Origin of the sequence: Streptomyces sp. NPDC059668, assembly GCF_042734135.1 — a bacterium.
Classification (GTDB): Bacteria; Actinomycetota; Actinomycetes; order Streptomycetales; family Streptomycetaceae; genus Streptomyces.
In genome coordinates, this window is record NZ_JBHWEL010000001.1 from 367840 (window position 1) to 424286 (window position 56447).

Below are 56447 nucleotides of genomic sequence, written 5' to 3' on the forward strand. Positions count from 1 at the left end.
CTCGCCCCCCCCCGGGCTCCCCTATGGCCCCCGGCGGCCGGCCACCCGCGCCCACCCTCCCCCCCACTCTGTCGGCCCCCCCCTCGCGGGGCCCCCGCCGCTCGGAGGGCGGAGTGCGTGAACCACCGCACGGAAGACGTCGCCAGAAGGGTTCCGTCAGCTGAAGTGGACCTCGCTGAGGTCGATGGAGACCATGACCTGGTCCAGAAGCGGACGGCCCTCGGTGTCACGGCGGTAGGCCCGGCGTTTGGTGGGCAGCGTGATGCCGTCCGCTTCCGCGTGGTCGTGGACGTACTGCGCGGCGGCGAATCCGCCGGCCACGTCGACGTGGTAGTCGTGGCGCCGGAGGAGCCGGTCGGGGCCGAAGTAGAAGTCCTGGTGGGTGCTGTGGCTCGCGATCCGGTACGGGAAGGCGGCGCGCAGCCCCGGCCAGACCTCGTCCCCTTCCCGCCACGGCTCGATGTCGGTGACCGTGAAGCCGGGCATGGCGAGCAGGAACGGCGTGGTCAGGTAGGTCCACATCGCGTAGCCGTTGAAGTAGGCGCGGTCCAGGGGGTCCCAGGGCGTCTCGAGCGTGTGTCCGGAGAACGACGTCCGAGGGTTCTCGCGTTCGGTGACCACGTGCCCGTCGAGTTTTTCGATGCTCACTCGCCCGGGCGTGAAGTCGGTCTTCTGGTCGGGAGCGCCGAACGGCTGCACCGAGGCGTGCTCCTCGTGCAGCCTGACCGTCATGGTGCGGGGCGTGACGTCCTGCGGCAGGCCTTTGATGGCGAACAGGTCGCCACCACTGACCAGGGTGGCTCGCGCCTGGGTCAGTTCCTGCCAGCGGCCGATCCCGCCGTGGGCCTCGATGACTTCGGTGAGCAGATGATTCACATCCGGCTTCCTACCGTAGTTTCCGCTCGTCCGTCCGGGAACGGAGCCGGGGATACGGCCGGATGGGCCAGCGCCGGGTCACGCGTCACCCGGCCGCCCGAGCGGCACGCCACCGCCGTCGCCACCGCCGCCGCCGCCATCGCCATCGCCATCGCCGTCGCCCGAGCGACGCGCCCATGAGGACGATCGTTCGGCCGTGGCCGCATGGCCCTTTCGCCGCGTGGGCGACCGCCCTTGCCGGGCCACGCACGTCGGCAGCCCCGGCCGGGATCCGCCCCGGCCGGGGCTGTTCGCTCACGGTACGCAGCGCCGACGGCCGTGACGGCAGCCCACGATGGGACCGGACGAGGCGCTGCCCCCGCCGCACTCCGATGGACGAACCGGGCGGCAGGGGGGCCACCTCACACGGCGAGCAGGTCCACCACGAAGATGAGGGTCGAGCCCGCCGGGATCAGCGGGGAGGGCGACTGGTCGCCGTAGGCGAGGTGCGCCGGAATGGTGATCTCGCGCCGGCCGCCGACCCGCATGCCCTCGACGCCCTGGTCCCAGCCCTTGATGACCCGGCCGGCCCCCAGGGGGAACCGGAACGCCTGGCCCCGGTTCCAGGAGGCGTCGAACTCCTCTCCGGTAGCGAAGGTGACCCCGACGTAGTGGACCTCGACGACGGCGCCGGCCTTGGCCTCGGCTCCGTCCCCGACGACGAGGTCCCTGATCTGAAGGTCGGTGGGGGCGTCGCCCCCGGGGAAGTCGATCTCGGGCTTCGTCAGTTCGGTCATTGCAGCCTCGTCCTTCTCCGCCGGAAGTCGCCGTGCGGTTCTGCCGGGCGCATGGTCACTCCATGCGGCTCGGTGGTCACGCTACCCAGCCGACGGATGCGGCGGGCGCACGCAGCGCCCCTGTTCGACGGCCTGTCGCACCAACGCGGGCACGGCGGGCCGGATTCCCGGCAGGTGGCCGCCGGAGAACTCGGTGGGTCCGGGGACGGCGGGGACGGCCGGGGCGGCGTGTTCGGCGGCGTGTTCGCCCTCCTCGTACGGGCCGATGCCGGTGGCGCCGTCGTGTCGCCGGGAGTGCCGTCGTGTCACCAAGGGTGCCGTCGTGTCGCCGGGGGTGCCGGCGGATGCCCGTCCCGTCGCCGACCTCGCGGCGCAGGGTGCGCCCCCTCGTCCTCATGGCAACGGAACTGCCGGGCGCTCCGGTTCGGCCGCGGTGCCGGTGGCTGGCCTCCCACCGGCACTCGGCCCCAGCCGGGCCGCATGTCGCGATACAGCGCTAATCTGCTCCTGGCGCCGCTGCCTGCGCCGCGCGGAGACGTTCGACATGGACCAGGACGGAAGTATGTCGGGAGAGATTTCACCCACAGGGAAGCGCTCCGCCCCCGGCTCGTCTCCCGAGCTGCGGGCCTCTCACGCGGACCGCGACCGGGCTGTGGACGTGCTGCGTATCGCCGCGGGAGACGGCCGGCTGACCGCGGACGAGTTGGACGAGCGCCTGGAAGCCGCCCTGTCGGCACGGACCCTGGGCGAACTGACCGCACTCACCGCAGACCTGCCGCCCGTGTCGCCCACGGTTGGCGCGATGGGGGCAGAGGCCAAGGACACCATCCGGATCGAACAGATCCACAGCGGCGCGATCGAGCGTGTGGGGCGCTGGGTGGTACCGCGGAGACTGGAGCTCGCGGTGACGTACTGCGAGGTGACGCTCGACTTCACTGACGCGGTGATCACGCACGACACCCTGCTGATCGACGTGGGCATGACGGGGAAGACCCTGACGCTGGTCACGAGGCCGGGCGTCGTGGTCGACACCGACGGACTGCAACTGCTGCACAGCAGGGTCAAGTACCGTCAGGCCCCGGCGGACCCCGAGACACCGCTCACCCTGCGAGTGGAACTGGTCGGCCGGAAGGCCCACGGCCGCGTGGTGGTGCGGCCCGCGCGCCGGACGTTCGGACAGTGGCTGCTGCGCAGGCCCACCTCCCTCTCCGCGGGGTCCTGAGCACTCCCGGCCGAGGACACGAGCTGAGCCGGGCCGAGCCGAGCCGGGCGGTGGCCGGCTGTCGGACTCCGCGGCCCCTCGGCGTTGGGGTCACGACAAAACTTCCGGTGCGCGCTGCTCGCGGCCCACGCACGGTGGCATAGTCCTCTCGACTCGGGGCACTCGAAGACGTGCCTGACGCCGACTCGACGATGAGTGCGGCGCCAGATGTCATCCATGCGACCTGTGTCTCGCGGTGCTGGCCACCTGCCACGCGAGCTGTGTTCTGGCGAGAGGAACCACCATGATCCTTCCGGCGGAGAGGGAACTGCGCGCGGTACTGGCCCGGTTCGCGGACACCCGTATCGAACACGATGTCCGCCCCAACGGCCGTACCAGCCGTGCACTGGACGATGTGACCTACACGCTGTGCGTGATGACCGGGGCCCGGACGGCCGAGCAGGCGCTGTGCGCAGCGGACATCATGCTGAAGAAGTACAGCGCGGACCGTGACGGCACCACACAAGAGGACGAGACGCTGGCCGCGTAGCAGCGGGATCTCTCGGCGCGACCAGTGGTTCTGCGCGCCACCTGATGTACCTGGGCCTGACGTCACGCATACCGGCCCAGGGTCTGCTCCGGTCCGCCAGCGATCCCTCAGAAGACCACCAGCACCCCAGTGTGACTTCGGGATCCGGGTGTCCGAGTGGCTGGTGAGCCGTCGTCAGCAGTGGGCGCGCCGCCCGCGGTTCCACTCGGCGGAACCGGCTCGCGATGCGGGCGATGGCCTGGTCGGACATCGCCCGCAGGCGGCCGCGTCGATGCTGTGGCCCACGCCCATGCCCACGGGCTTTCGCTCGACGCGGCTGATGCACCCGTCAATTCCTTTGCGCGACCGAGCAGGTCACACCTAGCGTGCAAGCGCATCGGAACCGCGCGCCCAGGGCGGCGCGCCACACGAATGAGGAGCGACCGCCGTGGGAACCATGGTCTCGGTCAGGGGCTGGCTGGAGTGTGACGACGGACAGCTGACCCAGATCAAGGAGATCGTGGAAGCGGACGACCCGGAGCGCACCTACAGCGGGGGCTGGGCCTTCCCCGCTCGGCAGTACAACGGTGCCAGTTGGGCCTTCTACGGGGGCTACATCCGCGCGGTGTCCCTCGACTGGTTCGAGGAGAGGTTGCGTCAGATCGCCCGGATCCCGGCCTCCGAGCAGGATGACGAGTACGACGAGAGGCCCCGGGGGCTGTTTCTGGTCAACCACGACGTCGACGGCATGAGTGAGTGGAGGGTCCACAGCGGCGGCCTGCTGATCGGCCTCCCGGACGGGGATTACCGCTACCTCGATGCCTAAGACGTTGTTTCTCTTGGCCCCGGCTGGCCGCGATCGGGGTCGCGCGTGAGGTGACCTGGATGCATGCGGGGTGGCAGCATCGCGTCGTCATAACTGGCATCCGAGGAGGTTGAAGTCGTGCTTCAGGGCGACGAAGTGGTGCGGGCACTTCTGGCGGCGGTGGCGACCCTGGAGGATCTCGTCAAGGTCGGACGTGAGTCGCAGATGGCCTTGAGCGCCCTGGAAGAGATCGCCTTTGAGCTCGGCAAGATGGATTCGACGGAGAGCCGGCGGTTCGTTGAGGTGCTGGAACGTGTCGCCGCTGCGGAGCCGGATCGTGCCGCCTGGATCCAGGACGTTCCGAGTGCGCTGGGCATTGAGCGAATCTGATCAGGCAGCCGTCAGGCGCCGGAAGCAGATGAAGGCGGCGGCTATGCCGACGAAGCCGAGGAAGTGCTCGGACTCTCGCTCATAGCGGCGGTGCAGCCGTCGACACCCCGCCGGCCAGGACAGCGTGCGCGCGACCACCCGCCGGTGGCGGCCCAGGCGACCGGAGGACTCGATCCCGCGGCGGGCGATTCGGTGCTGAATCCCCGGCCTCGAAGCCATCGACGCAGGTAGTCGTAGTCGTATCCCTTGTCCGCATGGAGCTTGCCTGGTCGCCGCCGGCGTGGTCCACGTCGGGAACGGATCGGCGGGATGCCCCGAACGAGCGGCTGCAGGGCCAGGCTGTCGTGGGTGTTGGCGGCCGAGATGCCGAGCGAGATCGGTAGGCCGTTGCGATCACAGATCTGGTGGATCTTCGAACCCTTCTTGCCCGGGTCGGTTGGATTCCGTCCGGTCAGGGGCCCCCTTTGGTGCCGCGAATGCTCACCGAGTCGATCGCGCACCGGGACCAGTCGAACTTTCCCTGGTCGCCGAGCTCGCCCAGGATCAGTCGGTGCAGCCGGGCGCAGACCCGGTCGCGGCTCCACTGGGCGAAGCGGCGGTACACGGTCTGCCAGCGCGGCCCGAACGCCGGCGGCAACTGCCGCCAGGTGCAGCCCGAGGTGGCCACGAAGACGATCGCAGCCAGCGTCTCCCGGTCGCCGGCACGACGCCGACCCCCTCCCTGCGGACGCCGGACGACCGTCGCTGGAACCACCCGCCTGAACAACTCCCACAGCTCGTCAGGCATCAGATGCACGGCAGGACCCTCCGTACCGAGCCCAATGCGGCAGCCAGCCAAAAGAAACGGTGTCTAAAGCTGTCTAAAGCCTGTCCCGTAAACGATCTCCGTGCCTTCCGTGGCCAGTAGCCCTGTCTGCTGGTCCGGATCTGCGGCAGACTTCGCGCAACAGAAACCCGAGAATCTGGGGAGGACGCATAGAACACATCGGTGAGTCGTTGACGGGCTGTGGTCTGTCGGTGCTGGACGCGCTTGGTGTTGCCGGGTGGACGGCAGGTCGCAAGATCGCCACCGTGGACTGGACACGGCAACTGACAGCTGTCGGATTCGAGCTCAATGACACGGCGGTCGGGGTCTGGGCCGAGTTCGGCGAGCTGACGATCGACAGCTGCCCCGCTCGCGTCCCTGCCTCGTCACTGCACATAGACCCCGTTGACGCCTGCGTCGACGCCGCCGCGGAAGCGTCCAGGCTGAGGCACCGCTACGCAGAGAACTACAGCCCTCTGGGTATGTGGTCGATCCAGTACAGGTCGTACATCGCGACCAGCGGGCGCGTCGTCGCCGTCGGGCCGGGCGTCCTCTGGCCTCTGGGGTCGACCTTCGCGGAGGCACTGGCCTACGTGGTGGACGGCGATGCTGGCGTCGACCGTACAGAACGAGCACCCTGGCTCGTCGGCAGCCGCGCCGGCGACTGAGACGATCTTGCAGTGGCTGGTGTGATCACTGCGTCGGAGCCGTCCTGATCCGGTGGGAATGAGAGCCCTGAGAGACGTACGCCCGGGCTGTTCGATCAGCAGAGGGATGGCCGCGATGGCGGTCACCGTGAGTGTCGGGCTGACGCCTTGAGTCGTCCGGGGACTTGATCCCTGGATCCAGAGCGGTGATGCCTGACGCTCTCGTGACCGCCACCATCGTCAATACTCTCCCCTTGATCGTTCGTTGGGGTCTGTGGTGCAGGCCCGCTGCACGGTGACCCCTCGCGGTGCCCGAGCCGCTTCAGCTGCAACGCAGACTGGGGCCCGTGCGGTGAGCTGGTGCCACGGACAGCTGCTGAGGTGGCGGACCGGCCTCGTGTCGAGTCCTTGGTCCTGGCCAACATGCTGCGCACCGACATGCACGGTCACCGGCCGCTTCCTCAGGACAGCGATCTGGCCCGCGTCATCGCCGTCCTCGCCCGCGCTCAGCAGGACGCGACCTGGAACCGGCAGCAGATCGCCAACCAGCTCCGCTCCCTGCTGCGCGAGTACTACCCGGCCGCTCTCGCGGCCGTCGGAGCCTGGAAGAACGGGCTCTGCCGACCCGAGGCCCACCAGCTCCCCAAGTTAGCCCCGATGTCGGCCAAGGCGCGAGGAGATCCGTTGCGTCTGCGCTGTACCGTCTTCGGAGACGATCACAGGGAGGGGTGCGATGACCAGTGGTCTCCAGTTCAGTTGGGAACTGAGTGGCAGCGGGTGGGCGACGTGTCTGATCAAGGACGGCTCTTCGGAGCGGAAGGACATCGTCAGCTACTGCACTGATGCTCTTGCCGACCTGCTTCGCGGTGTGGCGGGTCTGTATGGCCCCATACGTGTTCAGCGCTTCTCCTTTGACCTTGAACCCGCTGAAGTGAGGTGGGTGCTCCGAGGCACGGGTTCGGAAGTTGATCTGGCGATCTACCGCTTCCCTGACATGTCCGCGAGCTTCGATGCGCCGGACCAGGAAGGCACGCTCGTTTGGGGCTCCACACAGTCGCGAGGCCTTCTTGGCCATGTCGTCGTGGAGGCCGCTCAGTCAGTACTGCAGGTTCACGGCGAGGACGGCTATCGGGCGAAGTGGGTTCAGCACTCCTTTCCCATCGCCGTACTGCAAGACCTCCGCCGGCTGCACCTCCAGCACGACAGGTGTGAACTGCAGCATGGTGTTGCTGTCTCATAGGACGCTGGATGCTTCCCTGGGCAGATCTGCACGGCAACAGCACTCAGCCGTTCGATGACCTCAATCGACGGCCGCGCAATACGCCGAGCCGCCGGTGAGTGATCAGGCAGCAGGCGAGTTCGAGGAACGCTTCGTGGATGTCGGCTCGCCGTTCCCAGCGGATGCGCAGACGTCGGAAGCCGTGCAACCACGCGAAACTCCTCTCCACGACCCACCGGTAAGTGCCCAGACAGGTGCCGTGCAGGGTGCCTCGGCGGCCGATCGCTGGCACGATGTCGCGGGCGCGGATCTGGTCGCGATAGATGTCGTGGTCGTAGCCCCGGTCGGCGAACAGCGAGTTCGGTTGCGGCGAGGCCGGCCCACCCGGCCACGGACCGGCGGGATCGCATCGAGCAGCGGCAGGAGCTGGGTGACGTCGTTGCGGTTGCCGCCGGTCAGCAGGACCGCGAGCGGGGTGCCGTGCCCGTCGGTGATGAGGTGATGTTTGGAACCAGCTCGGCCGCGGTCGACCGGGGACGGGCCCGCGTGCTGCCCCCTTTTAGGGCCCTGACGTGGGAGGAGTCGACCCACGCAGCGGGACCAGTCCAGCCGGGACGCGGCATTGAGTTCGGCGAGCAGGACCTCGTGCAGTCGCTGCCACACTCCGGCCTCGTTCCAGTCCCGCAGACGGCGCCAGCACGTCGTACCCGAGCCGAAACGTAGGCCCTGCGGCAGGTACTCCCACTGGATCCCGGTGTGCAGCACATACAAGATCCCGCACAGCACTTCCCGGTCCGGCAGCGGCTTACGGCCGGGATACCGGAACCTGCGCTCACACTGCGGCAGCAGGGGCTCCAGGTGATCCCACAGCTCATCCGACACGATCCACGGCGACGTCCCCACATAGGCCCGAACGCTCAACTCCCGTGCCAGACAAGGCCATCAGGACCGATCCACCTCATTGTGTTAGCCGTTGTCAGGGAGGGTTTCAGAAGCTGGTGGCGTGCTGAGGGGGTGATCTGCCTACCGTAGGCGGTCTGCAGAATCACGTTCCGCCTCGGCCACTGTCAGCGGTCCCGCATACGGTTCTCCAATGGACCATCACCCGACATCGCCCAGCCCAGGGGACAACTCCACAGTTCGGGAGACCGGGCAACGTTCCCTGCGAGCCAGAGATATAGGTGGGGTTGCTCCAGGTACGTACGCTTCCTGCCGGGGTGGAGATCACACATGAGCGGAACTTCGATGGACGAGACAGGAGACGTGCGCGAGGCATGGGGCCGGGTGACCGCGTGGTTTGAACGCAACGCCCCTGAGACTTTCACTGCGCTAGGCGGCCGGGGGAGTCATGAGGCGATCAGGGAAGCCGAACTGCGCATGGGGCTGGACCTGCCGGGGGACATGCGGCAGTGGCTGCTCGCGAATGACATCGATGCCGGTAGGCAGCGCGACGGTCAGTCCTGTCTGGTCGCGTTCGGGTGCGAGATGGACATCCTCGGCGGCCGCCTCCTTCTCGGGCTGACGGATATTCAGCGGGTCTACCTCAGCCAGATGGACTTGGAGGAGATGCAGCCGTCCGCTGACCTCGACTGTCCGCTCTGGCGCCGTGAGTGGGTGCCGATCGCCGCGGAGCGCGACGGTTTCTACGGGACGTTTCTCGACACGCTCAACGGAACCATCGGAACTTGGACGGAAGCTCACTTTCCCGAAGAGGGCGTGTACGCCTCGTTGTCCGCTTTCTTTCAGGAGACGGCGGACCGGCTGGAAGGAGTCTCCTCGGGAGACTGGAAAGGCCCCGGCAAGCCTGCTAGACCCCGTAAGCTCGATCCCCGTCCGGAAGACGAGCCGATACGCCTCTGGGCACGCACCAACGGGTACCTCGTAAATGATCGTGGACGTATCCCTGCGTCCATCCGCGAGGCTTATGAGGCGTCACAGAGGTGACTACAAGGTCCCGCTGTACTGGTCAACGGCCATTGGCGGGTCATGACCATTCGTTGATCGCGGCTACGAGGACGATGGCCTCGAAACGGACCGCAAGTTTGTCGAAGCGGCAGGCCACCTCCCGGTTCCGCATCAGGCGGTTGATTCCGCACTCGGCCGCGTGCCGGGCCTTTTGGTCCTCACGGTCGGAGCCCGGTGGCCGCCTGTCGGCCTTTCCGGGGCGATTGCGGTGGTCCGCCTGATCGGCGGGTTCAGGAACCTGCACCGAATCCAACGCTTTCGCAGGGAGGCATGTTCGGCCCGGGATTCGGGGACGACCCACCCCGATACAGGGCGCTCCGATGCTGTCCAGGACCGCAGTGACCTGAGGACTGCCGCCGCGCTGCCCCGCCGTGACCAGTAGAGCCAGTGGACGCTGGCGTTGCTCGCAGGCCAGGTGAATCGTGGTGGTGAACGACGTGCCAGGTGCCGTCACGCTGCCAGCGGCGAAAGGGACCGTGGACCGTCTGCCACGGACCTTACTGGGACGGCAGATCCCGCCTCGGAACACCGGTTCGTACCCACCACCGGATCCCGTCGACTTGCCTCCGTCGGCCCGACGCCGGTCGCCCCGACAGCACAACCGGCAACAACGGCTTCAGCATCGACCACTGTTCGTCGGAAAGATCCCCTCGCCCCATACCTAGATCATTACGAAGCTAGACAAGGGGATCGAGCCACTTCCGAAACACGACCTAGTTGGATCACGAAGTCGCACTGAGTACTACGCTGGCGCGAACGCCTGTTCGTCAGGTCGGCCGGGGGGTACTGGACCGTGTTCGTTCTGCTGTTGCTCGTGGTTCCGATCGCCGGCGTGGTATGGGTCGTCGCCGTGGTCGTCAAGCTGCTGTCCGTCGCCCTGCCGGGCAGGCGCCCCGACTGGGGTGTGGACCTGCTCCGCTGGAGCGCCGGTATGACGGCGGCAGGCGCGACACTGCCTCTGTTCATGGCGCTCGGTGGCGTCGCGTTGTCCGACAACGAGTCCCGGTCGGGGGCGAACTCCTCCCCGGCGCCCGCCTGTCGTGACGCCGCGCCCCATCTTGTGGAGCACCTCGTCGGCCACCGCGCCTCGTATCTGCCACCGGCCTTCGACTGTGTCCTGGACGACGGAACGACCTACCCCAGTTCGGGAGACTACGTGTGGCTCAACGGCCTCGTCGTCACCTGTCTCGCCGTCTCCGTACTGCTGGCGGTGGGAGCCGTGCACGCCACCCGTCGGCAGGCGGCGCGGAAGACGCGTGTGCCGGCCGTGGAGACGACGGGGTGATCCGCTCCGCTCCGGCGCCTTGGTCCATTCAGCCGGCGACCACCCTCTCCGGTCCACGGTCGGAGTCGGTCACGCTGGATCCCGCTGTGCCGGCGCTGTGGTGGTCCGCCCGGAACGGACGCGGTCGGCGAGTCGTCCGGGTCGGTGCGGTGAGCGCCGTGAGGCAGCCGAGGACCAAGGCGATGCCGGCCCACCCCAGGAGGGGCAGACGTTCGCCGACGACGAGTACGGCGAGTACGGCCGCGACGGCGGGTTCCAACAGAGAGAGGGTGGTCGCCGTGCTCGCCGGGACGTGCGTCAGGCCCCACCCGAACAGGACGTACCCGGCGAACATGGGCACCAGGGCCATGTACGTGCCCACGGCCGCGTCGGACCAGGAAGCCAGGAGCGGAGCCCCGGTGGCCAGCAGTACCGGCACAAGGAGCAGCCCGCCGAGCCCGAAAACGGTGCCCATGGCCGCGCCGGAGGTGACACCGCGGCTGATCAGGCGGTGGGCGGCCCAGGAGTACAGGGCGTACGTGAGACCGGCCACCAGGCCCAGCCCCACACCGAACATGACCTCCCCCGCGGAGTGGGCGCCGGGGCCGGAGCTAGTGCCGGAGGCTTCGGCCGCGCACAGCAGCACCGTCCCGGACAGGCCCAGAGCGGCGCCGGTCGTCCAGCGCCGGGTGAGGTGGCGCCCGTCGACGACGCGCTCGATCAGGGCGGAGGCGAGCGGGGCCGAGCCGATCGACACGACCGTGCCGGCGGCGACCCCGGCCAGGTGCATGGAGGTGTAGAACGCCAGGGGGTAGACCCCCACCGACACCGCGCCGAGCAGGACGACACCCTTGTGCGCGCGCAACCGAGGAGCCTCCCGGCGGATACGGGGAGCGGCGACGAGAGCCTGGAGGAGTCCGCCCAGGCCCATGGCGACGGCCCCGATCGCGAGCGGCCCCACCGCGGGGGCGAAGGTCGCGGCGGTGCCCGTGGTGCCCCACAGCACGGACGCCACCAGCACGCAGGCCGCCCCCACGCCGGCCGATCCGGCCGCGCCCCCGGCGAGCCGCGTCACCGCCGGTCCAGCAGGTCGGCGGCCATCGCCCGGGCGTGCTCCAGACGCGTACCCGCGCCCTCCAGGCCGGCGCGTGCCATCGCCCCTTCCAGCAGGAACGACAAGTGCTCCGCCGTCGCGCGCGCCTCTTCCGGCCGCCCGGGGAGCAACTCCTCAAGATGCCCGGCGAGCAGGTCCTCGACCTCCTCCTTGTGACGGCGCACCACGTCCCGGCCCTCGTCACCGGCGGGCAGCTCGGCGGCGGCGTTCAACAGGCCACAGCCCCGGAACCCGTGCTCGTAGGCGAAGGCCGCGTGATCCGCGTACGCGTCGAAGACGGCCAGCACCCGGCCGCGACCGTCCCGGGCCTCCTCCAGGCGCCGCCGGTACAGACCCAGCCACTCCTCATGCCGCGCATCGAGGTAGGCCATCACCAGATCGGCCTTGGAGGAGAAGTTGTTGTACAGGCTCATCTTCGCCACGCCGGCCTCGGCGGTGATCGTGTCGATCCCCGTGGCCGCCACGCCGTCCGCGTAGAAGCGGCGTGCCGCGGCGGCGAGCAGCCGCTCGCGCGCGGCCCCGCGCCGCCTACCGGGGCGTGCTGCCGATGTGCCGCTCTCGGTCATCGCGGTCCCTCCCATTAATAGGTAGGTCAGTCTACCTAATTATCGCCTGGTTATGGGAGTGTTCCACGTCGAGGACGACCGGTGAGGGGGCGCCCCGGGCTCGCGTCCGGCGCACGATCCGCCGCGTGAGCGATGAGTTCGCGCGGCGGATCGGGTCTGCTCTGGTATGACTCGAATCATCGCTGACATCTCGGTCTCCCTGGACGGCTACGTCACCGGGCCCGACCCCGGTCCGGACGCCGGTCTGGGCATCGGCGGCGAGGCCCTGCATACCTGGGCGTTCTCCGACGACCCCGATGACCGCCGGATACTGCGCGAGGGGACTGCCCGCTCGGGCGCCGTCGTCCTCGGGCGCCGGCTCTTCGACGTGGTCGACGGGCCGAACGGATGGAGTGACAAGACCGGATACGGCGCGGGCGAGGTCGGCAAGCCCGCGTTCGTCGTCGTGACGAGCTCACCGCCGGACTCGGTGCGGCTCGGCGGCCTCGACTGGACGTTCGTCACCACCGGCCTGGCCGACGCCGTCAGCGTCGCGCGCGTGCGCGCCGAGGCGGCTTCGTCGGACAGCGGCAAGGACCTCGACGTCGTGCTCATGGGTGGCGGCGCCACGGTCGGCTCGGCACTCGACGCCGGGCTGGTCGACGTGCTGAGCCTGCACCTCGCGCCGGTCGTGCTGGGTGCCGGGACGCCGCTGTTCACCGGCGGGACGCGCCGCACGCTCGTACAGCGGAGCGTGACCGCGACATCGACCGCGACCCACCTGCTCTATGACGTCCACTGACGCTCCGGTCGCGTGACCGCACGGCTCCGGCCGCGCCGCGACGCCGGACGGCGGTTCACCCTCACCGTGAGGGTGAACCGCCGTCCGGACCCGTGGGCCCTACTCCTGGCGGACACAGCTCCCTTGGGCCTGACCTCCAGCCTCCCGGGGCTACGTACGGGGGCGCGAGGTGTCGGTAATCGGGAGTGACCGGCTGTGCGGGCCCGTGTGTCCGCATCGCGAGGGGCGGTTCGTGTCGGGAGAGGCCGTCGAACGCACCGCGCTCTTGCTCGCCGGCCCGTCCCCGCACGCACCTCCGCCCGGAGGCCACGGGCAGGGGGTCGGGGTCAGCGTTCGAAGACGCCGGTCAGCCGGGCGCGGTCGAGGACCGGGGCGGTGAGGGTGGGCAGCAGGGCGCGGGGCCGTGCCCGGTCCACCGGCGTCGTGTCGGGGGCTCCGTCCACGGGGGCCGAGAGCGCGAACAGCTGGAAGACGTAGCGGTGTGGCCCGTGGCCCTTGACGGGCGCGGGACCGTGATAGCCGCGTCCGATGGTGGAGCGCAGTACCCGCACCCCGGGGCCGGGTCGCCGCGTGGCCAGAGCGCCCGGCTCCAGGTGTCCGGCCGACGGGTCGATGAGGGCGACACAGTGCACGGCGGGCTTGGCCATGGGGACGTCGATGTCCTCGACGACCAGGAGGAGCTGGGCGGTACCGGGTGGGAGCGCGGTCCAGGCCAGGTGGGGGGAGACGTCGCCGCCGCCGATGTGCTTGGCGCAGTGCTCCAGCGGAAGGAGGCCGTCGTGGCTGAAGTGCCGGCTGGTGAGGGTCAGTTGCTCGGGGCCTTGCAGGTTGGGCAGGTTCCAGGCCGCGTGGGTCTCGCCGGCTCTGCGGTTCTTCAGGAGTCGGCCGAGCAGGCTCATCGGGTGTCCTCCGCCGTGGTGATGACGGCGACGGCGGTGGCGGATCCGCCGGTCTCGGCGAGGACGCGCTCGATGCCGTGGGCGCGGGCGACGACCCTCCCCGGGTCGATCATGACGCGGGTGGTCGTGGGGTCGATCCTTGTCGGCATGGTGGGTGTCTCTCCTGTGGATGTCGGCTGGTCGTACGCGCCCGGTGGCGGCTCCTCGTACGGGCCACTGCTCACCGCTCGCCCGGTGACAGCGTGCGGCTCCGGCGGTCCGTCCATGTGCTTCCTCGTGGCGGCGCCGGCGTCAGATGTTCTGGGACAGTCGGTCCAGTAGCGGCGCCGCGGCCGCGAGCTGCTCCAGTTCGGCCGACGTGAACGCCCCGCTGGTCAGGGCCCGGGTGAGGAGTTCGGTCCGTGCGTTGCGCTTGTCCCGCAGGGCCCCCAGGCCTGCGTCGGTCACCGTCAGTACCAGGCGCCGGCCGTCCTTCGGGTCCGGGTGGCGTTCGACCAGGCCGCGGACCCGCAGCGCGTTGAGCGTCGCTCCCATGGCCTGAGCGGTGATCTGTACTTCCCGGGCCAGTGCGGAGGAGGTGGTGGGGCCCGAGCGGTCCAACTGGGACAGGGCGGTCCGCTCGGTCATCGTGAGGCCGCCGTCGACGGGTACCTGGTGGACCCGTCGCAGCAGCACGCTGAGACTCGCCAGCAGGACTGAGGCGACTCCACCGGGATCCAGGCCGTCGTTCATATACTAAGGCTACTTTATCAATCGGCCTTAGTGAATCGGACCGGGTACGGGTCCAGGCCGCTGTCGGTGCGTCGGCCCTGGCGCGGCTGACGGCCTTCCATCCGCGCCGACGCCAGGCGTGACGTGCGGGACGGCGCCGTGGACCCCGGCGCCGATCGGATGATCACAACTCGGGACGATCAAGGGACCGGAATCGGGAAGGGTCGCGGCGCGCCGGACGTTGATCTCGGTGGCACCGGTCCTCCGGCGTCACTGATCACCGCGAAGATCCTCCGTATCTTCCAGAACGGGAAAGAAGATCCCATGTTCCAGCGCATCCTGGTCGCCGTCGATCCCAGCCCCACCCGCCTCTCCGCCGTACGCCTGGCCGGTGACCTGGCCCGGCTGACGGACGCCCAGGTCCGGGTCGTGCACGTCGCGGCCTCCGCGGCGACCCTCGCGGCCGTCGTCCCGCTCGAGGACGACGTCCAGGCGAAGGCCATCGTCGACGAGGCCCTGGCCGCCCTGCGCGACAAGGGCGTCAAGGCCGACGCGGCCCTCGTCCACGGACTGACCACCCAGATCGCCACGGCCATCTCCGAGGCGGCGGGAGAGTTCGACGCCGACCTCGTCGTGCTGAGCCCCCACCACCGCGGATCCGTGGAGGCGCTGTTCAACCCCCGGATCAGCGACGCCGTCGCGCACGCCAGCCGCACCGCCGTCCTGCTGGCTCCGGAGGACGGCACCGAGGCCTGATCTCCCCGAGGACACGCCGCCGTCGGGCGGCGGACACCGGCCCTGCGGGCACGGCCCGCCCCGGGAATCGACGTCCGGGGCGGGCCGGCGTCGGTCACCGGGCGGGCGCAGTCCCGCCGTTTCACGAGGCGGCCGATGTGCCCCGCCGCCGCATGTGGGGGACCGGCGGTCAGGGCAGGGTGAGTCAGGGCAGGGTGAGGGTGCGGGGACCGTCCGCGGTGACGGCGATGGTGTGCTCGACGTGGGCGGCCCGGCTGCCGTCGATCGTGCGCAGGGTCCATCCGTCGGGGTCGGTGCGGTACTCGTTGTGGCCTCCCGCCATGAGCATGGGTTCGATGGCGAGGGTGAGGCCGTGGCGCAGGGGAAAACCGCGGCCGGGCCGTCCGTGGTTGGGGACGTGCGGGTCCTCGTGCATCTGGCGGCCGATGCCGTGGCCGCCGAAGTCGGCCGGCATGCCGCAGGCCGCCTTGCGGGCGACCGTGCTGATGGCGTGGGAGATGTCGCCGATGCGACGGCCGACCGTGGCGGCGGCGATGCCCGCGTCCAGGGCCTGCTGGGTGGCGGCGATCAGTTCGAGGTCGGCGGGACGAGGGGTGCCGACGGTGTAGCTGATGGCGGCGTCGCCGGTCCAGCCGTCGAGTTCGGCTCCGCAGTCGACGCTGACCAGGTCTCCGTCGCGCAGGCGGTAGTCGCCGGGGATGCCGTGCGCGACGGCGTCGTTCACGGAGACGCAGAGCACCGCGGGGAAGGGCGCGGGGGCGAAGGACGGCTGGTAGCCCAGGAACGGAGAACGTGCGCCGGCCTTGGTGAGAACCGTGCGGGCGGCCTCGTCGAGCTCGCGCAGACGAACGCCCACCAGTGACGCTTCACGTGCGGCCGCGAGTGCGTGGGCCACGACGCGTCCGGCTTCCCGCATCGCCTCCAGTGCCCTGTCGGTCTTGATCTCCACCATGTGCCATGACTCCTTGCGATGCGACGTCACCCAATACTTATACCGGTATTAGTATCACGGGTATGGTGAGAGTCCCTTTGAGCCCGCAAGAGCGGCAACGCGGAGAGCGCTTCGGCGTCCTGCTCCGCCAGGCCCGCGGAGACCGCAGCATGGTGGACGTCGCGGCGGCCGCCGGGGTGTCCGCGGAGACGCTCCGCAAGATCGAGACCGGCCGGGCCCCGACCCCGGCCTTCTTCACCGTGGCGGCCTTGGCCCACGCCCTGCACCTGTCACTCGACGACCTGGCCGCCGCCTGCGCGGACGACGCCGAAGACGCGGAAGGCGGCGAGCAGGTCCTGTCGGCGTGACCGGACACGCGTCGCCGAACGCGCGGGCCTCCCGGCCGGACGGTCGGAGGCCCCCGCCGGTCGGGGCGCCCGTCGCCGGGGCAAGTCCGCCGGCGTGCGACGGGTTTCGGGTTTCTGCCCGGCAGGTCCCCGCTGAGGTGCGGTCGGGTGGGTACCCGCCCCGGCATGACCGTCTACGGATTACACGCCTCGCACGAACAGATCCCGCCCGCCGATCTGCTCGACGCCGTGGTGCGGGCCGAAGGCGCGGGATTCACCGGCGCCATGTGCTCGGACCACTTCTCCCCGTGGAGCGTCCGCCAGGGGGAATCCGGATTCGCCTGGTCGTGGCTCGGCGCCGCGCTCCAGGCCACCGACCAGTTGCCGTTCGGCGTGGTGAACGCGCCGGGCCAGCGCTACCACCCCGCGATCGTCGCCCAGGCGGTCGCCAGCCTCGCCTCCATGTACCCGGACAGGTTCTGGGTCGCGCTCGGCAGCGGTGAGGCCTCCAACGAGCACATCACCGGCGCACGTTGGCCCCGCAAGGACCTGCGCAACGCACGGCTGCGGGAGTGTGTCGACATCATCCGCGCACTGCTGCAGGGGGAGGAGGTCAGCCACGACGGACTGGTGACCGTGGACCGCGCCCGGCTGTGGACGCTGCCGCCCGCCGTGCCGCCGCTCGTCGGAGCCGCGTGCAGCACGGCCACCGCGGCCTGGTGCGCCGAGTGGGCGGACGGCCTCATCACGGTCAACGCCCCGCGGGAACGGCTGCGGGACATCGCCGACGCGTACCGGGACGCGGGCGGCCAGGGCCCCCTGCACCTCCAGGTGCACCTGAGCTGGGCACCCGACGAGGCCGAGGCCCTGGCCCTGGCACACGACCAGTGGCGCACCAACGTGCACTCGCCCCCCGCCAGTTGGGACTTGGACTCCGCGGAACTGTTCGACCTCGTCAGCGAGCACGTCACCCCCGAGCGCGTGGCGGACACGGTCAACGTCTCGTCCGACCTCGGCCGGCACACCGCCTGGCTCCAGGAGTACGCGGCGCTCGGCTTCGACACCGTGATGCTGCACCACGTGGGCCGTGAACAAGGCCCGTTCATCGAGGCGTTCGGGGCCGAGGTACTGCCACGGCTCGACGTCACCCGCCCCGTTCCCGCCACGGCGAAGGAGTACCGATGCGTCTGACCCGCACCTCCGACCTGTGGTGGAAGAACGCGGTGGTGTACTGCCTGGACGTCGAGACGTACCAGGACGGAAACGGCGACGGGATCGGCGACTTCGCGGGCCTCGTCCAGCGCATCGACCATCTGGTGCGCCTCGGCGTGACCTGCGTGTGGCTGATGCCGTTCTATCCGACACGGGAACGTGACGACGGATACGACATCACGGACTTCTACGGCGTCGACCCCCGCCTGGGAACCCTCGGCGACTTCACCGAGTTCGTCCGCACCGCCAAGGACCGCGGCATCCGCGTGATCGCCGACCTCGTCGTCAACCACACCTCCGAGGACCATCCCTGGTTCCAGGACGCCCGCTCGGGACGGGACTCCGCCCACCGCGACTGGTACGTCTGGCAGGACGAACCCCCCGAGGACGGCCCCGAGGGCGTCGTCTTCCCCGACGCGGAGGACAGTCTCTGGGAGTACGACGAGGGCAGCGGGCAGTACTACCTGCACCGCTTCTACAAGCAACAGCCCGACCTCAACGTCGCCAACCCCGAAGTACGTGATGAGATAGCCCGCGTCATGGGCTTCTGGACGCAGCTCGGACTGTCCGGATTCCGCGTCGACGCCGTGCCCTTCCTGCTGGAGACGGCCGGACAGGACGACGCCGCGGCACTGCCGGACCCGCACGAGTACCTCGCCGACCTGCGCGCCTTCCTCGGCCGGCGCAACGGCGAGTCGGTGCTGCTCGGCGAGGTCAACCTGCCCTACGACGGCCTCGCCCGGTTCTTCGGCGCCCCCGCCTCGGACCGCGGCGACGAACTCACCATGTGCTTCGACTTCGTCGGCATGCAGCAGATGTACCTGTCGATGGCGCGCCAGGACGCGGGACCGCTCGCCGCGGCGCTGCGGGACCGGCCCGCCGCCCCACGCGACTCCCACTGGGCCACGTTCGTACGCAACCACGACGAACTCACCCTCGACAAACTGAGCGACGACGAACGCGCCGAGGTCTTCGCCTCCTTCGGCCCGGACAAGGACATGCAGCTGTACGACCGGGGGCTGCGCCGCAGGCTGCCGCCCATGGTCGACGGCGACCGCCGCCGCGTCGAACTCGCCTACAGCCTGCTCTTCACCCTCCCCGGCACCCCCGTCCTCTTCTACGGTGAGGAGATCGGCATGGGAGAGAACCTGGCCGCCGAGGGCCGTCAGGCCGTACGCACCCCCATGCAGTGGACGCCGGAGGATGGTGCCGGCTTCTCCACCGCCGACCCGGGAACCTTCCCCAACCCGCTGGTGGAGGGCGCGTTCGCACCCCGGAAGGTCAACGTGTACGAGCAGAGCCGCGACCCCGGCTCGCTGCTGAGCCGCATCCGGCTGTTCGCCGAGCGCTACCGAGAGGCTCCCGAACTGGCCTGGGGCGAGTACCGCGTGGTCGAGACGGGGGAGCGCACCGTGCTGGCACACCTCTGCCGCACCACCGACGGGAAGATCCTGGCCGTGCACAACTTCGCGGACCGCCCGGTCACCGCACGGCTGCGACTGTCCGAGGCCGGACCCGGTGGAAGGCTCATGGATCTGCTCGACGAAGGTCATGCCGGGCTCACTGTGCCCGACGACGGCCGGCTCCGCGTCGAACTGCCCGCCTACGGGTACCGGTGGCTGCGTGTCGGCACCCCCGCGGACGATCCCGAGAGGGTCGCGTCCGACTGACGCGGCGCCCAGGAAAGGATCATGAAGTGAGCGGCCGTGATCCTGGTGGCCCGCTCACCGTCCCGGCGTGCCCGTACCCTGGCAGCATGCGCATGCGCCCCACTCTGAGCTGGACTCCTACCGAGGACTTGCCGCCCGGCACCACGGATCTGGCGCCGATCACGGACATGCTGACCACCGGCGGTGTGCTGGTGCTCAGTGGAGCGGGCATCTCCACGGAGTCGGGAATACCCGACTACCGGGGCGAGAACGGCAGTCTGAGTCGGCACACCCCGATGACCTACCAGGACTTCACCGCGGGCGCGCAGGCCCGTCGGCGGTACTGGGCGCGCAGTCACCTCGGCTGGCGGACCTTCGGCCGCGCGCGCCCCAACGACGGACACCGGGCCGTCGCCGCGTTCGGGCGGCACGGCCTGCTCTCCGGGGTGATCACCCAGAACGTCGACGGGCTGCACCAGTTCGCCGGCAGCGAGGGTGTCGTGGAACTCCACGGAAGCCTGGACCGCGTCGTCTGCCTCTCCTGCCGTGCCTCCAGCTCGCGCCGTGAACTCGCCCAGCGGCTGGAGGAGGCCAACCCGGGCTTCGCGCCGGTGGCCGCGGCGATCAACCCGGACGGTGACGCCGACCTCGCCGATGAACAGGTGGGCGACTTCCAGGTCGTGCCCTGCACGGTGTGCGGCGGCATCCTCAAGCCGGACGTGGTGTTCTTCGGGGAGGCCGTTCCACCGTCGCGGGTCGAGCACTGCCGCCGCCTGGTCCGCGACGCCACGTCGCTTCTGGTGCTGGGTTCGTCGCTGACGGTGATGTCCGGCTTCAGGTTCGTCCGCGAGGCGGCCCAGGCCGGGAAGCCGGTGTTGATCGTCAACCGGGACCCGACCCGGGGCGACCAGCACGCCCTCACCCGGGTCGCGGTCCCCCTGGGAGCGGCCCTCACGACCGTGGCGGGCCGGCTGGACATCCCCCTGGTGGACTGAGGCCGCTGCGTGGGTGGCGGCGGAGGGTTCCCGGGGCGTGACGGCGACGTGGACGGCGTGCGGCGACCGACTGGCGCGGCCGAGGGTCCGGTTCACGCGGGCTGATTCCGGTTCGCCGCCGGGTCGGTACGGGCCCGCGTGAGCGCGGTGACCGTGTCGCGCGGGTCGTCGGCGTGGAACCGGAGCGTACGGGCGAAGCCCCGCGCACCGAGTGGCCGCACGAACTCCACCGGTTCCGTCAGCTCCACCGTCACCGTGGTCTGGCTGCCCACCGCGAGGTCGAGCACCCCGTCCGCGCTCAGTCGTACCAGCCCTCCGTGCGGGTAACGTCGCTCCACCCGGGCGGTGGCGATGGCTGCGGCCGGCACCCGTAGGTCGAACAGCGCGCCGTACCGCAGACGCAGCGAGCCGTCCGGTCCCACGACGTGGGGCCGGACCACGCAGCCCGCGTGCAGGGCGAGGAGCAGCACCACTCCGTACACGTCCGCGACGAGCAGGACCGCGTGAACGAGCGGCCACGGGATCACCAGGGCCAGCAGGACGGTTTCGATGACGGAGACGAAGAGCAGCCCGTACATCATGGCCGTCTGGGGTCCGGTGTACGCCACGGCCCGTGCGTCGTCGGGGACCTGGTGACGTCGGCGCAGCACCCACAGCCCGAGGCTGTGCAGGGCCCGAACCTCGTGCACGACGAGCCGGCGCGCGGCCACCGGGACCAGGGTGTGCAGCGCCTTCCTCGCGGCCTCCCGGCGGCCCGCGCCGGTCCGTCGTCCGGCGGCGTAGAGCCGCCACAGAACCACGGCCTCTCCCGCGAGCAGGGTCGTCATCAGCGCTTCGGCTCCCACGAGAACCGCTCCGGGTATCCGTACGCCCGCCACCGCACACACGAGGAGAGCCGCCTCGGCGGGAAACATCACCCACACGGCTGCCCGCGCGATCCGCGTACTCATGACGGCCTCCGGTTCATCCGGGCGGTCAGCTCCCGCATCACCCGGCGCACCACCTCGGCCTGGGCGGGCGGGTAGTCCGCGAGCAGCGCCTGCGCGATCCCCGTCGACGCCGGGTCCCCGTCCGGGATCGTCGCCATCACCTCGTCCGGCACGGCCGCGGCCAGGTCCCTGGCCAGTGCCGCGATCCGCGGATCGTCCACCGGGGCTCCGCTCAGTTCGTCCAGCCGGTCGTAGAGCCGGAGCATCGCGGGGTGGTCCTCGGCCAGCGGCCGCAGAGCCGTGTACACCGCGTGCCCGCCGGCTGTCGCGTCCAGCAGGGTCAGGAGTTCGCGGTCCTTGGCGGCGGCGGGCGACGTGGTGTCAGGCGCGGCCTTCAGGAGCTCGACGAGTGCGGGAGACAGCGGCGCGTCCGGTGTGAGCGGGCCTTCCAGCAAGCCTGCCAGCACCCTGCGGCGCTGCTGGATCTCGTGCTCCTGGCGGGCCAGGTCGGCGTCGAGTTCGCCCAGCACCTCGGCCAGTTCGCGCCCGGCGTCGTCCGCGAGGACGTCCCTCACCTCGTCCAGGGAGAGCCCGAGCTCGGTCAGCCGCCTGATCCGGGCCAGCAGAACGGCGTCCCGAAGGCTGTAGGTCCGGTATCCGTTGGCCTGCCGCAGCGGCTCAGGCAGAAGGCCGATGTGATGGTAGTGCCGCACGGTCCGGGAGGTGACTCCCACGAGCGCGGCGATCTCTCCGATGCGCATGCCGCCAGTAGAAACCCTGCCGCTGCGACAAGGTCAAGCACGGCACGGGCGGCCCTGCCGGCCTCCGCTCCCGTGGAGGACGGCATCTTTGCGTCCCGTAGGTAAGCGGATCGGGGCCCCAAAGCGTAGGAGGAGTGTGAAGCACCTGGATTTCAAGGAGTTCTACCGAGCCGACCGGGACGTATGCCTGCGGGCCGTCCTGGCGAGCGTGGGCGACCGGCAACTGGCCGAGGATCTGGTGGCCGAGGCCTTCACCCGCGCGTGGACGTCTTGGACGAAAGTGGGCCGGCATCCGTCACCGCGGGCGTGGGTCGTACGGACCGCGCTCAACACCCGTGTGTCCTGGTGGCGGCGCCGGCGGCGGGAGGTGTCGCTGGCCGAGGACCACGAGTTCGTGGATCCCACGGCCGACGACGCCGGACTCGACCCCACGTTGCTGCACGCGCTGCGCCGACTACCGCGGCGGCAGCGGGAGGTGGTCGCCTTCCGGGTCTTCCTCGACCAGGACACCGCGGCCACCGCCCACGCCCTCGGGATCGCTCCGGGGACCGTGACCGCCCATCTCGCGCGGGCCGTCGCCGCGTTGCGCGGGGAACTCGTATCCGTACCGCGACAGGAGGACCTGACATGAACGACACGGAGACCACCCGGCTGCTGGACGCGCTGAGGCATTCACTGGACGACGTCCGCCTCACCACGCCGGTCGAGGAGATCGTCGCCGAGGGGCACGCACGCAAGCGGCGGCGCCGGGTCGTGGGCGTCACCGCGGTCGCCCTCACCGCCGGCCTGGCCGTCGGAGCGTCGGTCCTCTCCCGCCCGCCGACCGCGCCACCGGCCGTCGCCACGTCGGGTACGGACGTGCACGTCCACACCGTCGCGTACACCGTGGACACCCAGAAGGACGGCACCATCCACGCCACCTTCGACAAGCAGCGCTACTTCACCGACCACGCGGGCCTGGAGGCGGCCCTGCGCAGGGCGGGGTTCCCCGTCCTCATCAAGACCGGTGTCTTCTGCAAGGGACCCGACGACGACGGGAAACTGACCCCGTCGGGCGAGGGTGCCGGGGTGGACCGCGTACGGGAAGGGGTACGCGAGGACGACGGGAGGGTCACCTTCATCTTCAAGCCGGAGCACATGCCGCCGAACACCCAGTTGTTCATCGGCTACCTCGACAAGGCACAACTGGCCGCCGTGCACGGCAATCCCGGGTCGGTCGAGCGCCTGGTGCCCAGGAACACCAAGCTGACCTGCGACACGGTCGCGCCCCCGGAGCACGTGTATCGCTAGGGCAACCGCTTCTTGAGGAGTCGCCCGGCGCTCCAGTCCGGGCGAACTCCTCCGCACGGCACCCTGCCCGGACCGTCACGTCACCGTCCGGCCGGGCAGGGCGCGTGGAGGGACACCTCTGTGACGTGCCGCGCCTACTGACGGTGCCTCACCCCGGGAGTGTCGCGACCGGTTTCCCCGCACGTCGTCTTCGCGGCGTCCGGTGCGCGCACGATGTACGAATGAAGTTCGCCCACTGGACGCCTTCTCCGTGTGGGATGTCGGACGGTCGTGAACGCGGCGGGGTGCAATCCGGTGAGAGGGTGCAATCCTGGGTGTCCACTTCCGTCTCACTCTGGGTCGCACGCCCGGTGCCCCGAGCTGACAACGTTGTCTTCTGGTGAGCCCCTACTGCGCGTGCGTACAGCGACGCTGGAGAGGTTACGTGCCCATCAGATCCCAACCACCCGTGCCCCGCGCGATCCTTCCGAGAGCCGGGCGGCATCGTCGGCCACTGCGTGCGGCGGTTGCCGCGCTGCTCACCGGGGCGCTCGGCGTCGCCGCACTGGCGGGTGGCGGCGCGGCCGCCGCGTCGCCCGCCACCGCCAAGTCCGCGGGGACGTCCGGCGGCACGGACTACACGAAGCTCGTCGACCCGTTCGTGTCGACCGCCGGTGACGACGGCAACGACCTGCCGGGCGCCCAGGCACCGCACGGTCTGGCCAAGGTCAACCCGATGACCACGCCGGACCGCAACCACACCGGGTACGACTACAACGAGGACCACATCGCGGGCTTCACCGCGACGAACCTCGACGGCGTCGGCGGCTCGGGAGGCGGCGGCGACCTGCTCGTCGTCCCGACCTCCGTGCAGTACGACAAGCGTCCCGCCCCCAGCACGTACGCCCACACGTACCGCCACGACGACGAGAGCGCGACGCCCGGTTCCTACCAGGTGGGGCTCGGATCCGTCTCCGGAACCGCCTCGTCGGTGACCCAGGACCCCGGCACCATCAAGGCCGAGACGACCGCGACGACGCGCACGGCGCTCGAACGGTACAGCTTCCCCGCCGGGTCGAACCCCGAACTCGTCCTGGACCTGGCGAACAACTTCACCAGCCGCACCCGTTCGACGATGAAGGCGACGAAGCTCCCCGACGGGACCTCCTCGATCTCCGGGCTCATCGCGGGATCGTTCAACGGCGCCGCCTACCAGCTGTACTACAACGCCACCACGAACGTCCCGGTGACCTCGCTGAAGAGCTGGGGCAACGACGGCAGGCTGAGCGACGCGACCACGCAGGACGGCTCCGACACCGGCGCCGTCCTCGGGTTCGACAAGTCCGCCGGGAACGACGTCGAACTGCGCATCACGCTGTCCCCGATCAGCGCGGAACAGGCGGCGACCGACCAGCAGAACGAGGTGGGCAAGCTCACCTTCGACCAGGCCCGCGCGCAGACGAAGGCGGCCTGGAACAGCGCGCTCGGCGCGGTCGACGTGCGCTCCTCGGCGAAGTCCGACCCCGGGTCGACGCTCACCAAGGAGTTCTACACCCACCTCTACCGCATGTACGCGCTGCCGGTGAACGCCACCAGCACCAGCGGGACCTACCGCGGCGCGGACGGAGCGGTGCACAAGGCGAACGGCTTCACGTACTACGACGGCTGGTCCACCTGGGACGACTTCCGCAAGTACTCCGTCGAGGCGTACATCGACCCGGCCACCTACCGGGACATGATCCAGTCCCTCATCGAGCTGTTCGCCGACGCGCGTTCCTCCGGCAAGAGTCTCGGCAGTCTCACCCACTCGGTTCCGACCGTGCGCTGGGAGCGTTCGGCCGTGCTGGTCGCCGACGCGCTGTCGAAGGGCTTCAAGAACTTCGACCGGCTCGACGAGGCGTACCCCGCGCTGCTCTCGTACTCCGGCTACTACACGGGGGCGCAGCTGCGACAGGGCTACGTCACCGGGGATCCCGGCACGACCGTCCAGCGCGGCTACGACCAGTGGGCCCTGTCCGTCATCGCCGACGCGCTCGGCAAGGACGCGGACGCGAAGAAACTGCGTACCCAGTCGACCATGGCGATCGACAACCTCGTGAAGTCCGACGCCTGGACCGCCTCCGACGGCACCAAGGTGGGTCTGCTGACCCCGCGCGCGTCCGGCGGCGACTGGCAGAGCGCGGACTACGAGAAGTTCGAGGCGGCCGGCCTCTACCAGGGCACGCTCTGGCAGTACCACTGGTACGACGCCTACGACATGGGCGGCCTCATCAAGGCCATGGGCGGTGACAAGGCCGGCAAGGCCGCCGTCAAGCACATGTTCGGCGAGGACTCCGGCGCCGACGACGGCTCGACCATGCTGCACTCCAACGCGAACGAGATCGACCTTCAGGCCCCGTACCTCTTCAACTACGTCGGTGAGCCGAGCCTCACGCAGAAGTGGGTGCGGTCCATCTACACCGGCACGACCTGGAACCGCTACATCGCGACGGGCTCCACGAACGAAGCCCCCAGCTCCGGCGGCCAGTTCACCCCGCCGGTCAAGACCCAGGTCTACAAGCTCTCCCCGAACGGCTTCCTGCCGACCATGGACAACGACGCCGGCACGATGTCGACCATGTTCGTCGGCGCGGCCCTGGGCCTGTTCCCGGTGACCGCCGGTTCCAGCCAGTTCCAGATCGGCAGCCCGTTCTTCGACTCCACGACGATCACGTACGCCAACGGCAGCCGGTTCACGGTGAAGGCCGACGGCGTGTCGCCGAGCAACTACTACGTGCAGAACGCGACCCTCGACGGGAAGCGGTTCGACAACACCTGGCTCGACTACTCCCAGATCATCTCCGGCGGGACCCTGGACTTCACCATGGGGTCCAAGCCGTCCCAGTGGGGCACCCACTCGAAGCCCGCGTACTCGCTGAACACCGACTCGGGTGGCGCGGGAGACGGTGGCACGGGAGCGGGCAGGGGCGACACCGTCGTCTCGGCCCGTCCGGACACCGTCGACACCGGCGCGGACGGCAAGGTCGACGACAGTGTGAAACTCACCCTGTCCGGACCGGCGTCGTTCGCCGCCCGCAACGGAACCAGCCTGACCAGGACCGGGGCGGCGACCGTGACCGGCCTGCCGGGCGGTGTCACGGCGGACCTCCGCGTCACCGGCTCCCGCACGGCGACGCTCTCGCTCACCGGCGGCACACAGGTCGACGCGCACTTCGGCATCACCTTCGCCGACACGGCGTTCGCCCACGGCGTGCGGGCCTCCACGGTACGCGGCACCGGCATATCCCCGACCGACCCGCTCGTCATCTCCGCCGCCGCGGTGCACCGCGAGGTTCTCGGATCACTCGTCGACCAGGCGTCCCTGGTCCGCAGCGGCAACTACTCCGACGGCTCCTGGACCCTGTTCCGGTCGGCGCTCGAACGCGCGCGGACCGTCCTCGCGGACGACGCCTCCGCGACGGGTACCCTCATGGCCGCGCACGACGCGCTGCGGTCCGCCATCGGCACGCTCACCATCGACGAGGGCGGCTACGCCGTTCTGCAGGCCGAGTCCCCCGACCAGAAGGAGGGCCCCAGCCTCGTCAGCGAGCGGAACAACTCGGACGGCAACCTCGGTGGCGTCACCGAGGGTTCGTGGGAGCGTTACACCAAGCTGGACTTCGGCGGGGTCGCCCCGCGGACGCTCTCGGTCCGCTACGCCAACTCGCAGGCGACGAACGCGAAGCCGAGCAGCGTCGACATCCACGCCGGTGCCGCCGACGGTCCCGTCGTCGCCACCGTGCAACTCCCCGGAACGGGCGGCTGGCAGTACTACAGCACGGTGCAGGCGGCCGTCACCGACCCGGACGCCCTGCTGAACGCGTCGAGCGCGACGTTCGTGTTCCACGCACCGGCCGGCCAGCAGTGGGTGTCGAACTTCGACTGGTACCAGTTCTCGCCGTACGAGGTGTCGACGTCCCCCACGACCACGCTCGCCACCCTGACCGCGGTCAACAGCACCACGACCGGCGGCGGTTCGGCCCCGCTCAACCTCTCGAACGGCATCTTCGAGAACGTGACGAACGGCGCGTGGGCCGAATGGAAGGACACCGACCTCCGCGACGGCGCCGACACCGTCACGGTCCGCTATGACAAGCCGCAGTCCCGCGCGGCCTCGGACTCGCACATCGAACTGCACCTCGGTTCAAAGGACGGCCCGAAGTCCGTGTCCGTGCCGCTCGACTACAGCGGTTCGGGCTGGGGAACCATCGCCACCACGAGCGTGCACCTCGACCCGAGCGTCTTCACCGGCGTCCAGGACGTGTACGCCGACTTCGTCTCCAGCACGCAGTCCGCGTCCCAGCCCTACGTGGGCAACATCTACGCGCTGGCCCTGACGCAGGACACCGACGCCCCCGTCGGCTTCGACGCCACCGCGTTCCGCGCGAACAGCGGCGGCGGCCTGAAGAGCGAGCCGGTCGGCTGGACCGGCTCGGGTTCCACCACCGACCTCGGCGGCACCTACAACGGAGCCTGGCTCAACTACGGGGACATCGACTTCGGTGCCTCGCAGAAGAGCACCGTCACGATCACCTACGTCAACAACTCCGCCCGCTGCGGCACCGGTTCGGCCGCCCAGCTCTACCTGGACTCCTTCGACACGGCCAACCCCGGCACGCCGTACGCGACGGTGCCGCTGCCGGTCACGGGAGCCGCCTGGTCGTCCGGAGGGACGACCAGCCTGACCCTGCCCAAGGCCATCACCGGCACGCACACCGTCTACCTGCGGCTGACGACGACCCCGGACTCCTCGCACCCGTACGTCGCGAACCTGGGCCGGATCACCTTCAACCACGTCGAGACGCCCGCCGTCACGGACAAGTCCGCCCTGCGGAAGGCGATCGAGCAGTACGAGGGGCTCTCCGCCGACGCGGCGCGCTACGACACGATCGACTTCGGTGTGTACCGGCGCGAACTCGCCGCCGCCCACACGCTCGTCGACGCCGACGGCGCGACCCAGCTCGAGGTCGACACCCAGACCCGCAGTCTCACCCTCGCCGCCAAGCAGCTGATCCCGGTGCCGAGGCTGCGGCTGGAGGACCTGGTCACGACCGCGTCGGCTCTGCAGGACGCGCGCTACACGGACGCGTCGTGGAAGGCGTTCACCAAGGCACTCACCGAGGCGAGGACCGCGGTCGCGAGCGACACGGCCACGGACGCGACCCTGGCGGCGAGGTACGACGGCCTCCAGCACGCCATGTCCGCGCTCACCACGAAGCCCAGGACGGTGCCGGCCGCACCCGACACGGTGTCGGCGACGTCGTCCGGCACGAGTGTCACCGTCGCCTGGTCCGCGCCCGAGGACACCGGCGGCGCGCCGGTCACCGGCTACAAGATCACCCTGGACGACGGCCACCAGGTCGAGATCCGCGATCCGAACAGCCGGAGCACGACGTTCACCTGGCTGCGGGCCGGCAAGTCGTACACGGCGCGCGTCCGCGCGGTGAACTCCGTCGGCACCTCGACCCCGAGCGCGGCCACCGCACCCGTGGTGACCGAGGGCGGCAAGCCGCAGAAGCCGACCGTCACGAGCGTGATCACCGAGGCCGGTCAGGTCCGGGTGACCTGGCGGCCGGCCGGTGACGGCGGGTTCCCGGTCATCGGCTACACCGTGGCCCTCGGTGACGGAACCACCGCCCACGTGTCCGCCACGACGGACACGGCGGTTCTCACCACCGCGGGCAGGGCGAAGGCCCACACGGCAACCGTCACCGCGATCACCCTGGCCGGGACCTCCGACGACTCCGCCACGACCACCTCGGCGGACGACTCGGTCGCGACCGCCCCGGCGGACGCCCCCGACCCGGCGTACGTGTCGTCCCCCTTCCCGGACGAGACGCTGAACGCGGCCTACACGTCGGACAAGTGGCCCGGGACCGGCGACGGGACCGACTACTTCTACGACCTGCTCAACGGTGTCGGCGACCTCGGCTCCGGCATCCTCGGCGCCAACACCAAGGTGTCCCAGGGGACCGGCCCGACCGCCGAGAACGACCGGATCGCCGTGCGGATCAACAACGCGGCCACACAGAAGGAGGTGGACCGGGCCGAGGTCGACGCGACCAACAGCTCCACCGTCACGATGGCCGACGGCCTCGGATCCCGGCTCGGCCAGATCTACAGTGACGCCCTGAAGGGCGGCCAACTGCCGAAGACCAGCGCCCTGTTCTCCCGCGTCACGCAGAACCTCGACAAGGTCGACGCGGCGAAGAACCACTACGGCTACCAGCGCCCGTACGTGCGGCTCGGGTTCGTCGGCGACGGCGGCTCCATCTACGAGTCGCAGGACGGCTCGTACGGTTCCCTCGCCACCAGCGGCTCGTACCCGAGCGGCCACACCTACGGCGGTTACGAGGCCGGCACCATCCTCGCCACGCTCCTGCCGGAGCTGGCACCGTCGATCCTCGCGCGCACCTCGGAGTACGGGGACAACCGCATCGTCCTCGGGTTCCACTACCCGCTGGACGTCATGGGCGGCCGGATCTCCGGCCAGGCCACCGTCGCGCACCGGTGGGCGGACCCCGACTTCGCGAACCTGCTGACGCAGGCCCACACCGAGATGGAGAACGTGCTGCTCGCGCAGTGCGAGAAGGAGGGATACGGCGACACGCTCGCGGCCTGCGAGGGCGACTCGTACGCCGGTCTGAGCAAGGCGCAGGACGTCGAGCTGTACACGCGGCGTCTGACCTACGGGTTCTCCCAGGTGGGGAAGGCCGGGCAGGCTCTCAAGGCGCCGTCCGACGCGGCGGCCCTGCTGATCACGGCCTTCCCCGACCTCACCACCGGGCAGCGCGTCCAGATTCTGGAGCAGACCGCGACGGACTCCGGCTACCCGCTCGACCTCACCGGGGACGGCGGAGCGAGCTGGCAGCGGATCAACCTGGCGGCGGCGATGGCGGCGAAGGTGGTCGTGGGCGCCGACGGGTCGGTCACGGTGCAGAACTTCTCGGACGCCACCAAGGCCAGCGTCGCCGACGCGAAGGCGATCACCGTCGGAGGTGTCGCGATCGACGGGTTCGACCCGAAGGTGTCCACGTACGTCGTCGACTGGCCGAAGAACGCCAGGATCCCGGCCGTCTCCGCCGTACCGGCCCAGTCCGGTGCGCGGGTGAAGGTCACCGACGGCAGTCCCGTCCTCTCGTCGTCCGGACACCGGTTCACCACCCGCACCATCAAGGTGACCTCGGCGAACGGTTCGGTCACCCGGACCTACACGGTCGGGTTCCAGCCCAGGGAGCGGGACGACCGGCCGTTCGCGGCCGGCGGCAGCAGCGGATACCGCGACGCCGGAGAAGCGAGCCTGTGGTCCGTCTCCGGCCTGTCGGACCCTGTAGGCACCGGGGCGGGTTCCGTCGGCGGCACGGCACCGTGGTCGCCGGCCACGGAGTGGACGCGGCCCCTGGGCATCCGGGGGGCGAAGGGCACGACGTGACCGTCTGACGAGCCGTGAGCCTCCGGGCCACGGCGGGATCCTGCCGATCCCCGGGAGTCACAGCAGTCACCGGCCGGCCCCTCCGCACGAACCGTTGCTGGTTCGTGCGGAGGGGCCGTCGTCGTGACGGCACGGCCGTCCACGCCCGGGTCGTCGGTCCCCGGAGGGGGTTCACCCGGCGTCGTCCCTCGGCTGCGGCGGACGCCGTCCTGCCCGGCTCCAGGGCCGGAGTCCTGGCGAGGTTCTCCGTCGCCTGCTCCGCCGGTACGGGAGTTCCACCGGTCGTGTTCAGCGTCGTGCTCCGCCGCCACTTCGGCATCGAAGCCGCGGTGGTCGTGTGCGGGGACGTGCTCTCCGCCGGGGCGCGCAGGCCGTCGGCGCTGCGCCGCGCACGGACGCGGTCGGCCCGGCGCGCAAGCCACACCGGCGCGCTCGGTGAACGGGTGGGCCGCTCCGAGCCGACGCCGCGTGCCGAGGAATGTCGTGTGCCGCGGCGCACGGGCCGGGCCGCGGGGGTGCGGTCCCGGCATCCGTGCGGGGTCGGCGAGGTCCCTACGGTGTGGTGGACGCGGTGCGGTAGAACTCGCTCGCGGTGACGGTGGCCGGGACGCCGAGTTCGGCGGCGACCGCGGTGATCGCGGTGGCGCCGACGGTCAGGTCGGCTTGTCCGTCGGTCGTGAAGTGCGGGGCGATGAACGTGTCGTAGTGGGCCCGGACCTCGTCCGCGGTGTGTCCGCCCAGGAACGTCTGCATGTGCCGCACCGTGGTGTCGGGGTCGTTGCGGATCACCTGGAGGGCACGCCGCTGGGCGCGTAGGACGGCCTGGACCGCGGGGCCGTCGGGATCCGTGTAGGTGGGATCGACGGCCAGTCCCACGGTGGGGATCTGGAAGTGGTCGCCGACCCAGGCCAGTACCTGCCAGCCGTGCTCGGCGGCCACCGCCTCAGGGGCCATGGTGCTGCCGACCAGGGCCGCGTCGATCCTGCCCTCGTGCAGCAGGCGCAGGTCCATGCCGTAGTCGCCGGGCGGCCGGACGACGGTGTGGAGGTCGCGGTCCGGGTCGAGGCCGGCCCGGCGCAGCACGATCCGGGTGAAGCATCCGGGTGCGGTGTGCGGGGCGTGGACCGCCAGTCGCCGGCCTGCCAGGTCGGCCAGGGAGGTCAGGCCGGGGCGGGCGAGGAACCAGAACAGCGGGCGGGTGGTGTTGACATGGAGGGCGACCCAGGGGGTGCCGTCGGTCAGACGCGACAGCAGGGCGCGGCCGAGTCCGATGGTGGCGCCGCGGCGCAGCCGCTCGTCGTCCCAGGCGCAGCCGTCGCGCAGGGCGACATGGACGCCCTCTTCGGCGTAGTAGTCCTCCTGGTCGGCGATGTAGGCGGCCAGTTCCTCGTGCAGGCCCCGCCCGACGTAGGCGAGATCGATCGTGTGCATGAACGCCTTTCCTTGGTGGTGCCGTCGTCTCTGGGCCCGCGGGCGCAGGGCACCGCGGCCGTGCTGAGGTGACGGTGTACGTGAACGGGTGGGGCTCTCGGCCGGAGGACGGCCGCACGTCAGTACATGGCCATCCCGCCGTTGACCGCGGCCGTGGTGCCGGTCATGAAGGAGTTGTCCTCGTCGGCGTAGAAGGCGATCGCCTGGGCGACGTCGTCCGGGTGGGCCAGGCGGCCCAGGGGGGTGGCGGCCACCTGCCGCTGCTTGTGCGCGTCGTCGAACACATCAGTCATACGGGCCATACGGGTGTCCTCCACCGGGCCGGCCGCGACGATGTTGACCGTGATGCCCTGCGGTCCCAGTTCCTGCGCCAGGAACCGGGCGAACTGCTCCAGCGCGGCCTTGGCCGTGCCCAGGGCGATCATGTTCTCCCGCGGCCGGCGGCTGAGACCGGTACTGATGTAGATGACGCGTCCCCAGCCCTGTTCGCTCATGTGGGGCAGGACGGCCTTCGTGACCGCGAACGCCGCGTGCATCTCCGCGTCGAGCTTGCCGCCCAGTTCCTCCCACGTCATGTCCTGGAACGACTTGACCGCGAACGGGATCAGGGCGTTGTGCACGACCACGTCGATGCCGCCCCATGCCGCCCGGACCTGCTCGACCATGCTCTCGATCGCCGCCACCTCACGCACGTCGGCCCGGACGGCCATCGCCCGGCCGCCCGCGGCCTCGATGCCGGCCACGACCTCCTCGGCCGCCTTCTCGTTGCTGAGGTAGTTGACCACCACGCGCATCCCTCGCGCGGCCAGAAGGCTCGCGGTGGCCGCGCCGATTCCGCTGCCGGCCCCTGTCACCAGTACCACCCTGCCGGTCGCCCCGGTCATGAGCCCACCTCCTGCTCGTCGTCGCGGGCAGTCGGGATGACCGCCCCGATTCGTTCGTCGTGGGCGACCGGGTGTGCCGGGCGGATCGCCCCGTAGAGCACGGTGTCGACGGTCGCCCGCAGCAACTCGGCCGCGGTCCAGTCGAGTTCGCGCGGCAACTGCGAGGTGAGCAGACGCTCCACCGCGCCGCGGGTGATCTCACTGAGCAGCTCGGGCGGTGCCGGCAGCAGTCCTTGCCGGTGCCCTTCCCGGAACAACTCGTCGAGTCGCCCGTAGACCACCTCGTCCACCCGCTGCTCCACGTACTGACGCAGCATCACATCGCCCCGTCCGGTCGCGAGCTGGGCCGCGCCGATGCGCCCGAGCTCACTGCCCGCCGCGATCAGGAACCGCTGCACCCGTACACCGAACGGCTGTCCTTCCGCTTCCTCGGCCGCCGCGGTCAGCGTGCGTTCCACCGTGGCGAACTGCCGGTCCAGCACCGCGGCCAACAGGCTGCGCTTGTCGGGGAAATGACGGTAGATCGTCTTCTTGCTCATCCCGAGCTCACGGGCGAGATCGTCCATGCTCACCCGCGCGAACCCGGGTGCGAAGAACAGCCGGCCGGCCGCCTCCACGATCACGTCGGCACGCCGCTCGCCGTCCTCGGAAACTTTCGAAACTGATTCAGTTTCCATGGTTTCCATGCTTGCCTCCCACCCCTCGACTGTCAAGGCGTGCCGAGTGCGCGGGGCTGTGCCGCGGGTGGCCGCCGGCGTCGACAAGCGCGACTCCGCCTCCGTCGTCCCGTACTCGTCCGGGACGGCCGGCAGTCCGGCACCCCTGCTCGAACCGCGCCCGGACCGACATTTTCGGCACCCCGTTCAACCCGAATCCGATCCCGGTCCCGTCAACCGTCAGGGGCGCGCTCTCCGGTACACCCGGCGCCGTCCTCAAATCCTTGGCGACCGTTTTATTCATCGCCTTTTACTCCCACCCTCCATGTGGGCCCTTCGGAAACCGATTCCGTGCAATGTCAAGAATTCGGTCGGGTCATGCAATGCTTCTGTAGGCGTCGCGGAAGACGGGGGAGCGGCGGAGTGGATCCGTCGCGGACATGTCCGTCTCACCCGCACCTCACCCGGCCGACACCTGGACCGCAGTTCAGTGCCCCGGCGTCCTGCCGGCATCCCGCAGATGGGTGATATCGAGGGTGATCCCCGGGCCGCTTGGCCGACGGGCTCTGCGCGAACAAGGTATTCCCTCACCGATTCCCGCTATCACTCGCGGATTCCGTTGACGCGCATCATCCGAGTGTCGACGCTTTCCCCATGAACACGGGATCGTTCGGACCGAGGAAATTCTCATGAAGACGTTCGTGCATCGGGGGCAGATAACGAAGGTGGTCTTCGGCAGTGGTACGCGCAGCCGTATCGCGGAGGAGGCCGAAGCTCTCGGATGCCGTCGGGTGCTGATCCTGTGCACGCCAGGTCAAGTGGACCAGGCGGCGGAGGTGCGCGACCTGCTGGGTGCGGCAGCCGTGGGAACGTTCGCCGAGGCGGCCCCGCACACCCCTGTCGACGTCACGCACAAGGCGCTCGCGTACGCCGGAGCCGTGGAGGCGGACTGCGTCCTCGCCGTCGGTGGTGGATCGACCATCGGCCTCGGCAAGGCGATCGCCGTCCGGACCGGGCTTCCGCAACTGGCTCTGCCCACCACCTATGCCGGCTCGGAGATGACGCCGATCCTCGGAGAGACCGAAGGCCGCAGGAAGACGACCCGGCGGCTGCCGGAAGCGCTGCTCAGGACGGTGGTCTACGACGTCGACCTGACGCTCACGTTCCCGGCGGCGACGTCGGTGGTCAGTGGCGTCAACGCGATGGCGCACGCCGTGGAGGCCCTCTACGCGCAGGACCGGGACCCGGTCGCGTTCCTGATGGCCGGTGAGGCGCTCGACGCCCTCGCCCGCTCCCTCCCGGTCGTCGCACGACGTCCGGACGACCACGAGGCACGGGCGGACGCGCTCTACGGGGCGTGGCTCGCGGGCACCTGTCTCGGCTCGGTGGGCATGGCCCTGCACCACAAGGTGTGCCACGTGCTGGGCGGCACCTTCGGGCTCCCGCACGCCGAAACCCACACGGTCGTCCTGCCGCACGTGGTCGCCCACAACACGCAGGCGGCCCCGGAAGCCATGGCACGCATCACGAAGGCGCTGCCGGCGGCCGACGCCGCGAGCGGCCTCTTCGACTTCGCCAGAAGGCTCGGCGCCCCCAGCGCCCTGCGAGACCTCGGCATGCCCGGATCGGGGATCGAGCAGGCGGCCGAACTCATCGTGCGGGACGGCTACTGGAACCCGCGTCCGGTGGACCGGGCGGCCGTCCGCGCCCTCCTGACCCGTGCCTGGGCGGGGGAGGCGCCGTGGACACCAGTGGGCGACGGACATCCCCGGACCGACTCCGACATTTGACCCTCCATCACCAAGGGAGCGCGCCATGCGTGATCTGACCAGCGACACCATCACCGATGCCGTGATCGCGACCATGCGGGACACCAAGGACCCCCGTACCGCGGAGATCCTCGCCTCACTGGTGCGGCACCTCCACGCCTTCGTCCGGGACGTCGAACCCACGGAGGAGGAGTGGGCCCGGGGAGTCGACTTCCTGACCCGCACCGGACGGATGTGCACACCGACACGCCAGGAATTCATCCTGCTGTCCGACGTGTTGGGCGTCACCATGCTGGTCGACGCCCTGAGCAACCGACGTCCCGCCGAAGCCACCCAGAACAGCGTCCTGGGCCCCTTCTTCAGGGAGGACAGGCCGCGGCTCGCCGACGCCGCCGACATCTCCGCGGGCCTGCCCGGCACCCCGCTGTTCTTCGAGGGACGGGTCGTGAACCGCGACGGGGCGCCGGTGGCCGACGCCTCGGTGGACGTCTGGCACAGCGACTCCGACGGCCACTACGACGTGGATGTGCCCGGCCAGGTCGACACGGCCATGCGCGCGCTGTTCCGCACCAACGCGAAGGGACACTTCAGCTTCCGTTCCATTCGCCCGTCCAGCTACCCGATCCCCGCTGACGGCCCGGTCGGCGAACTCCTGCGCGCGACCGGCAGGTCACCCATGCGCCCCGCCCATGTGCACCTGCTGATCGAGGCTCCGGGCTTCCAGCGCGTCACCAGCATGCTGTTCCCCACGGACGACCCGTACCTGGACAGCGACCCGGTGTTCGGGGTCAAGGAGTCGCTGGTCGAGTCCTACGACACGTACGCGGCCGGCACCGGACCCTGCCGCGGGCTGACCGACGTGTCCTACACCCTGCTGCGCCACACCTTCGTCCTCGAACCCCGCCCCGCGGACTGAGGACCGAGGGCCGAGGACCGAGCGGCTCGCAGTGCCGCCGCCCGGCCCCAACCCCCTTCGTTCCCGACCGGCTCGACCGACTTGTCCGCCAACCCCCCTGGTGGGGCGGTGGGTTCACCCCATGACCTGCGCAGCAGGCGACGCTCCTCACGACTTTCACGGAGGTCCCGCGATGACCGAAGCCCTTGACCTGACAGTCGATTTCCGAGCCACCATGAGCCGGCTCGCCACGGGTGTCAGCGTGATCACCACGTGCTCCGGAGGCGCACCCATCGGCATGACCGCGAGTGCCGTCTCCGCCCTCTCCCTGGACCCGCTCCAACTGCTCGTATGCATCGGCAACCACCTGTACACGCGGACGGCGATCGCGGCGTACGGCCGGTTCGCCGTCAACGTGCTCGGTGAGGACAGCGAGCACCTGGCGCGGAACTTCGCCGCTTCCAAAGCGGACAAGTTCGTGGGCGTCGAGACCGTCGACGACCACGGCGTGCCCGTGCTGAAGGACGCCATCGCGTCCGTCGTGTGTGACGTCGCCGAGGCGCTCCCCGGCGGAGATCACACCATCTTCGTGGGAGACGTCCTCCATTGGACGCACCAGGTGGAGTGCCGGCCACTGCTCCATTTCGCGGGCGGTTTCGGCACGCTCAGGGCTCCACGTTGAGCCCAGCCCTGGCAGCAGCGGTGGGACGCCGCCCGCCGCCCGGCCCGTGACCGACATGTCACCGCCCCCGATGTCCGGCTCCCGCGAGGCGAGCCGTGGTCGTCGGGGGCTCCGCCCGTCCCGAGAATCTCACGGAGAGTGCCATGACCAGCTCCGTCGCGACATTCAAACTGCGGCCCCCGGCCCAGCCCCCGCACCTGCTGAGCCGCCCGCGCCTGCTGCGCCGCCTCGACGCGGCGACCGAACCCGTCGTGGTGCTCTCCGCGCCGGCCGGTGCCGGGAAGACGGTGCTCCTGACCGAGTGGTCGCAGGGCCTGACGGCCCGTGGAGAGTGCGCCTGGCTCAGCCTGGACGCGTACGACAACGCTCCGGGCCGGCTGTGGTCCTGCATCCTGCGAGCGGTGCACCAGGCACGGCCGAACCTGCCCGGCCGCCTCGACAGCGACGGGTGGACGGTCGACGCCTGGCTCGAGGAGATCCTCCCGGGCCTGCTGACCGGACTGGGCGGGGAGGGACCGCTCACGCTCGTCCTCGACGGACTGGAATCCATCACGGACGCCGACGCGGTGCGCAGTCTGGCCGACTTCCTGACAAGGCTTCCCCCCGGCCTCCGCGTCGTCCTGTCGACCCGGCACCTTCCCGCAAGCCCCGTGCCGACCCTGCACGCCCGGGGTCTGGTCGCCGAACTCACCCCGCATGACCTGGCCTTCACCCCCGAGGAGGCGGAGGCGGTGCTCACCGGCCCGCTCGGGTCCGCTCCGAGCGCGGACGTGTCGCGCGCGCTGTACGAGGCCACCGAGGGATGGGCGGCGGGGCTGTGCATCATGGGACGCGCTCTCGCCCGTTCCGCGAACGAGGCCGACAGGGAAGGGAACCTGGCCCGCGGCGGTCGAGCGGTCGGCGAGTATCTGGCCACCGAGGTGCTCGACCGGCTCACCGCCGAACAGCGCCGGTTCCTGCTGCGCACCAGTGTGCTCGACGAGTTGAGCGCCGGACCGTGCCAGGCCCTCGCCGGGGACCGGGCGGGCGTACTGCTGCGCGAACTCGCACGGACCGTGCAACTGCTCGTGCCCGTCGCATCCGATCCGTCGGCGTACCGGCGTCACCGACGACTGTCCTCGCTGCTGTCCGACGTCCTCGCGTCCGAGGGGGCCGACACCGTCATGTCCCTGCACCGGTCGGCGGCCCAGTGGTACTCCCGGCAGGGGAACACGACCGCTGCCGTACGGCACTGGACCCTTGGCGGCGACGAGCCCGCGGCCGTCGCGTCGGTCCTCGACGGCTGGGAGAAGGCGATCTCGGCGGGCCGGGGTGCGCAGGTCTCGCAGTGGCTGGACCTCCTGCCGCCCCGCACGGTCGCCGCCGACGCTCGACTGTGCGTCGTGGCGGCGATGGCCGCTCTCTCAGAAGGCGCCCCGGAAACGGCCCGGCGCTGGCTGGATGTGGCCCGGCTGAGGCAGACGGGCGCGGAGACGGTGGGTGAGGGCGGCACGGTGCACGACGCCGCCGCTGTCGCTCAGGTCGTCGCGTGCTGTCTGAAGGGGGAGGTGCTGACCGCCGGCCGTCTCGCCGAAGCGGCCGTCGCCGGCACCCTGCCGCTCACCGCCTGGCGTGCCCTCGCCTGCACCGCCCGCGGTGCCGCACTGCTGTGGACACGCCGGTACGAGGAGGCGGAGGAACTGCTCGGCGAGGCCACCCGTGACGCGCACGCCGCCGGGCACGGCCTGGCGCTCGTACGCGCGCTGGGGCTGCGGACGCTGTGCGCACTCCTGGCCGGCCGGCACGAACTGGCGCGTGTTCTCAGTGAGGAGGCCTCCGAGGCGGTCGCGACGGCCGGCCTGGGCCGGCACTTCGTCTCCGTGACCGCCTACGTCGGCCGGGCCGCCCTGCTCCTGGAGGAGGGACGGACCGAGGAGGCCGAACAGGTTCTGGCCGGCGCGGAATCGGTGCTGGCGGACGCGCCCCGCACGGGAGGTGAACCCCACGTCCGCGCCCTGTGCCACCTCACACGGTCGCGGCTCGAGAGCGCGCGGCACGACCCGGACGCGGCGCGGAAGGCCCGCGCGGCGGCCGAACGGGCCGCGGCCCGCTGCGAGTCGCCCGGGGTGCTGACGGACCTGCTCGGCCGAGCAGGCGGGGACACGGCGACGGCACCCCCCGTCCCCCGGCCCGAGGACCTGTCGGTGGGGGAGCGGCGGGTGCTCCGCGCCCTGTGCGGCCCGCTGACGCTGCGTGAGATCGCCTCCGAGCTCTATGTGTCCCACAACACCGTCAAGACACAGGTACGGGCGATCTTCCGCAAGCTCGACGCGCACGACAGGGGCGGAGCGGTGGCCAGGGCCCGGCAGTGCGGTGTGCTCTGATCCGGACCCTGGCGCCCTGCTGCGGGGCGTCCCGCTACGAGGCGTCCCGGCGTGCGGCGTCCTGGCGCCGGGCGTAGTTCGCCTGAGCCGTGTACACGGTCTCCTCCTCGTCGCCGACGCTCTCGATGCCGCAGACCTTGCGCGCGAGGTCCGCCATGCTGCCGCTCGGGGACATCTCGGCACGCTTCATGGTGAGACTCCGGATGGCGAGCAGCGGCGTTCCGTTGAAGTTCTCGAAGGTGCTGATGCGGCCGCCCCAGTCGGACAGGAACATGTCGCGGATCACCCGGCTGATCTTCAGTCGGTCGTAGGGCCTGCCGACCGGTCCGGTCTGCAACGCCTCGAGCCACGGCCGCAGTTCGGGCTGCTGCCACTGCCCCTCGGTCGGATAGATCAGCGCGGAACGGCCGGCCAGGTCGAGGAGTTCGTGGACCATGTCGGTGATGTGCTCGATGTAGTACGCCCGCCCGAAGTCGAACATCAGGACGTTCGGCTTGAAGATGCCGCCCGGAGTGAAGAACCCCTCGTCCTCCGAACCCACCGTGTGCGCCTTCAGCGTCTGGTGGAAGCCGGCGAACCGGGCGACCCGGGCCTGGACCGGCGGCAGTTGGTACGTGCCGATGTGCTCGGTGATCAGCAGGGCCAGGCCGAGCATCAGCTCGGCCTTCACCATGGCACGCACCAGTGAGTGGTAGTGCAGCCAGTCGAAGACACGCTGCGGGTACAGCGAAGCGTGCTGGGGGTTGCCGATGTGGAAGACCCGGTTCCAGGGGATGAACACGTCCTCGAACACGATGACACTGTCCAGCTCGTCCCCCTGCGAGGCGAGCGGGTGCTCGATCTCGTCGCCGTCGTGGACGTTGCTCTCCCGGCAGATGATGGTGATCCCGGGGGTGTCGGGCTTCACCGCCCCGTAGATGATCTGCTCCGCGACGATCCCGGGTCGGTAGAAGACACCGATGTGGATCCAGTCGCCGAAGGCCGCGCCGGTGCTGATCGCCTTCACACCCCGCACGGTGATGCCCTCGTCCGAGGTGGCGACCACCCGCAGGGCGGGCGACTCGGCCTGGGCGGAATCGCGCGAGCGGTCCGCCTGCGGGTCGACGAAGGCCGGCGTCGCGTTGAGGTCGCCGTCCCGCACCACGTTCCAGAAGTCGAGGATCCCCGCGGTGAGGTCCCTCCCGTCGGTCCCGACCGACTGGCTGCTCCAGGGCTCCGGGTCGTCGATGTACGTCAGCAGGACGTAGTTGTTGACATCCGGTGTACGCGGGATCGCCCCGCCGCCGAGTTCCCGCTGCACCGTCTCCAGGTAGTGGCGCTTGCGCCGCAGGTCCTCCTTGGAGCGGTGCTGGAACCATGTCATGGACCGCCGCACGCCGTCCTCGTCCACGAACGTCATGGCGTCCTGGAGGTCCGGGCGGTGGTGAAGGTCGTAGAACGCCGCGAGGCTCTGGGCGTAGGCCCTGGTCTTCGGGTGCGTGGCCACGTTGTCGACGAGTTCGTCACCCACCCACACCCTGCGGCCGTCGTTCAGCGCTGCCAGGTATTCCTTGCCTGTACGCATGTCGTGCTCCTCTCCAGGGGCAAGAGATCCGGATGGCACGGAGCATGCGTCGCGACAGGGTGACCGGACGGCGCGCGGCCGGCGATCACCCGGGTGAAACCGGCGGTCACCCGGGGACCGCCGTAGAGGGCGGCCGCGGCGGTGAGCCATGCTTGCCCCATGACCAGCACAGACCCCGCCCGCGACGAGGCAGGCGGCCGCGGGAACCAGGCCGTTGCCGGTCTGCGCCTGCGGGGACGGGACCGCGAGATCACGGCTGTCCGCGAGGCCCTGGACACGGTGCGTGGCGGTCGGGGCGCGTGTGTCGTCGTGGAAGGCGCGCCCGGCGTCGGCAAGAGCCGGTTGCTGGAGGAACTGGACGCGATGGGGCGGCGGTCCGGGTTCGACGTGGTGTCGGTACGGGCCGACGAACTCGACCAGTACGCGGCGGGAGCGGCACTGCAGTCCGCCCTCCAGTCCTCCGACGGTTCCCAGCGGGCCGCCGCGGCCCCCGACGACCAGCGGCTGTGGCTGCTGGACAGCATCACGGACGCTCTGGAGGACCGGGCTCAGCACGCCCCGGTGGCCGTCCTCGTGGACGACGCGCAATGGGCGGACCCGGCCACGCTCTTCGTCCTCCGCACCCTGCCCGGACGCCTGGCCGCCTCACGGATCCTGTGGGTGCTGGCCGTACGGTCGGACGCCGAGCGACCGACCGTGGCCAGGGTGCGGGACGACCTCGAACGCCTCGGCGCCCGATGGCTGACCCTCGGTCCCCTGCCGCAGCAGGAGCTCCAGGACATCGCGGCGGACGTCCTCGGAGCGAGGCCGTCACCGGGTCTGGCCAGGCTCCTGAGAGCCGTCGCGGGCAATCCCTTCCTGGCCATCGAACTGGTCCGCGCGTTCGCCGGCACCGATGCCGCCAGAGCGGAGGCGGGAGAGGCGAGCCTTCTGCACGACGGCATACCCGTCAGCTTCCGGCGGAGTTTCGCCGCGCGCCTGGACCGGCTCCCGGAAGACGCCGTACGTCTGCTCCAGATCGGGGCCGTACTCGGCCGCGAGTTCGACCTCGGCACGGCCGCCCGCATGCTCGGCAGGCCGGTCGGCAGTCTGCTGGCGGGCATCGAGGCCGCCCTGAACGCCGGTCTGCTCTCGGCCGACGGTCCGCGAATCGCCTTCCGTCACGACCTCATCCGGCAGGCCGTCCACGAGAACCTGCCGCCGGCCGTACGCGTGGCGCTGCACCGGGAGGCGGCCGACAGCCTGCGCGGCGTCGGAGCGCGATCGGCCGAGGTGGCGTGGCACGTCGTCATGTCGGGCGGCCCCGTCGACGACGACGCCGTGACCACGCTGACCACCGCCGTACGGGAGCTGTCGTCGTCGGCCCCCGACGCCGCCGCGGACCTGGCCCAGCGGGTCGCCGGACTGCTGCCCCCGCACGACCGACGCCGCATCACCCTGCTGACCGGCGCCGCCGAGTACCTCGGCCGGACCCGCCGGGTCCACGAGGCGCTCGACCTGGTCGACGCCACCCTTCCGGAAGGCCTCGAACCACCGCAGGAGGCGAACCTGCGCCTGGTGGCCGCCGAGATCCACCAGGCGGCAGGCGACGACGCCGCCGCGATGACGCACCTCCAGCAGGCCCTGGAGCTGCCCGCGCTGCCGTCCGACCTGCGCGTCCGGCTGCTGAAGACCAAGGCGACCGGCCATGTGTACCTCGGAGACATCACCGCCGCCGAGCAGACGGGACCCTGGCTGGTCGAGGCCTCGTACCACAGCCACGACCCAGCCGTCGTCGTCAGCGCCATGGTGTTCCAGTCGCAGACGTCCTTCTACCGCGGGCGGCTGGCCCGCGCCCTCGCGCTCGCCGAGGAAGCCACCCGACGCGCCGGCACCCAGACCGCCGCGCTCTACCTGCGGCCCCCGCGGATCCCGGCGCTCTGGCTGGCCACCGTGCTGACCGCCACCGACCGCCTCGCGGACACCGGGCGGATTCTGCGGGAGGGACAGCGCGAAGCGGAGGCGCTGGGCCTGGGCTGGTCACTACCCCACTGGCACGCCGCCCGTGCCTGCGCACTGCTCGAACAAGGAGCGCTGGACGACGCGGCCGTCGAGGCCGAGTCCAGCCTGATGGTGGCGGGCGAACTCGAGATCACCCTGCCGAATCCGCAGGCCCGCTCCGTGCTGGCACTGGTGGAGATCCGGCGCGGTGACCTCACCAAGGCCAGGGACCACCTCCGTGCCGTCGAAACCGGGTCCGGTACGAACACGACGCAGCGGTACGGACCCTGGGTGTCCCTCGCGCGCGGGGGCCTGGCGGACGCGGAGGGCGAAGCGGCCGAAGCGGCGGCGGCTCTCACGGCCAGCTTCCGGAGCAGCGAGCCGACGCGGCTGCTGGCGGTACCTCCGTCCCACTGGCCCGGGATCGTGCGCATCGCGCTCCGCGCCGGGGACCCGTCGCTCGCCCAGGCCGTGTCCGGCGCACTGCGCAGCCTGGCCCCGCAGGACGAGAGCCGGCAGATCATCGGGGCGGTCCGCGCCCATGTGGACGGCCTGCTCCACCGCGACCCCCGTGCACTGGAGTCCGCCGTCACCGCTTACCGGAGCACCGGCAGGCCGCCGGCTCTGGCTGCCGCCTGCGAGGACCTCGGCGAGCTCATCGCGGAGTCGGCCGACACGACATCGGCGATCCCGTACTTCGAGGAAGCGGGCCGGCTCGTGTCCGCCTCAGGCGCCGGGCGCGACCAGGAACGGATCAGACGGCGCCTGCGCCGGCTCGGTGTGCGCACCGCCCCCGTGCGGCACCACACGGCCGGCCCCCCGGGGTTGGGAAGCCTGACCGAATCCGAGCGGAAACTCATCCCGCTCGTCGTCGAGGGCCTCACCAACCGGGCCATGGCCGACCAGCTCTACGTGTCGGTGCACACCGTCAACACGCACATGAAGCACATCTTCACCAAGCTCGGCATCAACTCGCGGGTGGAACTGACCCGCCTGGCGGTCGAGCGGGGCGTCAGCACCGACGGAGCCGACTGAGGCGGTACGCCGACCGCCGGACACGACGGCAAGGATCCCTTGAATGGGTGACGCCTGACGCGGACACCACCCGTGATGCTGGCAGCAACGGCGTGGCCTCCAGAAAGGCACCGTCACTCATCAGGAGGTGACCGCCTCATGAACACGACGCGCACCATGGACACCACGAGCGCGCTACGCGCCCACCGGCGCCGAGGCCCCGGACGACCGGCCCACGGGACGCCACCGCGTCCAGGACCCGGCGACGGCCTCGGGGCGCCCCGAAAGCAGCGTCCGCGGGGCAGGACCGTCAGCCGTGGCGCGGACGGATAGCCGACCGCGGCCCAGGGCGGCCGGGCCAGGCGCCCCTACGGGCCGACGGCACGGATACCGCGGCCAGCTCCGGGACGTCGTGACCGCGAGCGCGGCCCCGCACGGATACACCCTGGCGCTGTGGACGGCCACCGCGGTGACGTCGTCCGAACGTGGTGCCCCTGGGACCGCCGACGTCCTGGCGCTCCTTGCCGGCGCGACGCTCACCTTCGTGGCGCTGGCCGCTGTCGCGCACGGCGGTTCCCCCATGACGCCGGGCAGGTCCGCCCCGGCCGGCACGCGCATCTGGGCAGCCTGCCACCTGCCCATGGCGACGTGCGCCGCACTGGCCGTTCTGTTGCTGACCCGGTGCTGCTCAGGGCCCCTCCTGTGGGGGCTCGTCGGGGCGACCACGACCGCCGTGTACCTGCTGGGTGTCAGCGCCCAGTTCCTCTGCTTCGCCGTTCGCGGCCACCGGGAAACCACAGACACTCAACCGTAAGAGGTTCACCATGTCCCTCGCACTCGATCCCGCTGCCCAGGACCTCCTGTTCAGGGAGGCCCGTACCGCCAACACCTTCACCGACGAGCCGGTTTCGGACGACCAGGTCGAGGCCGTCTACGACCTGGTCAAGTACGGCCCCACCTCGATGAACCAGCAGCCGCTGCGCATCGTCCTGGTCCGTTCCGCCGAGGCGCGCGAGCGCCTGGGCGCGCACCTGTCCGAGGGCAACCGCAAGAAGACCGCGGCCGCCCCGCTCGTCGCCATCCTCGCCGCCGACCTGGAGTTCCACGAGGAACTGCCCACCCAGTTCCCGCATTTCCCCCAGGCCAGAAGCCTCTTCGCCGACCGGGCGGTACGCGAGCCGTCCGCGAGGTTCAACGCGTCCTTGCAGGTCGGCTACTTCATCATCGGCGTCCGCGCCGCCGGCCTGGCCGCCGGACCGATGACCGGCTTCGACGCCGAGGGCATCGACAAGGAGTTCTTCGGCGACGGCGAGCACTCGGTTCTCGCCGTCGTCAACATCGGCAGGCCGGGCGAGAACGCGTGGTTCACGCGCTCCCCACGTCTGGCGTACGAGCAAGTGGTCACGACCGTCTGACCGACGGGCAACGGGCGGGGCGCGTACCTGGGTCCGAGACCGTTCCACACTCTCGGACGAGGCCTGCGGTACGCGTCATCGGCCCAGGGCTTTTCCGGTCGGCCATGGTGGCGGGGGCTGAGCGGTCGGGCATCATGCCTGGGTGAGCTCCATCGTGAAGTTCTTCGTAGCACCGGACGACGCGTCGGCCGCCCTCGTGGTCGAGACCGGACCCGGCCACGCCTTCGAGACCCTCTCGTTCGGCAACTTCGACTCGGAGGAGGCTGTGGTCGAGTGGGAATGCCTCTTGTCCGGAGGCGATTTCGAGCAGCTCGTGGAAGCCGGCGAACCGCGCGTCGTCGCCGGCGAGGACGACGACGGATGCGTTGTCTTCGCGCTCTCCGCCCGCCTGACGGGCGCTCTCGCCGAGGCGGAACGATTCCGACTGCGTGAGGTGGCCGAGGCGTGGGCCCGGCAGCGTGCGGAGGACGGTGCGGCGATCGACACGGAGCTGGCCGGCGAGATGGTGGAGAGTCTGGGAACTCTCGCACGGGGCACGGAAGAGCGTGGCCACGGCCTGTACTGCTGGCTCGCGTAGGGATCAGGTTCGGAGCCGGACGGGTAGGGCCGCAGCGGGGGCGCTGCCCAGATGGCGAACCGGCGCCCGGCACAGCGGGTGGCCACCGGCCGGTGAGGCGGACGGCCATCCGGCTTCGCACGAAGCTTCGCAGCAAGCTTTTCGCGAAGAACGACACAGGAATCGCGACGCCGTCGAACGAACCGTCACCGGCGCAGGCACGGTTTCTGGCAGGTCACTTCACCGCACCCCGGTCCCGATCCGGTGCAGAATCCCGTCGATCACCTGCCGACGGTCCCGCCACCGGCGGGGCCGGCCGGTGAGCGGTTGGTCGACGCCTGGGCGGTGTCGACGACTTCACTCCGTCACACCTCTGGGTGGTCCACCTCGACCACCGGTGTCGTGGACCCGTTCACGACAGCCCACGCCGCGTACCGGCGGCGCCACTCGGCGAGGGCGACCGGCTGAACGTCAGGGGCGTCGTCGGCCCATACGATCCAGCAGCCGGCACGCCGGAACGCGTCGCGCACCGTGTCCAGAAGTGGCGCCAGCTCCTCGGCACCGGCCTGCCCCCACGCGCCGCGAGTGGAGAGCAGCTGCCAGACCGCGTACTCGGTCCGCTCCATCCAGCCCGCGCGGTAGGCGAGTTCGGACACTTCCGACATCGCTTCGGCGAGCGCCCGCTGGGCGAGCGTCAGTTCGGACATGCCGCCAGTATGCGGCCGCGGAACCGCGCGGATCATCCGGGATTCACCGCCGCCGCGTCGCACTTCCGCGTCCGCCGGCCCGGGGCCCGGGGATCCGGACTCGCGGCCTCATGTCCCGCGTGCGCACATCGTTGACATGCCCCTGCCTAGTAGCTAGCTTCACGAAGAGTTCCCGTCTGCGCCCCCAGGTGCTCGTGGCCCCGGGGCCCCGTCAACGCGTTCGCATCGCCAGGCGCCCCGTCGCAGCGATGAGACAACGTTGTCATTCTCCATCGCGGCTCACGCGTCGCGCTCTCGATCCGAAGGCAACGTTGTCAAGTGCCGCTTCCCGCTTCCGAGTAGAGGAGGAACCCGTGACGAAACGAGTGCCGAGACCCCCAGCAACCACCACGATCGGCTTGTTCGCGGCCGCCGCACTGGCCGCGGCCGGCCTGTGCGCACCTGCGCAAGCGGCCGAGAAGGCCGCGCTCGTCACGTCGCCCGCCACCGTGGTCAACCCGTTCATCGGGACGTCGAACCAGGCCGACGACTTCCCCGGGGCCGACGTGCCGTTCGGCATGGTGCAGTGGAGCCCGGACACGCCGTCGCGTCCCTCCGGCGGCGGATACGAGTACAACGACTCGTCCATCACCGGCTTCAGCCTCACCCATATCGCCGGACCCGGCTGCGGCGCCGCCGGCGACATACCGGTGCTGCCCACGGTGGGCACGGTCAACACCGGTGCGACGGACGCGTTCTCGCACGCCAACGAGTCGGCGACCGCGGGCTCGTACAAGGTCGCCCTCGCCAATCAGGTGACCACGGAGCTGACCACCACGACACGCAGCGGCATGGCGCGCTTCACCTTCCCGTCGAGCAGCCAGGCCAACCTGATCTTCAAACTCACCGGAAGCCAGAACGGCGCCACCTCGACGCAGTTCACCAAGGTCTCGAACACCGAGGTGAGCGGCCAGGTCACCAGCGGCCACTTCTGCGGCGCGGGGAACACGTACAGCGTGTACTTCGACATGGTCTTCGACCAGCCGTTCACCTCGCAGGGCGCCTCGGTCGCGAAGGCGCCGGCCACCACCCCGGCGAAGCCCGGCACGGCGTCCAAGAACGCCGCCGAGAAGCCCAACAAGCCGGTGCTTCACGGCAAGGCCCTCACCGCGACGGCACCGAAGGCGGCCGAGGGCGGCGCGGCCCCGAGCGCTGCCGCCTCGAACGGTTACGTCACCTTCAACACCACCGCCAATCCTGTGGTGCAGGCCAAGGTCGGCATCTCCTACGTCTCGGTCGCCAACGCGACGGCCAACCGGGCGGCGGAGAACCCCGGGTGGGACTTCAACGCGACCCGCACCGCCGCACAGAACGCCTGGAACAGCGCACTCGGCAGGATTCAGATCGCCGGCGGGACGGCCGCGCAGCAACAGAGCTTCTACACCGCGCTCTACCACTCGCTGCTGCACCCGAACGTCATCAGCGACACCAACGGCCAGTACTACGGGTTCGACGGCAGGACGCACACCGTGGACACCGGCCACAAGGCGGCGTACGCCAACTACTCCGGCTGGGACATCTACCGCTCGCAAGCCCAACTCGAAGCCCTGGTCGCACCCGACGTCGCCTCGGACACCGCCCAGTCGATGGTCGACGACTACGCCCAGACCGGTGTCTTCCCTAAGTGGTCGGAGAACAACGGCGAGTCCTACGTCATGGTGGGCGACCCGGCTGACGCCATCCTCGCCGACTACTACGCCTTCGGGGCGAGGGACTTCGACACCTCGACCGCCCTGACCGACATGATCAGACAGGCGAGCACGGCCAACAACGACCGGCCCGGCCTGAACTACCTCGACTCACCCGGGTACATGCCGCACGACGGCAGCTACGGCTGCTGCAACTTCTACGGCCCGGTGGCCACCACGCTGGAGTACAACACCGCCGACTTCGCGATCTCCGCACTGGCCGGGGCACTCGGCGACACCAGCCACCAGAAGACGTACGCGAACCGTGCCCAAGGCTGGCGCAACGTGCTCAACCCCGCCTCCGGCTTCGTCGAACCGCGCAACGCCAACGGCTCCTGGACCGGCGGTTTCGACCCCACCAGCGGCACCGACATGGTCGAGGCCGACTCCTGGATCTACACCGGGATGGTCCCGTTCAACATCGGCGGCCTGGCCCGCGCCAAGGGCGGCAACACGGCGATGAACCACTACCTGGACACCGTGCTGCGCAGCTACACCGGCGACAAGGGCTACGCATGGGTCGGCAACGAACCCAGCATCGAACTGCCCTGGGAATACGACTACACCGGACAGCCCTACAAGACACAGGGCACCGTCCGGGCGATCCAGGACCAGATCTGGGCGAACACGCCGGGCGGTCTGGCCGACGGCAACGACGACCTCGGTGCGATGAGCGCCTGGTACGTGTGGTCCGCGCTGGGCATGTACCCCGAGACGCCGGGCACCTCCGACCTCGCGCTGGGCTCCCCGCTGTTCACCCAAGCCGTGGTCACCCTCCCGTCCGGCCAGACGCTGACGATCAACGGCAACGGCGCCGCCGACAACGCCCCCTACGTGCAGTCGGCGACGTGGAACGGCACTGCCTGGAACAACGCCTTCGCCCCCACCACGGCGATCAGCGCCGGCGGCACGCTGACCTACACGCTCGGCACCACCGCCAACACCTCCTGGGCGACGGGCGCTTCGGCGGCCCCGCCCTCCTACGCCGGTGACACCACGGCCCCCGCCTCGCCCCGCATCGGCCCCCTCACCTCCGCGGTGGCCTCGAACCTGTGCGTGGACGACGCGAGTTCCTCCACCACCGACGGCACCCACGTCCAGATCTGGGGCTGCAACAACACCTACGCCCAGGACTGGATCGTCGCCGGTGACGGAACGGTCCGGACCCTCGGCAAATGCCTGGACGCCGATCACAGCGGGACCACCAACGGCACACTGGTCCAGCTGTGGACGTGCAACGGCAGCGGGGCCCAGCAGTGGACCCCGGGCGCCAACGGATCACTGGTCAACCCCCAGTCCAAGCTGTGCCTGGACGACCCCAACTCCTCCACCACGAACGGCACCCAGCTCCAGCTCTACACCTGCAACGGCTCGAACGCCCAGAACTGGAGGCTGCCGGGCTGAGAGACCGAAACGGGTGGCCCCGGCACCTCCCGGCGACTCCCGCGCACGGCGCCCGTGTGCGGGGTGGGGGGGGCCGGCGCGGGGCGGGGGGGGGGGGGGGGCGGCGCCGGCGGGGCGGCGCGGCCCCCCCCCCGCCGCCCCCGCGGCCCGACAGACCGCGGGAGCCGGTTCAGACCGTGGTGACGGGTCGGTCGGGCGCGTGGGTGTGTTCGGCCCAGATGGTCTTGCCGTGGTGGTTGTGGCGGGTTCCCCAGCGTTCGGCGAGCTGGGCGACGATGAACAGTCCGCGCCCGTTCTCGTCGAAGGTGCGGGCCCGGCGCAGATGGGGCGAGGTGCTGCTGCCGTCGGTGACCTCGCAGACCAGGCTGCCGGCGTGGTGGATCAGACGCAGCCGGATGGGGGGCTGGGCGTGGCGGATGGCGTTGGTGACCAGTTCGCTGACGATGAGCTCGGTGGTGGGGGCGGCGTCCGTGAGGCCCCAGGCGGCCAGTGTCTCCGCGATGTGGGTGCGGGCGTAGGAGACGGCGGCAGGGTCGGCCGGCAGGTCCCAGGTGGCGACCGTACGGGTGTCCAGTGCGTGGGTGCGGACGGCGAGGACGGCGACCTGCGTACGGGACACGTCGAGCAGGGCATTGACGGCGGATCGGCAGGTGGCGTCCAGGCCGGGCTGGGGCCGTGCGAGCACGCTGAGAAGTTCCTCGCCGCCGGAGTCGTGCGCGCCGGTGCCGGTACGGGTGTACATCAGGAGCGTGCTGCCCTCGGGGAGGTCTATCTCGGTGGATTCGAACGGCAGGTCCGTCTGTCCCAGGGAGGGGCCTTCGGGCAGGTCGAGGGAGATGACCGTGCCGTCGGGTGCGATGACGGCGGGCGAGGAGCTTCCGGCGCCGGCGAGGGTGCAGCGGCAGGACGCGGGATCGTAGACCGCGTACAGGCATTGGGCGCTGACGGCGCAGGTGCTGGTCGTCCCGGTGCCGTGACCGGGGCGGACGTCGGGCCGGAGCCGGGCGAGGACGTCGGCGAGGTGGGTGAGCAGCTCCTCGGGCTGCAGATCGACGTCGGCCAGGGTGCGTACGGCGGCCCGGAGTTCGGAGGCGGTGGCGTCGGCGTTCGGTCCGGCCACCGAACCGGCGACGAGCCCGACCCGGGCGCCGGACAGCGGGATGGCGTCCAGCCACTGGGCGCGCGTACCGAGTCGGCCGGACCCGGTCCGGTAGTGCCCGGCCAGCTCCACCACCGCGGGTTGCGGCAGCGCGGCGGGCAGGATGTCGGGCGGTGAGGACGGAACGGCATGCGGCGCTTCGGGGGCACTGGCCCGGTCGTCCGCCGGACCGGGCCGACGTGGCGTGTTCCGGGCGGCTTTGGCGGCCGGCGTGGCCCGCAGGCACGGCCGCACCCGGTAGACCACGAGGCTCAGGGCGAAGGACAGGGCGACCGCGGTGATCACGACCGTCCGGCCCCCGGCCGACACTCCGTGGATGGCGAAGCCGTAGGTGGCGATGCTGAGAACCAGCGTGGAGACACCGATGATCAGGGATTGCCGCACGGGCAGGAGCGCGGCGGCGGTGACGGGGACGAGCACGGAGAATCCCGACCAGCGGACGAGGCCGCCCGCGGACTCCTGGAGCTGCACGGCGCACGACGCGACGACGTAGCCGACGAGCAGCACACCCAGCCACCTGTTCCGTCGTGTGACGGTCATCGTCGTCATCGCCTTTCCGTGGATACCGCGTCGTTTCGGGAACACCGGACAGGTCACTGGTCGGCCTCCGGCAGGTGATGTGGACTGGACGGGTGGGGAACCTGACCGGTGCCCGGAGCGGCGACGCGCTGGACGGCCACCAGGGCGAGATCGTCCTCCAGGTGTCCGTCGGCGTGGATGTCCACGTCGTCGTTGATGCGCCGCAGCAGGTCGTGCGGGCAGCCCCACGGCCAGTCGGCGGCCCGCTCCAGGATCGGGTAGAAGCCGCCGGTGGTGTCCCGGGCTTCCACGACGCCGTCGGTGTAGAGCAGCAGGGTGTCAGCGGGCCCGAACGCGAAGGTGTCGACGTGGTAGTCGTCGGGGGAGACGCCGGCCAGTCCGAGGGGTGGTGCGGGGCGAGGCGCCGGCAGCGCGGCCACCTCGCCGTGGCGGCCCCGCAGCGGTGCGGGGTGCCCGCAGCTGATGACCCGCGCGAGAGCCGCCTCGTCGGGGATTTCGACCAGCAGCGCGGTGATGAAGCGCTCGCTGCTCTCGGGGTCGCTGTCGGCGAGCTGCGCGAAGTGTCTGCGGACACTTCTCTCCAGGGCGGCGGCCAGTTCGGGGAGGGCGACGTGTTGGTAGGCGGCCTCACGGAAAGCGCCGAGCAGAGCGGAGGCGTCCTCGACGGCGGGCAGGCCCTTGCCGCGGACGTCCCCGATGAGGAAGCGGTTCGTGCGGCCGGTCCGGGCGGCGGCGTACAGGTCGCCGCCCACCCGGGCGTGCGCCGCGGCCGCCCGGTACGTACAGGCGACCCGCAGCGGACCCAGCCGACGGGGCAGAGGGCGCAGTACGACCCGCTGGGCCACCTCGGCCACCGCGCGTACCTGCGCCAGTTCCCTCAGGTCGCGGTCGTGCAGGCTCCGGGCGGCGACGACGAAGACCGACACCACCAGCAGAGCCGCGATGTGGATCGGCAGGAGCGGCGAGTGCAGCAGGCCGTCACGGCGGTCGATGACGAACATGGCCGCGCTCGCCACGAGGGCGGTGCCCGCGGTGAAACGGGAGCTGGCGAACGCCGCCGTGGAGGTGGGGGCGGCGACCAGCAGGGGGGACAGGTGCACCGCCATCGGAGCGAAAGTCGCGGCCAGGGTGATGGCGGTGATCAGCGCGACCGGGACGGCCGACTGGGTGAGGACGCCGCTCATGTGCGGGCCACCACGTGCGAACGGGACGTGCCATGGACCGCGTGTACGGCCGCCGCCGACACCCCACTCGGCGACCGGGCGCTTCGGCCTGGCTCCACCGGCCCGGGAGAGCGGGAGAGGGGATCGGATCATGGGGGCCGCCTCGGGAGAGGGGGTGGTACGTACGGTCTCTTCGAGCATCCGCCCGCACGACGGCGGACACATCGGTGCCGGCCCGCACCACGCATGCGTAAGACCCTGCATCACACCGCATGTCCTACGGTCTCCGGCTGCGCCCTCCCCGCGCACCTTCCTGCGGTTTTCCCGCACCCGCGCCGGCAGCGGCTGCCCGACCGCCACGGGGGCTCTACCGTTGCAGCTATGGACGACCCCAGCTCCTCGCCGGCCCGGCCGGCGCCCCGGGAGGTGACCGTCGTACTCGCCGACGATCATCTGGTGGTCCGGGCCGGAATGCGGCTTCTGCTGGCCCAGGACCCGGCATTCCGGATCGTGGCCGAGAGCGCCACGGTCCCGGACACCGTCGAGGCCGTGAGCCGGACCCGTCCGCGGGTGCTGGTCCTCGACCTGACCATGGCCGGCAAGTCGAGTCTGCCCGTGATCCCCGCGCTGCTCACCGCGTCACCCGGCACGCGGATCCTGGTCCTCACGATGCAGGAGGACCCGGCGTTCGCCCGGGAGGCGCTTCGCACCGGCGCGGCCGGTTACCTGCTCAAGGAGGCGGCCGCCGAGGAGTTGCGGGCCGCCGCGCACCAGGTCGCCGACGGGGCGACGTACGTCCAGCCGGTGCTGGGGGCCAGGCTTGCCCTCGAGACGCCGGGACCCGCCGGCCAGGAGTCGTTGACCGGCCGCGAGGCCGAGGTGCTGGCCCTGCTGGCGCTGGGCCACACCAACCAGGAGATCGCGCGGCGTCTGTACGTCTCGGTCCGGACCGTCGAGACCCATCGGGCCCGCATCCGGGACAAGCTCGGCAAGGACACCCGGGCGGAGCTCATCGCCGCGGCCCGCGAGCGCGGCCTGGTGGCATGAGGGGACCGCGTCAGGCCCGATGGGGCATCGCCCTGCAGGCGGTGGGGACCTGTCTGCTCGCGGTCGCGGTGGTGCTGGAGGTCACCGACCAGCCGCTGCCCTCCGAACTGGCCCTGTCCCTCGCCGCGGCAACCCCGTTTCTCGGGGCAGCCCCGCTGTACACCGCCGGACGCCGGACCTGGATGGTGGTGGCCGCCGCCATCGCGCTCATGCTCGCCGTGGCCAGCCTGGTCCGCATCACCGAGCAGCCGTTGCTGAACGCCCTGCACGTGCTCCCGCTCCTCCTGGTCGTGTACACGGCCTCCACCATGCGCAGCGCGACCCACCGCGACCGGGGCCTGAGACGGGAACGTGTCCGGGCCCGCCACGACGGCGCGGAGCGCGAACGCCGCCGCTGGGCCCGTGAGCTGCACGACGACACCCTCCAGGAGCTCGGCGCCGTCCAGGTGGTGCTCTCCTCCGCCGCCGCCGACGGCCGACCCGAAGCCATGCGCAGCGCCATCGAGCAGGCACGTGCACTGGTCGGCAACCAGATCACCTCACTGCGCCACCTGATCACGGATCTGCGTCCCCTGGTCCTGGACGAGCTGGGACTGCGCGCGGCCCTGGAGGCGCTGTGCCGTCGCACCTCGGAGACCTTCGGGATCCGCGTCGATCTCCGGATCGATCCGCAGCACGCCGACATCAGCGACCGGCTGACCTCGGAAGTACAGGCCCACGTGTACCGCATCGCGCAGGAGGCACTGACCAACGCGGTGAAACACGCCCGGCCCACGCGGATCACCGTCGGCGTGGAGGCCGACGGCCCTGCGATGACGCTGACCGTCTCCGACGACGGGCGGGGGATGCCCCAGTTCCCGGACTCCAGGCGCTGGCCGGCCCTGCGCGCGGCCGCGCCGCCGGCCTCCACCGTGCGGGGCGTGGGACTCTCCGCCATGCACGAGCGGGCGGACCTCATCGACGCGCGGCTCACGATCCGCAGCGTCGCCGGAAGGGGCACCACCGTCATCCTGAGGGTGCCCGAGTGACCGTGCGTCTCCTCGCGGCAAACTCGCCGTGATCGCCGGGTGGCCCCGCCGGTGTGTCGCAACACGCCCTAGAGCAACAGCACGACTGCGGCCCCGATGCCTCCGAGGAGCAGTGCGACGAGGGCACTGAGCCAGCCGCCGCGGCCCCAGCGGAAGGGGTGGTCCAGAGCCAGCTTTCCCGGACCGGTGGCGGCGACGCCGAGCGCGACGACCGCGATGCTCAGGTTGTACTCCAGGCCGCCGTCGGTCACCCACACCCCGTGGGCCGCGGTGACGGTCACCATGGCGTTGATCATCACGCCGATCAGGGCGCTCGCCGCCAGGGGGGTGAACAGTCCCACCGCGAAGCCGAGGCCGCCGAGGAGTTCGGAGGCACCGCCAATCACGGCGTAGACCTTGCCCGGCCGGTAGTCGAGCGCGGCGAGCCCCTTGGCGGTGGCGGTCAGACCGTCGCCACCGAAGATCCCGAAGAGCTTCTGGGCACCGTGACCTGCCATCAACAGGCCGAACGTGAGTCTGATGAGCAGCAGACCGCAGTCACCGGCCGAGACCGCCGACCGTGCCGGAGCGCCGGCCGCGGGATCGGGGGACGCGCGTAGTCGCTGAAGGACGGAGTTCACGGGGGCTCTTCTCCGCTCCGCGTTCCAGGGCGGGGGCGGCTGACCTTCGGGGAACGGCGGAGCTCGTTTGTCGGGTCGTCGTGACGCCTTGAAGGCGGCGTGCGACGAAGACCGCGCCACTGCCACGCACAGGCCACGCACGGTCACCACTGTCGGGCGTCCGTCCGGGCGGGCCGCCGGCTGACTTCGCTGTGCGTTCGTGGCTGTGTCCTTCCATCCTTACTCCGGTCGGCCGCTCATGGGTCGGCGGACCGTTGGGGGAGCCGCGCACCTGGTCCCGGACCGTGACGAGCGGTCGCGCAGCGGCAGGTCCTGGCGGGATCCCGAGTCCGTGGAGGCCGGGGAGCGTCTCACCCGGACGTGTAGTTTGAGCGGCGGTGCGGGGCCCGCGGGGCATGGCGGGGCCGTGAGCCGGAGAGAATCAGAGCATGCACGAACCGGTGTCCGACGAACCGCTCCCCGCCTCCGGAATCCCGCCCGTCACCGATGTGGTCTTCACCGCGGACTTCGCCTCCACCCGGCAGTGGGTCGCGGGCCGTTCCTGGGCCTATCCCGACGGCGGTCCGGTCAATCCGGGCGACGACAAGCTCGACTACCTGGTTCAGGACGGCACTTACAGCCGCACCGGCGTCTTCCGGGCCACCCGAAGACGGGACGGCAGGTGGAACACGGGGCTGCTGACGACCGAAGGCAGCGAAGAGGGGTTCGCCGTCCGCGCGGGCGACGAACTGGAGGCGCGCGTGCGGTTGCCCGCCGAGATCGGCGCCTGGCCGGCGATCTGGACCTGGCGGGACGGCGGCCAGGAGATCGACGTCTTCGAGTACCACCCCGACAACGCGGACCTGCTGGAGTTCTCCAACCATGTCCGGGGCAGCGGTCACTACTACACCGACGAGGCGGTGGGTCCGGGGGCGTGGGTCGATCTGCGGGTCGAGTTCGGCGTCCGTTCCGTGGTGTGGTGGGTGAACGGCGTCC

The 56447-nt window shown here is 70.7% G+C and carries 49 protein-coding genes and 4 pseudogenes (1 of these 53 running past the window's edge); 31 read left to right on the top strand and 22 right to left on the bottom strand.

Annotation, left to right across the window (positions count from 1 at the left end; genetic code table 11):
- Positions 1-156: 156 nt before the first annotated feature.
- From ACFV2J_RS01630 to ACFV2J_RS01640, 3 genes are all read right to left on the bottom strand, one after another.
- The gene (locus ACFV2J_RS01630) at positions 157-876 is read right to left on the bottom strand and encodes a hypothetical protein (RefSeq protein WP_385085763.1); all 720 of its coding nucleotides are present in this window, start codon (positions 874-876) and stop codon (positions 157-159) included.
- 401 nt (positions 877-1277) lie between these two features.
- The gene (locus tag ACFV2J_RS01635) at positions 1278-1652 is read right to left on the bottom strand and encodes an FKBP-type peptidyl-prolyl cis-trans isomerase (protein ID WP_385090547.1); all 375 of its coding nucleotides are present in this window, start codon (positions 1650-1652) and stop codon (positions 1278-1280) included.
- 81 nt (positions 1653-1733) lie between these two features.
- Positions 1734-1964 carry a hypothetical protein gene (locus ACFV2J_RS01640; RefSeq protein ID WP_385090544.1) on the bottom strand — a complete coding sequence of 77 codons (231 nt, stop codon included), beginning with the start codon at positions 1962-1964 and terminating at the stop codon, positions 1734-1736.
- 250 nt (positions 1965-2214) lie between these two features.
- On the opposite strand from ACFV2J_RS01640, the gene ACFV2J_RS01645 reads away from it, so the two are divergent.
- The 4 genes from ACFV2J_RS01645 (at position 2215) to ACFV2J_RS01660 (ending at position 4577) form a co-directional block, all read left to right on the top strand.
- The gene (locus ACFV2J_RS01645) at positions 2215-2874 is read left to right on the top strand and encodes a DUF1707 domain-containing protein (protein WP_385090541.1); all 660 of its coding nucleotides are present in this window, start codon (positions 2215-2217) and stop codon (positions 2872-2874) included.
- Between the two features lie 283 nt (positions 2875-3157).
- On the top strand, positions 3158-3403 hold the full coding sequence (locus ACFV2J_RS01650) for a DUF5133 domain-containing protein (RefSeq protein ID WP_385090538.1): 246 nt from the start codon (positions 3158-3160) through the stop codon (positions 3401-3403).
- 436 nt (positions 3404-3839) lie between these two features.
- Complete coding sequence (locus ACFV2J_RS01655) at positions 3840-4208, top strand: hypothetical protein (protein ID WP_385090556.1); 369 nt, start codon at positions 3840-3842, stop codon at positions 4206-4208.
- 117 nt (positions 4209-4325) lie between these two features.
- Positions 4326-4577 (top strand): hypothetical protein, encoded by a 252-nt coding sequence (locus ACFV2J_RS01660; RefSeq protein ID WP_385090535.1) that lies wholly within the window; start codon positions 4326-4328, stop codon positions 4575-4577.
- Here ACFV2J_RS01660 and ACFV2J_RS01665 read toward each other — a convergent pair.
- A pseudogene (locus ACFV2J_RS01665) lies at positions 4578-5364 on the bottom strand (IS5 family transposase).
- 230 nt (positions 5365-5594) lie between these two features.
- On the opposite strand from ACFV2J_RS01665, the gene ACFV2J_RS01670 reads away from it, so the two are divergent.
- The 3 genes and pseudogenes from ACFV2J_RS01670 to ACFV2J_RS01680 all read left to right on the top strand — a co-directional run bounded on the left by ACFV2J_RS01670 (position 5595) and on the right by ACFV2J_RS01680 (position 7269).
- Positions 5595-6050: an SUKH-3 domain-containing protein gene (locus tag ACFV2J_RS01670; RefSeq protein ID WP_385090532.1), complete on the top strand. Its 456-nt coding sequence runs from the start codon at positions 5595-5597 to the stop codon at positions 6048-6050.
- 342 nt (positions 6051-6392) lie between these two features.
- Positions 6393-6701 (top strand): annotated as a pseudogene (locus ACFV2J_RS01675) (transposase); the annotation flags it as partial.
- Positions 6702-6762: 61 nt separating this feature from the next.
- Positions 6763-7269 carry a hypothetical protein gene (locus ACFV2J_RS01680; RefSeq protein WP_385090530.1) on the top strand — a complete coding sequence of 169 codons (507 nt, stop codon included), beginning with the start codon at positions 6763-6765 and terminating at the stop codon, positions 7267-7269.
- 43 nt (positions 7270-7312) lie between these two features.
- On the opposite strand, the gene ACFV2J_RS01685 is transcribed toward ACFV2J_RS01680, so the two are convergent.
- Positions 7313-8151 (bottom strand): IS5 family transposase gene (locus ACFV2J_RS01685; protein WP_385090553.1). Its coding sequence is split into 2 segments (ribosomal slippage): positions 7313-7614 and positions 7614-8151, totalling 840 coding nucleotides; the frame shifts between segments, so codons are not numbered across the junction.
- 342 nt (positions 8152-8493) lie between these two features.
- Between ACFV2J_RS01685 and ACFV2J_RS01690 the strand changes: the two are divergent.
- Positions 8494-8982, top strand: a pseudogene (locus tag ACFV2J_RS01690) (SMI1/KNR4 family protein); the annotation flags it as partial.
- Complete coding sequence (locus ACFV2J_RS01695; protein WP_385090550.1) at positions 8965-9192, top strand: histone-like nucleoid-structuring protein Lsr2; 228 nt, start codon at positions 8965-8967, stop codon at positions 9190-9192. The pseudogene ACFV2J_RS01690 and the gene ACFV2J_RS01695, both read left to right, overlap by 18 nt.
- Positions 9193-9232: 40 nt before the next feature.
- Here the strand turns inward: ACFV2J_RS01695 and ACFV2J_RS01700 are convergent.
- A pseudogene (locus ACFV2J_RS01700) lies at positions 9233-9872 on the bottom strand (transposase).
- A 134-nt stretch (positions 9873-10006) separates the two neighbouring features.
- On the opposite strand from ACFV2J_RS01700, the gene ACFV2J_RS01705 reads away from it, so the two are divergent.
- Positions 10007-10498 carry a hypothetical protein gene (locus ACFV2J_RS01705; protein ID WP_385090528.1) on the top strand — a complete coding sequence of 164 codons (492 nt, stop codon included), beginning with the start codon at positions 10007-10009 and terminating at the stop codon, positions 10496-10498.
- 28 nt (positions 10499-10526) lie between these two features.
- Here ACFV2J_RS01705 and ACFV2J_RS01710 read toward each other — a convergent pair whose 3' ends face one another.
- A complete protein-coding gene (locus ACFV2J_RS01710) occupies positions 10527-11552 on the bottom strand; it encodes a DMT family transporter (protein ID WP_385090525.1) in 1026 nt (341 codons plus the stop codon).
- Positions 11549-12157, bottom strand: coding sequence for a TetR/AcrR family transcriptional regulator (locus ACFV2J_RS01715; protein ID WP_385090522.1), 609 nt, complete (start codon positions 12155-12157; stop codon positions 11549-11551). Before ACFV2J_RS01715 ends, ACFV2J_RS01710 begins: the two co-directional genes overlap by 4 nt.
- 166 nt (positions 12158-12323) lie before the next feature.
- On the opposite strand from ACFV2J_RS01715, the gene ACFV2J_RS01720 reads away from it, so the two are divergent.
- Positions 12324-12938 (top strand): dihydrofolate reductase family protein, encoded by a 615-nt coding sequence (locus ACFV2J_RS01720; protein ID WP_385436926.1) that lies wholly within the window; start codon positions 12324-12326, stop codon positions 12936-12938.
- A gap of 326 nt (positions 12939-13264) precedes the next feature.
- Here the strand turns inward: ACFV2J_RS01720 and ACFV2J_RS01725 are convergent, their stop codons facing one another.
- Genes ACFV2J_RS01725 through ACFV2J_RS01735 form a run of 3 tightly spaced genes read right to left on the bottom strand, consistent with a single transcriptional unit; the run spans position 13265 to position 14569 of the window.
- A complete protein-coding gene (locus tag ACFV2J_RS01725; RefSeq protein ID WP_385098196.1) occupies positions 13265-13837 on the bottom strand; it encodes a YbhB/YbcL family Raf kinase inhibitor-like protein in 573 nt (190 codons plus the stop codon).
- Positions 13834-14103: a hypothetical protein gene (locus ACFV2J_RS01730; RefSeq protein WP_385098199.1), complete on the bottom strand. Its 270-nt coding sequence runs from the start codon at positions 14101-14103 to the stop codon at positions 13834-13836. Before ACFV2J_RS01730 ends, ACFV2J_RS01725 begins: the two co-directional genes overlap by 4 nt.
- Positions 14104-14128: 25 nt before the next feature.
- Positions 14129-14569 carry a MarR family winged helix-turn-helix transcriptional regulator gene (locus ACFV2J_RS01735; RefSeq protein WP_385098201.1) on the bottom strand — a complete coding sequence of 147 codons (441 nt, stop codon included), beginning with the start codon at positions 14567-14569 and terminating at the stop codon, positions 14129-14131.
- A 303-nt stretch (positions 14570-14872) separates the two neighbouring features.
- Between ACFV2J_RS01735 and ACFV2J_RS01740 the strand changes: the two genes are divergently transcribed.
- Entirely contained in the window at positions 14873-15304 is a 432-nt protein-coding gene (locus ACFV2J_RS01740) for a universal stress protein (RefSeq protein WP_385436929.1), read from the top strand.
- A gap of 184 nt (positions 15305-15488) precedes the next feature.
- Here ACFV2J_RS01740 and map read toward each other — a convergent pair whose 3' ends face one another.
- Positions 15489-16256, bottom strand: a complete 768-nt coding sequence (map, locus tag ACFV2J_RS01745; RefSeq protein ID WP_385088116.1) for a type I methionyl aminopeptidase — start codon at positions 16254-16256, stop codon at positions 15489-15491.
- Between the two features lie 62 nt (positions 16257-16318).
- Here map and ACFV2J_RS01750 point away from each other — a divergent pair, with 62 nt between their 5' ends.
- The 4 genes from ACFV2J_RS01750 (at position 16319) to ACFV2J_RS01765 (ending at position 20438) form a co-directional block, all read left to right on the top strand.
- Positions 16319-16603 (top strand): helix-turn-helix domain-containing protein, encoded by a 285-nt coding sequence (locus tag ACFV2J_RS01750; protein WP_385088114.1) that lies wholly within the window; start codon positions 16319-16321, stop codon positions 16601-16603.
- A gap of 147 nt (positions 16604-16750) precedes the next feature.
- Positions 16751-17773 (top strand): TIGR03885 family FMN-dependent LLM class oxidoreductase, encoded by a 1023-nt coding sequence (locus ACFV2J_RS01755; RefSeq protein WP_385088112.1) that lies wholly within the window; start codon positions 16751-16753, stop codon positions 17771-17773.
- Positions 17764-19464, top strand: a complete 1701-nt coding sequence (locus ACFV2J_RS01760; RefSeq protein ID WP_385088110.1) for an alpha-amylase family protein — start codon at positions 17764-17766, stop codon at positions 19462-19464. Before ACFV2J_RS01755 ends, ACFV2J_RS01760 begins: the two co-directional genes overlap by 10 nt.
- 86 nt (positions 19465-19550) lie before the next feature.
- Entirely contained in the window at positions 19551-20438 is an 888-nt protein-coding gene (locus tag ACFV2J_RS01765; RefSeq protein WP_385088108.1) for an NAD-dependent protein deacetylase, read from the top strand.
- A gap of 92 nt (positions 20439-20530) precedes the next feature.
- On the opposite strand, the gene ACFV2J_RS01770 is transcribed toward ACFV2J_RS01765, so the two are convergent.
- Positions 20531-21388: a hypothetical protein gene (locus tag ACFV2J_RS01770; RefSeq protein ID WP_385088106.1), complete on the bottom strand. Its 858-nt coding sequence runs from the start codon at positions 21386-21388 to the stop codon at positions 20531-20533.
- Positions 21385-22128, bottom strand: a complete 744-nt coding sequence (locus ACFV2J_RS01775; protein WP_385088104.1) for a MerR family transcriptional regulator — start codon at positions 22126-22128, stop codon at positions 21385-21387. The genes ACFV2J_RS01770 and ACFV2J_RS01775 overlap by 4 nt, the downstream gene beginning before the upstream one ends.
- A gap of 136 nt (positions 22129-22264) precedes the next feature.
- Here ACFV2J_RS01775 and ACFV2J_RS01780 point away from each other — a divergent pair, with 136 nt between their 5' ends.
- From ACFV2J_RS01780 to ACFV2J_RS01790, 3 genes are all read left to right on the top strand, one after another.
- Positions 22265-22759 (top strand): sigma-70 family RNA polymerase sigma factor, encoded by a 495-nt coding sequence (locus ACFV2J_RS01780; RefSeq protein WP_385088102.1) that lies wholly within the window; start codon positions 22265-22267, stop codon positions 22757-22759.
- Positions 22756-23418: a hypothetical protein gene (locus tag ACFV2J_RS01785; RefSeq protein WP_385088100.1), complete on the top strand. Its 663-nt coding sequence runs from the start codon at positions 22756-22758 to the stop codon at positions 23416-23418. Before ACFV2J_RS01780 ends, ACFV2J_RS01785 begins: the two co-directional genes overlap by 4 nt.
- Positions 23419-23842: 424 nt before the next feature.
- Positions 23843-30868, top strand: coding sequence for a glycoside hydrolase domain-containing protein (locus ACFV2J_RS01790; RefSeq protein ID WP_385088098.1), 7026 nt, complete (start codon positions 23843-23845; stop codon positions 30866-30868).
- A 552-nt stretch (positions 30869-31420) separates the two neighbouring features.
- Here ACFV2J_RS01790 and ACFV2J_RS01795 read toward each other — a convergent pair.
- From ACFV2J_RS01795 to ACFV2J_RS01805, 3 genes are all read right to left on the bottom strand, one after another.
- Positions 31421-32299 (bottom strand): ABC transporter substrate-binding protein, encoded by an 879-nt coding sequence (locus ACFV2J_RS01795; RefSeq protein WP_385086564.1) that lies wholly within the window; start codon positions 32297-32299, stop codon positions 31421-31423.
- Between the two features lie 119 nt (positions 32300-32418).
- Complete coding sequence (locus ACFV2J_RS01800; RefSeq protein ID WP_385086561.1) at positions 32419-33183, bottom strand: SDR family NAD(P)-dependent oxidoreductase; 765 nt, start codon at positions 33181-33183, stop codon at positions 32419-32421.
- Positions 33180-33860 (bottom strand): TetR/AcrR family transcriptional regulator, encoded by a 681-nt coding sequence (locus ACFV2J_RS01805; RefSeq protein ID WP_385086558.1) that lies wholly within the window; start codon positions 33858-33860, stop codon positions 33180-33182. Before ACFV2J_RS01805 ends, ACFV2J_RS01800 begins: the two co-directional genes overlap by 4 nt.
- A 668-nt stretch (positions 33861-34528) precedes the next feature.
- On the opposite strand from ACFV2J_RS01805, the gene ACFV2J_RS01810 reads away from it, so the two are divergent.
- From ACFV2J_RS01810 to ACFV2J_RS01825, 4 genes are all read left to right on the top strand, one after another.
- Positions 34529-35629 (top strand): maleylacetate reductase, encoded by a 1101-nt coding sequence (locus ACFV2J_RS01810; protein ID WP_385086555.1) that lies wholly within the window; start codon positions 34529-34531, stop codon positions 35627-35629.
- Between the two features lie 25 nt (positions 35630-35654).
- Positions 35655-36524: a dioxygenase gene (locus ACFV2J_RS01815; protein ID WP_385086552.1), complete on the top strand. Its 870-nt coding sequence runs from the start codon at positions 35655-35657 to the stop codon at positions 36522-36524.
- A gap of 172 nt (positions 36525-36696) precedes the next feature.
- The gene (locus ACFV2J_RS01820) at positions 36697-37185 is read left to right on the top strand and encodes a flavin reductase family protein (protein WP_385086549.1); all 489 of its coding nucleotides are present in this window, start codon (positions 36697-36699) and stop codon (positions 37183-37185) included.
- A 143-nt stretch (positions 37186-37328) separates the two neighbouring features.
- Entirely contained in the window at positions 37329-39548 is a 2220-nt protein-coding gene (locus ACFV2J_RS01825) for a LuxR C-terminal-related transcriptional regulator (protein ID WP_385086546.1), read from the top strand.
- Between the two features lie 34 nt (positions 39549-39582).
- Here the strand turns inward: ACFV2J_RS01825 and ACFV2J_RS01830 are convergent, their stop codons facing one another.
- Positions 39583-41112, bottom strand: coding sequence for a 4-hydroxyphenylacetate 3-hydroxylase family protein (locus ACFV2J_RS01830; protein WP_385086543.1), 1530 nt, complete (start codon positions 41110-41112; stop codon positions 39583-39585).
- Positions 41113-41271: 159 nt separating this feature from the next.
- Between ACFV2J_RS01830 and ACFV2J_RS01835 the strand changes: the two genes are divergently transcribed.
- From ACFV2J_RS01835 to ACFV2J_RS01850, 4 genes are all read left to right on the top strand, one after another.
- Positions 41272-44127 (top strand): AAA family ATPase, encoded by a 2856-nt coding sequence (locus ACFV2J_RS01835; RefSeq protein ID WP_385086540.1) that lies wholly within the window; start codon positions 41272-41274, stop codon positions 44125-44127.
- A 391-nt stretch (positions 44128-44518) separates the two neighbouring features.
- Positions 44519-44920 (top strand): hypothetical protein, encoded by a 402-nt coding sequence (locus ACFV2J_RS01840; protein ID WP_385086537.1) that lies wholly within the window; start codon positions 44519-44521, stop codon positions 44918-44920.
- A 10-nt stretch (positions 44921-44930) separates the two neighbouring features.
- Positions 44931-45521 carry a malonic semialdehyde reductase gene (locus ACFV2J_RS01845; protein WP_385086535.1) on the top strand — a complete coding sequence of 197 codons (591 nt, stop codon included), beginning with the start codon at positions 44931-44933 and terminating at the stop codon, positions 45519-45521.
- A 142-nt stretch (positions 45522-45663) separates the two neighbouring features.
- On the top strand, positions 45664-46098 hold the full coding sequence (locus ACFV2J_RS01850) for a hypothetical protein (protein WP_385086532.1): 435 nt from the start codon (positions 45664-45666) through the stop codon (positions 46096-46098).
- Positions 46099-46442: 344 nt separating this feature from the next.
- On the opposite strand, the gene ACFV2J_RS01855 is transcribed toward ACFV2J_RS01850, so the two are convergent.
- The gene (locus ACFV2J_RS01855; protein ID WP_385086529.1) at positions 46443-46784 is read right to left on the bottom strand and encodes a hypothetical protein; all 342 of its coding nucleotides are present in this window, start codon (positions 46782-46784) and stop codon (positions 46443-46445) included.
- Between the two features lie 353 nt (positions 46785-47137).
- Between ACFV2J_RS01855 and ACFV2J_RS01860 the strand changes: the two genes are divergently transcribed.
- Positions 47138-49915, top strand: a complete 2778-nt coding sequence (locus ACFV2J_RS01860) for a lectin (RefSeq protein ID WP_385086526.1) — start codon at positions 47138-47140, stop codon at positions 49913-49915.
- Positions 49916-50084: 169 nt separating this feature from the next.
- Here the strand turns inward: ACFV2J_RS01860 and ACFV2J_RS01865 are convergent, their stop codons facing one another.
- Both ACFV2J_RS01865 and ACFV2J_RS01870 read right to left on the bottom strand, forming a co-directional pair.
- Positions 50085-51623, bottom strand: coding sequence for a SpoIIE family protein phosphatase (locus ACFV2J_RS01865; protein ID WP_385088427.1), 1539 nt, complete (start codon positions 51621-51623; stop codon positions 50085-50087).
- Between the two features lie 44 nt (positions 51624-51667).
- Positions 51668-52798 (bottom strand): PP2C family protein-serine/threonine phosphatase, encoded by a 1131-nt coding sequence (locus tag ACFV2J_RS01870; RefSeq protein ID WP_385088429.1) that lies wholly within the window; start codon positions 52796-52798, stop codon positions 51668-51670.
- A gap of 360 nt (positions 52799-53158) precedes the next feature.
- Here ACFV2J_RS01870 and ACFV2J_RS01875 point away from each other — a divergent pair, with 360 nt between their 5' ends.
- Complete coding sequence (locus tag ACFV2J_RS01875) at positions 53159-53824, top strand: response regulator (protein ID WP_385436939.1); 666 nt, start codon at positions 53159-53161, stop codon at positions 53822-53824.
- Complete coding sequence (locus ACFV2J_RS01880) at positions 53821-54852, top strand: sensor histidine kinase (RefSeq protein WP_385088433.1); 1032 nt, start codon at positions 53821-53823, stop codon at positions 54850-54852. Before ACFV2J_RS01875 ends, ACFV2J_RS01880 begins: the two co-directional genes overlap by 4 nt.
- 68 nt (positions 54853-54920) lie before the next feature.
- Here the strand turns inward: ACFV2J_RS01880 and ACFV2J_RS01885 are convergent, their stop codons facing one another.
- Positions 54921-55472: a DoxX family protein gene (locus ACFV2J_RS01885; protein WP_385088435.1), complete on the bottom strand. Its 552-nt coding sequence runs from the start codon at positions 55470-55472 to the stop codon at positions 54921-54923.
- Positions 55473-55900: 428 nt separating this feature from the next.
- Between ACFV2J_RS01885 and ACFV2J_RS01890 the strand changes: the two genes are divergently transcribed.
- Positions 55901-56447, top strand: partial view of a beta-glucanase gene (locus ACFV2J_RS01890; protein WP_385088437.1) — the 5' portion only. Its footprint extends 170 nt past the window's final position; 547 of the gene's 717 nt are visible here — the first part of the coding sequence; its start codon is at positions 55901-55903; its stop codon lies beyond the right edge, outside the window.

What these genes read in the sequence shown, in the direction of transcription:
- ACFV2J_RS01875 (WP_385436939.1), top strand. Translation starts at nt 53,159, where the DNA reads ATGGACGACCCCAGCTCCTCGCCGGCCCGGCCGGCGCCCCGGGAGGTG.
- ACFV2J_RS01785 (WP_385088100.1), top strand. Translation starts at nt 22,756, where the DNA reads ATGAACGACACGGAGACCACCCGGCTGCTGGACGCGCTGAGGCATTCA.
- ACFV2J_RS01845 (WP_385086535.1), top strand. Translation starts at nt 44,931, where the DNA reads ATGTCCCTCGCACTCGATCCCGCTGCCCAGGACCTCCTGTTCAGGGAG.
- ACFV2J_RS01815 (WP_385086552.1), top strand. Translation starts at nt 35,655, where the DNA reads ATGCGTGATCTGACCAGCGACACCATCACCGATGCCGTGATCGCGACC.
- ACFV2J_RS01720 (WP_385436926.1), top strand. Translation starts at nt 12,324, where the DNA reads ATGACTCGAATCATCGCTGACATCTCGGTCTCCCTGGACGGCTACGTC.
- ACFV2J_RS01810 (WP_385086555.1), top strand. Translation starts at nt 34,529, where the DNA reads ATGAAGACGTTCGTGCATCGGGGGCAGATAACGAAGGTGGTCTTCGGC.
- ACFV2J_RS01830 (WP_385086543.1), bottom strand. Translation starts at nt 41,112, where the DNA reads ATGCGTACAGGCAAGGAATACCTGGCAGCGCTGAACGACGGCCGCAGG.
- ACFV2J_RS01870 (WP_385088429.1), bottom strand. Translation starts at nt 52,798, where the DNA reads ATGAGCGGCGTCCTCACCCAGTCGGCCGTCCCGGTCGCGCTGATCACC.
- ACFV2J_RS01740 (WP_385436929.1), top strand. Translation starts at nt 14,873, where the DNA reads ATGTTCCAGCGCATCCTGGTCGCCGTCGATCCCAGCCCCACCCGCCTC.
- ACFV2J_RS01715 (WP_385090522.1), bottom strand. Translation starts at nt 12,157, where the DNA reads ATGACCGAGAGCGGCACATCGGCAGCACGCCCCGGTAGGCGGCGCGGG.
- ACFV2J_RS01800 (WP_385086561.1), bottom strand. Translation starts at nt 33,183, where the DNA reads ATGACCGGGGCGACCGGCAGGGTGGTACTGGTGACAGGGGCCGGCAGC.
- ACFV2J_RS01725 (WP_385098196.1), bottom strand. Translation starts at nt 13,837, where the DNA reads ATGAGCCTGCTCGGCCGACTCCTGAAGAACCGCAGAGCCGGCGAGACC.
- ACFV2J_RS01795 (WP_385086564.1), bottom strand. Translation starts at nt 32,299, where the DNA reads ATGCACACGATCGATCTCGCCTACGTCGGGCGGGGCCTGCACGAGGAA.
- ACFV2J_RS01730 (WP_385098199.1), bottom strand. Translation starts at nt 14,103, where the DNA reads ATGGACGGACCGCCGGAGCCGCACGCTGTCACCGGGCGAGCGGTGAGC.
- ACFV2J_RS01770 (WP_385088106.1), bottom strand. Translation starts at nt 21,388, where the DNA reads ATGAGTACGCGGATCGCGCGGGCAGCCGTGTGGGTGATGTTTCCCGCC.
- ACFV2J_RS01855 (WP_385086529.1), bottom strand. Translation starts at nt 46,784, where the DNA reads ATGTCCGAACTGACGCTCGCCCAGCGGGCGCTCGCCGAAGCGATGTCG.
- map (WP_385088116.1), bottom strand. Translation starts at nt 16,256, where the DNA reads ATGGTGGAGATCAAGACCGACAGGGCACTGGAGGCGATGCGGGAAGCC.
- ACFV2J_RS01825 (WP_385086546.1), top strand. Translation starts at nt 37,329, where the DNA reads ATGACCAGCTCCGTCGCGACATTCAAACTGCGGCCCCCGGCCCAGCCC.
- ACFV2J_RS01760 (WP_385088110.1), top strand. Translation starts at nt 17,764, where the DNA reads ATGCGTCTGACCCGCACCTCCGACCTGTGGTGGAAGAACGCGGTGGTG.
- ACFV2J_RS01835 (WP_385086540.1), top strand. Translation starts at nt 41,272, where the DNA reads ATGACCAGCACAGACCCCGCCCGCGACGAGGCAGGCGGCCGCGGGAAC.
- ACFV2J_RS01635 (WP_385090547.1), bottom strand. Translation starts at nt 1,652, where the DNA reads ATGACCGAACTGACGAAGCCCGAGATCGACTTCCCCGGGGGCGACGCC.
- ACFV2J_RS01765 (WP_385088108.1), top strand. Translation starts at nt 19,551, where the DNA reads ATGCGCATGCGCCCCACTCTGAGCTGGACTCCTACCGAGGACTTGCCG.
- ACFV2J_RS01750 (WP_385088114.1), top strand. Translation starts at nt 16,319, where the DNA reads ATGGTGAGAGTCCCTTTGAGCCCGCAAGAGCGGCAACGCGGAGAGCGC.
- ACFV2J_RS01775 (WP_385088104.1), bottom strand. Translation starts at nt 22,128, where the DNA reads ATGCGCATCGGAGAGATCGCCGCGCTCGTGGGAGTCACCTCCCGGACC.
- ACFV2J_RS01680 (WP_385090530.1), top strand. Translation starts at nt 6,763, where the DNA reads ATGACCAGTGGTCTCCAGTTCAGTTGGGAACTGAGTGGCAGCGGGTGG.
- ACFV2J_RS01865 (WP_385088427.1), bottom strand. Translation starts at nt 51,623, where the DNA reads ATGACGACGATGACCGTCACACGACGGAACAGGTGGCTGGGTGTGCTG.
- ACFV2J_RS01655 (WP_385090556.1), top strand. Translation starts at nt 3,840, where the DNA reads ATGGTCTCGGTCAGGGGCTGGCTGGAGTGTGACGACGGACAGCTGACC.
- ACFV2J_RS01880 (WP_385088433.1), top strand. Translation starts at nt 53,821, where the DNA reads ATGAGGGGACCGCGTCAGGCCCGATGGGGCATCGCCCTGCAGGCGGTG.
- ACFV2J_RS01820 (WP_385086549.1), top strand. Translation starts at nt 36,697, where the DNA reads ATGACCGAAGCCCTTGACCTGACAGTCGATTTCCGAGCCACCATGAGC.
- ACFV2J_RS01645 (WP_385090541.1), top strand. Translation starts at nt 2,215, where the DNA reads ATGTCGGGAGAGATTTCACCCACAGGGAAGCGCTCCGCCCCCGGCTCG.
- ACFV2J_RS01650 (WP_385090538.1), top strand. Translation starts at nt 3,158, where the DNA reads ATGATCCTTCCGGCGGAGAGGGAACTGCGCGCGGTACTGGCCCGGTTC.
- ACFV2J_RS01805 (WP_385086558.1), bottom strand. Translation starts at nt 33,860, where the DNA reads ATGGAAACTGAATCAGTTTCGAAAGTTTCCGAGGACGGCGAGCGGCGT.
- ACFV2J_RS01735 (WP_385098201.1), bottom strand. Translation starts at nt 14,569, where the DNA reads ATGAACGACGGCCTGGATCCCGGTGGAGTCGCCTCAGTCCTGCTGGCG.